The sequence below is a fragment of the Streptosporangium longisporum genome (assembly GCF_039534895.1).
Taxonomy (GTDB): Bacteria; Actinomycetota; Actinomycetes; order Streptosporangiales; family Streptosporangiaceae; genus Streptosporangium; species Streptosporangium longisporum.
The window spans coordinates 1-55,537 of record NZ_BAAAWD010000016.1 but is presented as its reverse complement, the minus strand read 5'-3'; the positions used below and the strand labels follow the sequence as shown (position 1 = coordinate 55,537).

The window sequence follows — 55,537 nt, the reverse complement described above, 5'->3', positions numbered from 1 at the left end:
CAGCGGCGGCGAGCACGACGAGCACGAAGAGCTGATCCTGTCGGGCAACCACCGCTGCGACGCCGCCGTGGACGCCGGTGTCTTCGAGATCGACGCCATGCTCATCGATGAGCCGCTGTCCGACCAGCAGCTCATCGCCCTGCAGCTGTCGCACAACGCGATCGCCGGAGAAGACGACCCCGCCACCCTCAAGCACCTGTACGAGCAGCTCGACGACGTCGACTGGCGCGCCTACTCCGGCCTCGACGACGCCGACCTCCAGCTCCTGGCCGAAGTCACCGCCGAAGGACTGTCGGAGGCGAACCTGGACTTCGCCACCGTGCAGCTCATCTTCCTGCCCGCCGAGCTGGAAGCCGCCCGCACCGCGTTCAACGACACCCGCTTCGGCCAGGACGAGACGTGGCTCGCCGCCCGCGCCGACTACGCACAAACCCTCGACACGCTCGCCTCCACCCACGCCGCACACCGAGTCGGCAACGTCGCCACCGCCCTGCACGCGATCCTCACGATCGTCGAACGCCACCTCGGCGACCTCCAGGACGGCTACACCAGCCCCCAGGGGGAGCCCCTCCACGCCGGACGCGTCGGCCTCGAAACCGTCCTCGGAGCCCGCACCCTCCCAGCCCCGGCCGCCATCACCCTCAACAAGGCCATCGCCCGCGCCGAGGGCCTCGGCGAGATCCCCCAAGGGCAGGGCTGGCAGCTCCTCGAACGCCTCGCTGGCGAGTACCTGTCAGGCCCCAACCACACCCCGCCTGAAGTGCTATAACGCGCCATGAGCAAGCTCAGGCCGCTCAAACTGGACCCCAAAGTCGACCCCTGGGAACGGCAACCAGACGAGTCGCTGCCCCGCTACAGCCAGTTCTGCACCTACCGCGATCTCGGCCGGGGACGCACCCTCCGCAAGACCGCTGAGATTCTGACCAAGAACGACCGGTACGTGCGGGACGTCGCGGTGGCGTTCAGATGGCGCGAGCGGGTCGACGCCTACGACAGCCACATGGACCGCCTGTACCAGGTGACGTGGGTCGAGGAGCGGCGCAAAGCCGCCGAAGCGGACGCGAGAATCCTCGGCGCGGGCCTGGGGAAGGTCGCCCAGCGGTTGCCGTCGCTCAACGCGGCCGACCTGTCCGCCGGGACCGTGATCCGGCTCATGGACGTGACGATGCGGCATCGTCGCGCCCTGTTCGGCGATTCGGCTTCGACGCTCACCGCGCACGGCGCGGAGGCGGTGGAGCAGCGGGCCCGAATCAACGAGGAGCAGGGGCTGCTGCTGGCGGAGGTGATCCGCCGCACCGCGGACGCGCTGCTCGACTCGGTGACCGAACTGGTGGTGGACCTCGCGGAGCGGGAGATCAACGAGGACTCCGACGAGGAGGTGCGCCGGTTCGCGGCCGCAGCGGTCGCAACGGTGCGCGCGCAGTGGCCGACATGGCTCGGACAGATCGTGCCGCGGGAGATCGCGGCGGTGACTGGAGGTGAGGACGATGGGTGAGATTCCCGCGCGCCCGTACACGCTGATCTACCAGCCGGCGCCCGGCGGGGTGGAACTGCGGCTGCTGCGGTCCGCGCTGCGGCAGCCGGGCGTCGTCGTGGAGATCGCCCACCCGGGGGAGGGGCTCACCGGCGGGCGGATGCTGCGCGTCGACGCCGAAGACCTGTGGCGGATCCTCGCGGCGGCCGAAGCGACAGCGGCGCTGCCCCCCGACGATGAGAAGGCGCGGCGAGCGCTGGCTGAGGCGATCACCCGGCCGCCCGTCACCGGGCACGTCGACGTCACCGTCCTGTCCCGGCAGCTGCTGGAGCAGCAAGCGCAGATCAGCATGCTGCGCACCCGCGCCGAGCACGCCGAGGCGGCGTGCGCCCGCGTGCAGGACGAGGCGGCCCGCTGGTGCGGTGAAGCCGTCGGCCTGGAGGCGGCGGCGGTGCGCCTGACCCGGCAGCTGCTGCGTCACGCCGACACCGAGCCGGCCGGGTACCTGGAGTGGCTGCCCGCGGACATCCTCGAAGCGGCGGAGCAGCAACCAGCCGACAACGACGACGACAGCGACGGCGGCGGCGGCGGCCAGGAGGGCGGCGCCGAGAGCCTGGTGATGAAGCTGGGCGACTACCGCGACGTCCCGTGCCCGGCGTGCGGGGAGACGCTGCTGGCGTCCACCGTGTACTGGCTCACCGGCGAAGGGCTGCAGGTCGTGGGCGGGGTGGCCGTGTGCGTGCAGTGCGGGACGTCGCCGTACACCGCGATGGACCTGCCCTGAAACGAGCCGCCGCAGAAACGGACGTTCAACCGACAGAGGAGACCCGCATGGCCCAGACGAAGCCGCCACTGCCCACCCGCATGCACGAGCCGTTCCCGCGCATCGCCGTGAACGATGCCCCGGACTCGCCGTTCAACGAGCTGCTCGGCCTCGCCATCGCTGCCGCGGACCGGTGGATGGTCGGACCCGACGGCCCCCTGCTCGGACCCGACCCCAGCCCGAGGGACATGGTCAACAGCCAGCTGAGGGAGGCGCTGCTGCATCTGCTGGAGCTCGGCGTCATCGACATCGACGAGGAGCGGATGCGGGCGGCGCCGGGCTGGCCGATGGACCGCCTGTCGTTCCGGGCCGACCCGGCGGGCGGCGGCCGTGGGTGACGTCCCCGCGGTCTCGGGGCGCGGCTGGCGGCCCTTCCGCTACCTCACCGAAGACGACCTCACGCTCATCGTCGACGACGACGTCATGATCCTCGACGACCTGCCGCGCCGCCCGGTCGGCGCCGCCTACACCGCGGCGGCCGCGAACCGGGCCGCCCTGTCCTGGAGTGACCACCAGCTGCTCCTCGGCAGGGCCCACGAAGACGCCCGCCGCGTGAAGAGCGCCTACCGAAGGAGGAACCGGTGATGTGGAGAGGCCAGCGGTCCACGGCCCCCCGGATCGAGCCGGTGGATCCGCCGGCGGACGTCCTGGACGCGTTGAGCTCCGGCCAGCTCCCCGCTCCGGGCCAGGCCGACGACATCGAGTGGCACGCCGTCGACGAGGCCGGCCGCCACGTCATCCGCGTCATCCCCGGTGCCCCGCGCGCCACCGACCACACGCTCGTTCCCAGCGCCGAGCTGGAGCAGCTGCGTTGCATCGCCCGCGTGAACTACGGGCTGTACCGCTCCGCCCACGCCGACGCCGAGCAGGCCGAAGCCGCTATCGCCCGCGTCCGGGCGCTGCACCAGCCCGCCGACGTCGAGTTCGCCCGGGGCCCACACCGAGAGCAGGGCGAAACCGAGAGCGTGAGGTACGTGCGGAAATGCTGCTCGCACTGCGCCGATGAGCAACACGGCCTGCCCGTCGACTGGCCCTGCTCCACCATCCGAGTCCTCGACGGGGAGACGACGTGAGCACCTACGACAGCACCGCCGACACCTTGAAGCATGCCCTCCGCGTCGGCGCCCTCATGGGGCAGCCGATCAAGGAGCTCGTCGACCGATCCACCCGACATGACCTGTCGAAGACCGAGCCGCCCGAGGTGGACATCTTCAACGAGTTCACGCCGAAGCTGAAGGGCTCCACCTACGGCTCCGACGAGTACAAGAGGTTCCTCGCCGCCATGGGAGAGGGGCTGACACACCACTACGCGCACAATCGTCACCACCCCGAGCACTTCGGCGCGCAGGGCATCAACGGCATGACCCTGGTTGACCTGATCGAGATGCTCGCCGACTGGAAAGCCGCAACCGAACGCCACGACGACGGCGACCTCGCCCACAGCTTGGAGATCCAACGCGAACGGTTCGGCATCAGCGACCAGCTCATGCGGATTCTCCGCAACACCGCCGACCACTTCGGCTGGAGTCCGCCCGGCCCGTAGCAGCGTGCCACCGACATCTGCGACCCCGAGGAAGGTCCTGACATTGCCGTACGACAAGCGCATGTGCCCGGGTCGCTGCAACCAGCCGTACCGGGACGCCGTCGACTTCTACGACCAGGCGGTCATCGCCTACGAGGAGGCCCGCGCCGCCTGGCGCTTCCCCCTGCGCTACCCGGCCAAGCCCGTCCCGCCGGCGCCGCCCGACGTCCGCCTCTACCTCGGTGACCCCGTCTGGCACCCGGGCTGCGCGCAGCGCATCCACGCCGCCCTCAGAGAGCTGGACGACCTCGCCTCCCAGGCTCAGGCCGAAGTGGATGGGCACCGGGACGCGGGCGCCCGGTACGGCCGGACCGGCGTCACCGCCAAGACGCACGCCGGATCACCGTCGCCCGTCACCGACCTCCTGGACCAGCTGTACGGCGACCTCATCGCGGTGGAGGATCCGTGGCGGCGAGCCCGCGGCTACCAGGCCCGGCCGCAGCGCACCCGCGGCGGCTCGGCCCGCAGGGCGTCGATCGCGTTCCTCCTCGACGAGCTCGACCTGATCTTGGAGGACCCCTGGTCCGTTGACTTCGGTCGCAGCGTGCTGGCGTGGCAGCACCGGCTCCGCGCGCTGACGAAGAGCGACCCGGCCGCCCGCCGGTCGCCGATCCGCTGCCCCCGCTGCAAGGAGGTCGCTCGTCTGTGGCTGCAGGACGACGGCTACTACAAGTGCGGGACGTGCGAGAAGCTGATGTCGCAGAGCGAGCACGATCGAGAGCTTTTCGAGCAGTCGGAACAGGAGGCGCACACGTCATGACCGGCCCCGTACAGGTGCGACCGGAGTTCTCCGTGAGACTCCGGTCCGGTCCCACAGCGTCCGGAGACGTCCGGAGTCATCCGGTCCCACCGGCCGTCCCTGTCTCGCGGGGGGCCCGGTGACGTCCATGCCCGACGCGTCGGCGGCCCGCAGCCAGGTGCTGCGCGAGCTGCGCCGCACCCTCGTGGCGAAGATGGTCATGCACGGCCTCGTCATCATCGTCGCGATCGCCGTCCTGGTCTGGATCTGGAGCGCAGCATGACCAGCACCCCGCGCCCCATCCCAGGCTTCGCCGCCCCGGACCCGCGCATCGCCCGCCTGCAGGACGAGCTCCGCGAAGCGAACGCCGGTCTGGCCTGCCTCACTTACCTGCTGGGCGGGGAAGCCGTGGTCACCGCCGCACTCCGCGCCGAGGTCCTCACCGGCCACCCGAAGCTGAGCATCATCGCCGCCGACGGCGGACACACCTACCGACTGGAGGCGGGCCGGTGACCGGAGACGAGTGGAGGGAGAGCTTTGACGCCGCGTTCGAGCGCATCAAGGCCGCCGACATCCGGGCCGCCCAGACCCGCGCCATCCAGGAGGTCATGGGCTGGGTATACCAGGGCAACCTCGACGCCGCCCGGGCCGCGGTCGCGAAACTGCCCGCCGACAAGCTCACTGAACTGTCTCTCGCCGCCACCGCGCTGGTGGCACTCGCCGACGAGGAGACCCGTCGCCGTGCCCGCCCCTGACGACACGCTGGCCGCGATCGACGACGTCATCACCTGGGATGGCGTCAGCGACGACGCCGCGGTGTGGGCCGCCGACGAGCGGCAGCAGCCCGACCTGCTGCCCGGGCTCGCGTCGATCGTCGACGCCGCCCGGCCCAGCCCTGAAGCGGCTCGCGCGTTCGCCGAGCGGATCACTGCGGGCATGCAGACGTTCGCTGAAGCCCTGCAGCCGGTCGTCGAGCAGATAGCCCGCACCGCCCGGGCGTTCGCCGAGTCGCCCGGCTGGCAGCAGCTCATCGACTGGGCCAACAGCCCGGAGGGGCGGGCGTACATCGAGGCCACCCAGCGCGGCGAGATCGAACCGGGCCCGCCGGCCTGCCACTGCCTGTGCGGCGCCACCCACCGCGACCGCATGGGCATCTGCGAGCACGACGCCGTCGACGAGATTGAGCGGGTGTCGGCCACGGTCGGCCGGGTGAGCATCCCGGTGTGCGGGCCGTGCCGGGACGCGCAGCTGGCGGCGGCGCGGTGAGCGGCTTCAGCGCCTCCCGGGTGGGGAGGGAGGCCCGCGGCCTCGCCCAGGGCGTGTGGGAGGTTCTGCACGCGTTCGACGTGATCTCGGTGGCCGGGCCGGTGTGGCGGTGGCGTGCGATCGACACCGGCTCCCGGGAACGCATCGCCGCTGTCCGTGCGGGACGGCGGAAGGTCGGAGCCGACACACCTCATCGAACAGTGTTCGATGATCTGATCGAGGAGCTCGACGCGCGGCGTGCCGACCGCGCCAGGCGTGCCCGAGCGCAGTCGGCAGCGGGCCACAGCGAGGGGCGGCGGCCGTGGACGACCTGATCGAGTTCCTCCGCGCGCGCCTCGACGACGACGAGCAGATGGCGCGAGCGGCGACGTGGTGCGAGGAAGCCGGAGTATGGCACGCCAAGCCGACGCCGTACGGTGCTCGGGGCTGGCCGGGGCCGCGCTGGTTCATCGAGGACGCGTTGGAAGACGGCGTAATCTCGCATGTCGACCCGCAGGCGTCGGACGACGAGGACGTGGCCCGCCACATCGCCCGCCACGATCCGGACCGCGTGCTCCGCGAGGTCGCGGCCAAGCGGCGAATCCTGGACATGCACGGGGACGATCAGCACTACTGCGTGTACGACGAGGCAGGCACGAACGGCTGGTCAGGTGCGCCATGTCTCACCGTGCGCCTGCTGGCCCTGTCGTATCCCGGCCACCGTGACTACCGAGAGGAGTGGCGGCCGTGGATGACCTGAACGCGCTTCTCCGGGAGTATGTGGACGATCTCAGTCCTTGGGGACAGGCGCGACGCGACGCGACGCAGACCATCGCCTGCTCGGTAGCCGAGGCCGAGAAGTTCCGCCGCCTGGTGGAGGAGCAGGGGATGGCGGGCATCATCACGGTGGTCGCCAGCCCCATCGTGCCGGACGGGACGGTGTACGTCATGGACATGCAGGCCATGGACGAAACGCTGCAGCAGCAGTGGAGATCGAGAGGCGGAATGCTATGGCCATGAACAAGGTACCGACGTGGCTTCGCACAGCCATCGAAGCGGAACTCACCGGCGGCCGCTACCACGTGGCCGAGGACTGTCCCGCCCTGCGGCCTGATCGCCTTGGCGTTGGGCTCCGGGGTCGACAGCTGCACGTGAGCGCCAATCTGCGTGTGAGCGCCGACGATGTGCGAGCGCCGCAGAATATGAGGCCGCAGTGGCAGGGTCCGGTGCCCGCGCGGGTCGGTTACACCGTTGTCATGGATGACGGGACGGGGGCCGTTCTGCCGTTTCCCGAAAGCGACGTGCTTCCTACCAAGGAGGAGGCTGAGAGCTACCGCGCTGGCTGTGAGCCGAACGAACGTTACCGGTACGTCGTGGTCGCCCTCGTCGCTTGCGAGCGGGTCCTTTAATTCGGAGCTCCAGACCTGTTTGCCCAGCTTGACGAGGAACCTTAAGGACCTTAAGGTTTGTGTATGACCTTCAGAGAGATGGGTGTCGAGGAGAGCCGGAAGAGGCTCGGTGACCTCGTTGAGTGGGCCCAGCAGGGCAGGACCGTCACCATCACTCGCCGCGGACGTCCTGCTGCGACGCTCGGCCCGGTCCCCCTGCACGTCGCCCTCCGGGACATCACCGTCGCAGCCCTCGACCAGGACGAGTGGCGTGACCAGGCCATCGACGACTGGATGGAGGCCGCCGCCGAGTATGGGCACGGCTTCATCGTCCTGGCCACCTACGACACCGGCGACGTGATCGCCGTCCTGGCCATCGAGAAGTGGGTGGGCGACCAGGTCATGGCGGGGGAGCGGCTCACCCTGCGCTTCCGCCGCGGCAACGAGGAGGTCGCGGAGGGCGACGGGGACATGCTCGACATCCACCCCGGCCCGTACAACCCCGCCCAGCACCCGGTCCAGGCCGGCCCGTTCAACCCTCAGGAGCCCGCTGTGGAGGGGCGCTTCAAGGTCCGCCTGAACGGCTCGGGCGGGATCCGCCTGGACTGGGGCGGCGGCGAGATCGACATGGACGCAGCCGAGGCAGACGGACTTTCGGCGGCGCTCGCGCAGGCCGCCGCCGACCAGAGAAGAACAGCAGGATGAGCAACGAGCAGCAGTGGGCCAGCCCCAAGGACCGCGCCCGCCTATTGCTGTGACCTGCGTGTTCGTGCGTCCTGGCGGGGCGGCGCCGACCCGTGTTGATCTACAGGCGGGCGGTGTGCAACACTTCCTGCCAGCGGAAACACGTGTGCCCTCGCCCAGACCGGTCGGGGGCCATTTGCATATCTGGGGGTGAACGTGCCCCCCAGCGTCGACGGCGAGCGTGACCCGGTGATCGTCGCCACAGCCGCCTCCCGGCTGCGGCGACGGCCCGGCACGATCCGCTCCTGGGCCGTCCGCTACAAGGCCCGCAAGCTCGGCACCTTCCAGGGCCGCACGGTGTACGACTTCGAGGACCTGGCCACGATCGAGGGGTGCATCCACCGCGGCGACGACGTCCCCGCCACCCCCGAGGCCCGGGACGAGCTGCGGGCGCGCCTGAACAACGCCTACCGCGTCGCATGAGGAGCCCCGCCGTGTCGCCGCTCGCCGTGATCCTCTTCGTCGCCGCCCTGCTGTGCTTCCTCCTGGTCGCGTTCGGCGTCGGTAGCTTCCGCCTCCTGGCGGTCGGCCTGGCCTGCTGGCTCCTCGCTGACCTGCTGCCCGCGCTCGCCCTCTGACCTGCTTCCCGCCTCTTGACCTGCTTGGAGGGTGCCATGACCGTCACCACCGCCGTCGACACCGGCCGGGCCACCACACGGTGGACGGTGCAGCGTTGGGACGCTGACCAGACCGCGTGGGTGCAGCGCCGCACCGGGCTGCACGCGCCGGCCCTCGACGACTTCACCCGGCTGGGCGTCGACTCGTACCGGACGACCGAAGTGCTGGGCAACCTGGTCACGAACGCGGGCTGGACCAGGATTATGAGCCTGGTCACCGCGCAGGGTGCCGCGCAGGCGCTCGACGCCACCCATGTGCGCATCGGCGTCGGCAACGGCGTCACCGCGGAGGCGTACACGGATGCGGACCTGGCGGCGGCCGCTGGGTCGGCGAACCGCTGGTTTCAGCCGGTCGGCGGCGCGGGCGCGCTCGGCACCCGGACGCTGACGTTCTCGGCGACGTTCAACCCGGCGGACGGCAACTTCGCCTGGAACGAGTTCGGCATCGACGTCACCTCGGGTGTGGCGGCGGCCGGTAACACGGTCGGGGCGCTGCTGCTGAACCGCAAGTCGGGCATCGCGCAGGGCAGCAAGGCCAACGGGCAGACGTGGGCCGCGACCGCGATGATCACGTTCTCCTGACGGTCTCAGCTTGGCCTGGCCACCAGCCCCGACGGTAGGAGGCGACCACCGTGGCGGTCAGGTTCGACAACAGCGGCGAGTACTACAGCCGCACGATCAACTGGGGTACGCAGTCAGCCTTCACCGTCTGCTGCTGGGTCAAGGCCGAAGCGCCTGTTTCGCTTCTCGGGGTCTGGCGCATCGAGCAGGACGACCAGGACAACGACTACGTGCAGCTGTCAGGAGCATTCGGCGGCGGGGCGCTGCTCGTCGCTACCGACGAGGCAACCGGTCCGATCGGGTCCCTCACCATAAGCACCGACACCTGGTACTTCGTCGGCGTGTCGATCAACGGCAGCTCAGGCCGCAGAGTCTCCAAGGCCGCAGGCGGCAGCTTCTCCACGGCGACGTGGGGCAGCGGCACTGGCCCCGTGAACATGGTCGAACTGTTCATCGGCACCTCCCGAATGGGCGGCTGGATTGGGTCGATCGCCGGGCTGAAAATCTGGACCGCCGCCCTGACACAGGCACAGCTGGAGGCCGAAGCCACGCAGTTCGCGCCGGTCCGTAGCGGCAACCTGCGGGCGTACTACCGGTTCGCGGGGCCCAGCACGACCGACGACTCAGGGCAGGGACAGACCCTCTCCGGCGGCGTCGGCGCGACCGCCGACACGGACCCGGCAATGATGACGACGATCGCCCTCACCGACACCGGTACGGCGTCGGACACCTTGTCGGCGACGGCCGCTGTGACCCTGACGCAGCCCGCGTCGGCCGCGGACGCGCTGACCTCCGGCCGCCTGGTCGTCCTCACCGACACCGGCGCCGCCGCACAGACGCTCAACGTGGCCGCCACGGTGAAGCTCGCCGAGACCGGGACGGCTGCCGACTCGGTGTTCAACGGCCAGCCGACGCTCCTCAACGACACCGCGGCCGGTGCCGACACGCTGAAGGTGGACGGGGCCGCGGCCGGGGTCGCGGAAACGGCGGCCGCCGCCGAGGCGCTCGGCGTGGCCGCCGCGGTGCCGCTGGGGGAGACGGGCACCGCCGCCGACACGCTGACCGTCAGCGAGGTGCTGTTCCCCGTCGTCGGGGAGAGCGCGTCCGCTGTCGACTCGCTCACCGTGGTCGAGGTCAAGGACCGGCACGCGGTCGCTCTACCGCTGCACCGCACCTGGTCAGCGTCTGCGCCGACCATCTGATCGAGGGGAGAGCGTGGTGGGCCCGTCGATCGACATTCCGGCGATCTCCAAGGAGTTCCTGAAAACGGGCGTCGGCGGCTCCCCGGACCTGCCCAGCTTCCCGGTCTGGGTCGCGCTGCTGCCGGTCGGCCAGGACCCCGGCCCCAGCGACTGGGTGAAAGCCGAGTGGATCGTCGAGAGCGGCGTGAACAAGGCCGCCGTCCTCGTCGGTGCCGGCACCGACCTGCCCCTGACGAAGGGGCTGCTGCACCAGGTGTGGGTGCTCATCATCGCCGCCCCGGAAGAGCCGGTGCTGAAGCCCGGCACCGTCTACGCCAGCTGACAGAGGGAGAATCGTGGCCGGCTTCCATCGCCTGACGATCGAGCAGGGCGCCACCTTCGAGGAGCGCTACGAGATCGTCGGCGACGACGAGCAGCCGTGGCCGATCCCCGCGACGTGGAAGGTGCGGGCGCAGATCCGTGCGGCGCCGCTCGCTCCGGCCGTCATCCTCGACCTGGCGCAGCTGCTCAGCGTCGACCACGCTGCGGGCACCATCACGTTGCGGATCCCGGCGACGACCACCACCGGTCTTGACCGGGGCGGCGTGTGGGACCTGGAGTTGTACGACCCTGACGATCCCGGCCAGGTGTCGCGGCTGCTGGCGGGCCCCGTCGATCTCGACGCGGAGGTCACCCGGTGATCGCCATCCGGGTCATTCCCGTCACGCCGCCCGGGCAGGGCGGCGTCCGGGTCCTGCAGATCAGCCCGCCGCCCGGGCCGAGCACCGTCCGCGTCTCCCCACCGGCCGGACCGCCCGGACCGCCCGGACCGCCGGGGCCGCCGGGGCCGCCGGGGCCGGCGGGCGGCGACATCTACATCTACGACCGGGCCGGGATCCCGGCCGCGACGTGGACGATCGTCCACGATCGCGGCCGCCCCGTGCACGTGAGCATCGTCGGCGACGACGGCCGCCAGGTCGTCAGCGACGTCGAGCATCCCGACCTGAACACCACCGTGATCACCTTCGCGGCGCCGTTCTCCGGCAAAGCCGTCATCGGATAAAGGGGCAGCATGGCTCTCAACGTTCTCAACGGCCTCGACCTGGGCAACCAGCGCATCACCGCGGTGGCCGACCCCAGCGCGAGCACCGACGCGGCCACGAAGGCGTACGTCGACCAGGTCGCCCGCGGCCTGACGTGGAAGCAGGCCGTGCGGGTGGCCACCACCACCAGCGGCGACCTGGCCACCGGGTACGAGGCCGGCGACGTCATCGACGGCGTCACCCTCACCGCCGGTGACCGCATCCTGGTCAAGGACCAGGGCGCCGCGGCCGAGAACGGCATCTACGTGGTGGCCGCCACGGGCGCCCCCGCCCGGGCCACGGACCTGCCCGCCGGAGGCGACGGCAAGGGGGTGGCGGTCACCGTCACCTCCGGCTCCGTCAACGGCGACCGGGTCTACATCCAGACGGCCGACACGGCGACGGTCGGCATTGACGCCCTGACCTGGTCGCAGCTCGGCGGCAGCGGCGGCACGTCGTACACCGCCGGGGACGGCCTGACCGAGTCCCCGGCCGGGACGTTCAACGTGAACATCGGGGCGGGCCTGGAGTTTTCCGCCGACGCGGTCCGGATCGCTGCGGCGGCCGCCGGCGCCGGTCTCACCGGCGGCGCCGGATCCGCTCTCGCGGTCGGCGCGGGCAGCGGCATCACCGTCAACGCCAACGATGTCGCGCTGGCCAGCTCCACCGCCGGAGCCGGGCTGACGTACACGACCGGTGTGCTGGCCGTGGGTGGCGGAACGGGCATCAGCGTGACCGGCGACGCCGTGGCCGTCGACACCGGCGTGGTGTCGCGGCACGTCGCCGCGAACGTCGGCGACGGCGTGGCCACGCAGATCGACGTGGCCCACAACCTGGGCACCTACGACGTGAGCGTGGAGGTGTTCACCAACTCCGGCGGCCGGGAGACCGTGCTGTGTGACGTGTCCCGCCCCGACACGAACACGGTCCGGTTGAACTTCGCGGCCCCGCCCACCAGCGGCCAGTACCGGGCTGTTGTGCAGGGCTGATGACCAGGCACCTGACCGCGCTGCAGCTGGCGCAGCAGTCCAGCCCTCCCACGCCGCCCGCGGGTTACACGGCGCTGTCGGCCCGTCCCGGGGACCTGCTCTACACCGAGGACTCCGGCGGCGTGGAGCGGCTCCTGGCGGCCGGGCCCGCCCCGGTGCGGCTGACGGCCACGGTCGCCTCGTCGGCGACGGCGCTCAGCGACGCCACCGGCCTCGGCCTGCCCCTGCAGGCGGGGCGGAAGTACCTGTTCCGCTTCGCAGGCCAGTACACCAGCGCGGCGGCCACGACCGGTCTCGGGCTGGCCGTCAACGGGCCCGCCCTCGGCGCGGACGGCCTGATGTGCAACGTGGTCGTGGCGCACACCAACGCGATCCCGATGCTCGGCACCGTCGTCGCGTACAACACCGCGGTGCTCGGCACGGCGAGCTCGGCGGCGACCCGCATGCCGTGGGAGGTGTGGGGCATCGTCCACGTCTCCGCGTCCGGCACGCTGCAGCTGCGCATGCGCAGCGAGGTCGCCTCGTCCGCCGTCACCTTGCAGGTCGGCTCGTACGGCTACGCGTGGGCGATCGGATGACGCAGCTGCTGAACCCGGCGCTGCTCGCCGAGACCGGCGCGGTGGGCACACCGGACGCCGGAGCCACCGCGCTGGGTGCGCTGGTGTCCGGCCCGGCGGCCCGGACGGCGGGCGGCGCCGCGCTGCGCGTCCTGGACATCGTCACCGGCCGGGTGGCCGCCGCGGTGACGAACACGACGACGACGCTCGCCGACATGACCGGCCTCGGCCTGCCCGTGGCCGCAGGCGCCACCTACGTGTACGAGTTCAGCGGCACCTACAGCTCGTCGGCGACGGGCTGCTACATCGCCGCCGGACTGGCCGGTCCGTCCGCCGGACCGTCCGGCGTGGTGTGCAACCTGCACCTGAACGTCGGTGTCGGCGCCGACACCTGGCACTCGGGATGTACGACGGCGTTCGGTGCTTTCAACACGCCTGGCTTCGTGGTGGCCGCCAACGCGGTGACGCCGTGGCGAATGTACGGGTCGTTCGAGGTGGGTGCCACCGGCGGCATCGTCGTCCCGCAGTTCGCCCGCAACGCGGGCGCCGGAACGATCACCATCCAGGCCGGTGCGTGGGGCTGGCTGCTGCGCGTCGCATGACAATCCCCGGGGGGCGCCGTGACGATGACCGTGCCCGAGTCGCCGTGGAGGATCGCCGCCCGCCAGTTCGTGCCGAAGCAGCGCCGGTGGGCCAGCCCCGGCGCGATGGCCAGCGCCATCGACCCGATGCACCGGCAGACGAAGCTGCTCGACCTGTTCGACCGGGAGCTGGTCACCCTGTTCGACGGCTCCGACGACCGCAACCTGATGATCTTCTGCCCGCCGCAGGAGGGCAAAAGTGAGAAGGTTTCACGTCGTACTCCGGCGTGGCTGCTGGCGCACGATCCGACGCTGCGGATCGCGATCGTGTCGTACTCGGCCGACAAGGCGGTGCGCTGGGGCAAGGAGATCCTCCGCGACGTGCGCGCCCACCCGGAGCTGGGCATCAAGCTGCGCAAGGACTCGCAGACGGGAAGCCGGTGGGAGACCGAGCAGGGCGGCCGCCTGTTCGCGGTCGGTATCGACGGCGGTATCACCGGCGAACCCGTCGACGTGCTGATCATCGACGACCCGGTGCGTGGCCGCGCTGAAGCCGAATCGGCGACGTACCGCAACACCGCGTGGGACTGGTGGGAGTCCAACGGCAGCACCCGCCTGTCGTCCCGCGGCAAGGTCGTGCTGATGATGACGCGCTGGCATGAAGATGACCTGGCGGGCCGTCTGCAGGCGCGGGAGCCGAAGCAGTGGCGGGTGGTGTCCGTCCCGGCGATCGCCGGGGTGGGCGACCCGCTCGGGCGGCGCCCGGGCGAGGAGCTCGTGTCGGTGCAACGCCGCAAGCCCGGCTACTTCCGCGGGTTGAAGGAGCGCCGCTCGGCGTACGTGTTCAACAGCATCTATCAGCAGTCGCCCAGCGCCGCCGAAGGCAATCTGTTCCGGAGGGCTGATTTCCGGTACTGGCATCCGCTGCCGGCCGACCTGGGACGGCACGGGATCGCCGGTGGCCGCCGCGTCGACCTGGACGGCCGCGCGATGCCGCTGGACGACTGCTGGCGGTTCCTCACCGTGGACTTGGCCGCGAGCACCCGCACGTCCGCGGACTTCACCGTCGCAGCGGTGTGGGCGATCTCCCCGGACGGGGACCTGATCCTCCTGGACCGGGCCCGGGCCCGCATCGAGGAGGCCGAGCACTGGGACCTGGTGCGGCCGCTGTACCAGCGGTGGGCCGCCGACACTGTGTTCGTGGAGTCGGCGTTCGGCACGGCGACGATGGTGATCGACGCCACCGCGTCGGGCATCCCGGTGCAGCCGCTCGTCGCCGACACCGACAAGATCACACGCGCGCTGCCGGCGACGACCCGCATCCGCCAGCACCGGGTGTGGTTCCCCGCCAATGCGGACTGGCTGGACGTGTGGTGTGACGAGCTGGCCGCGTTCCCGACCGCCGCGCACGACGACCAGGTGGACACGCTGGCGTACGCGGCGCGGGTCCGGTCGGCGAACTGGCTGCCGCCCGAAGACCTGGACACGGTGAGCCGCCGCGCCCAGTCGTCCGCGGGCGGCGCGATCGAGCAGGCGTACAACGCGGCAACCGGCAGCGACAGCGACGGCGACGACCTGGACTACATGACGCTCGACTACTAGGTGCCGGGGGTGCAGATGCTGAACGCTCCGACCCGCGACATCGGGTCCCTGGACCTCAACTACGGGCTGTGGCTGGGCGAGTGGTTCGAGACCATCCCGGACCTGCAGTGGCCCAGGACGGTCGAGACGTACAGCCGCATGCGCTACGACCCGCAGCTGACGGGTGTGCTGGCGGCGTGGACGCTGCCGATCCGCCGCGCGACGTGGGCCGTCGACCCGTCCGGCTGCCGCGACGAGGTGGTGCAGGTCGTCGCTGACGACCTCGGTCTGCCGATCCTCGGCGCCGACAACAAGCCCGGCCCGGCCCGCCGCCGGGGCGTCCGCTGGTCGGAGCACCTGCGGTTGGCGATGCTGTCGCTCACCTTCGGCCACATGGTTTTCGAACGCAGGTACGAAATCCGTGGTGGGCAGGCGCGGCTGGTGAACCTGGGCGAGCGGATGCCGCACACGATCGGCGACATCAACCTCAACCCGGACGGCACGGTCGCGTCGATCAGCCAGCACACCGCGGCGTCGCAGCCGATCCCCGCCGAGCGGCTCGTCTGGTACGTCCACGAGCGCGAAGGAAGCAACTGGGCGGGCCGCTCGATCATGCGCGCCGCCTACGGCGCCTGGCTGCTCAAGCACGAGCTGTGGAGGGTCCACGCCACGTCGAACCGCCGCTTCGGCATGGGGATCCCGGCCGTTGAAGCCCCCGCGGGGGCGACGCCCGCGCAGATCGCCGAGGCGCAGCGGCTCGCCTCAGCGATGCGCGCCGGAGACCAGTCCGGGGTAGGCCTGCCGCCTGGTTTCAAGATCTCGCTGTCCGGCATGACCGGCAGCGCCCCGGACACGCTCGCGTTCATCAGCTACCTGGACCAGCAGATGTCCCGGCAGGCGCTGGCCGGGCTGATGGACCTGGGGCAGACGCCCAACGGCTCCCGCGCGCTCGGCCAGGCGTTCCTGGACCTGTTCATGCTGGCCTTGCAGGCGACCGCGAACGAGATGGCCGAGATGGCGACGTCCGGCCACGCCGGAATGCCGGGCATCGTCACCCACCTGGTCGACACGAACTGGGGGCAAGACGAACCGGCTCCGCGCATCGTCGCCTCGGACGTCGGCACCCAGCACGAGGTGACCGCCGAGGCGCTGCAGATGCTGATGGCCGCCGGAGCGATCAGCCCGGACCCGGAGCTGGAGGCGTACGTACGGCAGACGCTGCGGCTCCCGGAACGAGCAGAGGAACTCCCGCCGCCAGCACCGGCAGCGGCGTCGGCCAAGACGACTCCAGCCCCGCCGGAAGTGGACCCGGAGGAGAACCCGGAGGCGGAGCCGGAAACCGCTCAGGAGGCCGCTCAGCGCCGCCTGACGCGATCTTCGGCGCGACCCCGCAAGGGCCGGGCCGCCACCGGGCAGCGGCAGATGACGCTCGACGAAGCGGAGTCCGGCGTCGACCCGGACGCTGTCCAATCCCTGTGGGAACGGGCGTTGGAAGCGCTGCTCGCCGCGTGGAAGTCGATCTCGCAGGCGTGGCGGGACAAGCTGGCCGAACTCGTCCGGGCAGCAGTCGATGGCCGGAACCTGCCCGCGCTCGCCCACATGCACCTCGACAGCGAGGAAGCCGAGCAGGTCCTCAACGAGGCCCTGGTCGCCTTGGCCGAAGCGTCGGCGCAGCAGATGGCTGCGGAGGCCGCCGCCCAGCAGGTGCCGGTGGAGCCGCCGCCCGTCGACGAAGGGCACCTGGGCGCGATCGCCGCCGCGCTGGCCGCGCTCCTCGCGGTGTGGCTGGCGGGCGCGGCCGCCCGGGAGGCGCTGCGCCTGGCCGTCCCCGGCGCGGACGGCAGCGACGTCGCTGACGCGGTGACCGACCACCTGGAGAGCCTGTCGGACGGGTTCCTCCGCGAGCAGTTCGGCGGCGCGCTCAGCACGGCGCAGATGACCGGCCGGTTCGCGGTGCTCGACGCCGCCCCCGCCGCCCGGTACCAGGCGCTGGAGATCCTCGACCGCAACACCTGCCCGGCGTGCGCGGAGATCGACGGCACCGTGTTCGACGACCTGGACGCCGCGAAGGCGGTGTACGGGACGGGCGGCTACATCGACTGCCACGGCCGCCAGCGGTGCCGCGGCCTCGTCATCGCGACGTGGAGGGGAACCCTGTGACCGGCCCCCCTGTGATCGTCGAGCACCTGCCCGGCAAGCACGACCAGAAGAAGCACGGCAACTGGACGGGCAAGAAGGCCGGCGGGGCGCCCCGGTCGCAGAGCGCTGCGAAGGCTGAACCGATCAAGGCAGAAGATCGCGTCCAGCTCCCTGACGGCTCAACGGGCCGGGTCATCACGATCCTGCCGACCGGGCAGGCCGCTGTGCTGCGTGACGACGGCAGCGCGTCCGTGCACGACGTCGGCGACCTGGCCCATGAGAAGACGGTCAGCGACAAGGAGCGGGCCGCCGCCCAGGCCCGGGCCCCGGTGCGGAAGAAGGCCACGCCGAAGCACACGAGCGTCGAGGACTGGGCCGACAAGGGCGGCGTCATCGACGGCGGCACCCGTACGGGGCGAGGCGACTGGCGCCTGCTGAACATCTGGAAAGAGCAGGGCTTCGACGGGCTGCCGCGCATCGCCGACGAAGACGAGCTGGACGACGAAGTAGCGGCCGGTGGCCTCGAAATGTGGCGCGGGGTGGGCGGTAACTCCAGGCAGGACGTCGAGGCGTTCGCCGACCAGTTCCGCACCGGGGACGAGCCGTTCCCCGGCCTCGGCATGTACGGCAACGGCACCTACTTCGCGCCGGACGCCAAGATGGCTCACGCCTTCGCCCGGGGAGGCGGCTCCAAGCACGGCGCGGTGATGCGGTCCGTGCTGCGCCGCGACGCCAAGGTCATCGACTACGACGACCTGCTCAGCCGAGCCGCCGCCCAGGGGGACGACGACGTGGACCCCAGGGTCCGGGACGCGATGAGCGATCCCGGGCGGCTCGCGGCGATGTTCGGCTACGACGCGATCACCGTCGGCGGGCAGAAGGGCGCAAAACCGCGAGAAGTCGTCGTGGTCAACCGGACCGCGCTGTCCATCTCACCGCAGCTCCGGGAGCCGCAGGAGTGACACGGCGGCCGCCGTCTGAACCAACCGAAAGGCGGTGACGCGTGTCGGGTTGGATTGTCCTCGCCGAGGTTTTCCCCACTTTCGCGGTTGCCCAGGAGCATTTGCCCGGCAAGCACGACCAGAAGTCGCACGGGAGTTGGGCGAGGAAGCAGGCCGGTGAAAAGCCGGCCGGTCGCGCGTCGGCGGCGCGGCGCTCGGATGACGACGCCACGCGGTCGCGCGAAGAGTCCACATGGGACCCGGACACCGACCCCCAAGAGGTCGAAGGAATGATCATCGACCTGGTCATGGTCCTGGACCCGTCCAAAGACGATGATCCTCTGCTGCTGCAGGCACAGCAGTGGCTAGATCAGGTCCGCTCTTCCCGCGACCCGTCTACCTGGCCCACGCCTGCAGAGTTGGCCGCGTTCGGCCACACCGACGGCGCGACGACCTGGCCCGGCAAGATCGTTATGGCGCAGAGGGGGTCGATTCCCAGCGCCGATGACAGCGAGTCGAAGCCGGAGGCGAGCTCAGTCAAGGTCGGCGACGATGTGGAGCTGCCGGATGGGATGAGCGGGCGTGTCGTGGCGATCGCCTACGGACAGGCGGCCGTTATGCGCTATGACGGCGACCCCGACGTTATTCCACTCGGCGATCGCGCACCCAAGGAGCCGAAAGGTAAGCCCGTCAAGGCCAGGCCGTACGAGGGTAGGGCAAAGCCTAAGCACATCGGGGTTGAGGACTGGTCCGATAAGGGCGACCTGATCGGCGATAGGCCAGCTGCGTCAGGAGGCCGTGACCAGCGCCTAGCGAACATCTGGAAAGAGCAGGGGTTCGACGGGCTTCCCCGAGCGGTCAGCGATGAAGAACTCGACGCGGATATCGCGGCTGGCGGAATCGAGATGTTCCGCGGCCTGACTGGTAGTTCTGGTCGGCCCTACGCGGAGCAGTTCATTAACGGCGATGAACATTTCCCCGGCCTGGGTGTTTTCGGAAACGGGACCTACACGTCGCCCGCTGCCTACTTCGCGGCCACGTACGCGGTTACAGATGGGCGCGGCTCAATGATGAGAATGGCGCTCCGCAGTGATGCCCGGGTGATCGATTACGACAAGCTGCCGGAAGCTGCACAGGAGTCGGAAAATGCTGTCACCGACAGGCGAATAGCGGACGCCATGACAGATCCGGGTCGCCTTGCATCCATGCTCGGCTATGACGCCATTCGAGTGTCACACATAAAGCCACATCAATACGTAATCCTCAACAGGACCGCCGTTTCTGTTTCTACCGACGTCAAGGACGTGCAGGGGTGAGCCCGGAACTTTCTCGTCGCATTGCAGCGATGCTGAATTCAACTAATCCAGATCCGCAGACTCGCACGCGCGTGGTTGCGGCCGCAGAGAACGCGAAAACGTTCGACGACCTGCCGGACTGGCTGCAGAAGATGATCACTCAAGCGGAGGGCGGCTCCGGGTCGGCGTCGGCGACCGAGAGCGGGTCTGGGCCGCAGGTCTCGAAGCGTCAGCAGATCCTGACCGGCCAGGTGTCGCTCACCGAGTCCGCGGCCGCCATGCAGCAGAGCTCGACGATCAAGGGCCGGTACAAGGTGCTGCTGATCCGCCCGGGCTGGGGATCGAGCGGCTACTACAGCGAGGAGGTGCTGAAGCGGGACGGCTCCAAGGCGTTCCCCAAAGGCACCCAGAACTACCTGAACCACCCCACCGTGAGCGAGCGGGCGGAGCGGCCGGGCCGCCGCGTGCAGGACTGGGCGTCGGTTCAGGTGACCGACCCCGTCTGGGACGACGAGCAGGACGGCCTGGTCGCCGAAGTGCAGGTGTTTCCGCACTGGCGTCACCTGCTGAACGAGGACTTCGCCCGGGAGGTCGGCCTGTCGATCCGGGCGGCTGGAACCGTCGAGTACGGCGAAGCGGAGGGCCGCACAGGTCCGATCGTGACGTCCCTCGATGAGGGCATCTCCGTCGACTGGGTGACCCGGGCGGGCGCCGGAGGCAAGGTGCTGGCGCTGATCGAGTCGGCGCTGACCGAGGGCCGCAACATCGGCTCCTGGCTGGAGGCGCGCCTGCACCAGGCGTTCAGCACCATGGCCGACGAAATGTACGGCGATGGGCGCCTGACCCGGGCGGAGCGGCTCAGCCTGTCCACCGCGATCGGTGACGCCTTGCACGCGTTCACCGCCCGCCTGGAGGACGAGAACCCGCAGCTGTTCTCCCGTGACCCCTACCTGGACCCCCGCTACGGGGTGGGGATGGTCGAGGACCGCGGCCCCGCCCCCACAACCGTCCTGCCCGCCGCTGGCGTGCAGGCGCAGCAACCTCCCCCGGCCGAGCCGGCCGCGGGGCCAACCGATGAGGAGGAGGACATCATGTCCACTCTGAGCGAGGGCCTGCGTGAGCGGCTCGGCATCACTGACGCCGACGTCGCCCCGGACGCCCTGCTCGCCGCGCTCGACGAGGCACTCGCCGAGCGCGCCGACACCTCGACCCCCGACCCTGAGCCTGCGGCTGCTCCGGCGCCGCAGCTTCCGCCGGGCGCCGTCATCGTCGATGAGGCGATGCTGGCGAAGCTGCAGGAGCAGGCGCAGCAGGGCGTCGCCGCCCGCGCCCAGCAGATCGTGGAGGAGCGGGACCGGGCCCTGAACGAGGCGGTGAAGGCGGGCAAGTTCCCGCCGTTCCGGCGCGAGCACTGGGCTCGGCTGTGGGACGCCGACCCGGACGGGACCCGGCAGACCCTGGAGAGCCTCGCCGAGAACACCGTCCCGCTGGCCGACCTGGGCGAGCCCGGCGGCGAAGCCGTGCTCAACGAGGAGGACGCGTTCTTCGACCGCGTCTTCTCGACCCCTGGGGAGGCGTAACCGATGGCTGACTACCTGCCCGTGTACCTCAACGGCATCGACCCGTTCACGATGTCGGCCTCCGCGCCGGTCACCGGCGGCCAGGTGCTGTACCCCTCCGGTGTCGGCACCGTCGCCCCCACCGCGGGCGCGAACGGTGCGGCCATCGGGATCGCCCAGAACGACGCCCCCACCGGCGGCCTGGTCACCGTGTGGCCGCTGTCCGGTGTGGTGCACGAGACCGTCACCCCCGCCGGAGTCACCACCGGTGCGGCCGTGACCTCCTCCACCGCTGGCGGGGTCGACTCCGGGACGCTCGCGACGGTCGCCGCCGCAGGCACCCACATCGGTACCGCCATCAGCACGGCCGCCGCGGGCAACAAGGTCCGCTGGATCGGTCGTTAACCGAAAGGACACGGCATCGTGCCTGTGAACCCCCCGGGAGCGCCTACCCTTTCGGGCGACCTGGTCACTATCCACCGGCTGCTGAAGTCGCCGACGCAGCTGCAGCGGCGGCTTCGGACGCTCCGCGACATGCGGTTCGTGGCGGACAAGATCCTGACGCAGCGTTTCCGCAGCAGCGGCGGCGCGGTCATGTACGAGGTGTCGGAGCCGATCACGACGTCCCGGCCGGTCGAGGCCGTGTCGCCGGGCTCGACCTACCCCTACGCGCCGGCCTACGACGGCGCGGCCGCCCTGGCGGCGGTGCAGGACTGGGGGCAGGCGTCGCGCCTGACCGACGCGGCGATCAAGCGCCGCATCCGCGGCGGCGACGAGCTCGACCGCGTCTTGCGGAAGGTCCTGAACACCGTCATCCAGAAGATCGACGCGCTGGCGATCTCGGCGGTGGCGTCCGCGGTGACCGCGACGCTGGACGCCGACCTGCACGGCGGCGCGTGGAACGGGCCGACGCCGAACATCCTGCGCACCCTGGAGGCGGCGAAGGCGTACATCTCCGACCTGGACATGGGCTACACCCCGGACTCGGTGCTGATGTCGTCCGAGATGTACGCGATCATGGTGTCGGACGAGAAGGTCAACAACCTGCGCCGCCGGGAGACCAGCGACAACCCCGTCTACGGCGGCGAGGTCGAGATGATCGACGACCTGGTCGTGGTCAAGGCTCCGGCCGCCCGGTTGCCCAGCAGCGACGTGTGGGTGTTCGACTCCACGCAGCTCGGCGGCATGGCCGACGAAACCGAGGTCGACCCCGGCTACGTGGTGGCCGAGATGGGCGTCCAGGTGCAGACCGAACGCATCGCGCGCGCGAACTCCTGGGACATCTGGGGGCGTCGTCTCACGGTGCCCGTCATCCAGGAGCCCGGCGCCGGCCTCCGCATCACCAACGCGAAGGACTAGCGATCATGTCGAAGACGTATCACGTGATCGGCGCGTGCGTCGCGAACGTGCCGGCCACGTCCGCGAACGGCCCCCAGCTCCTGACCCTCTACACCGGGCAGGTGCTTCCGGCCGACGTGCCCGCCGACCGGATCGAGCATCTGCTGTCGGTGCGCCTCATCGAGGAGGTGGGGGTGACGGTGGTCGCGCCGTACGACCCGGTCCCTCCTCAGAGGGTGGAGATCAGCGGCGTCACCCACGCCCCGGTCCCGGCTCCCGGTCCGACCCCGACCCCGCCCCCGGCGCCGACCCCGGTTCCGGCCCCGGGGTCGGCCACCGTTCCGGCGACGGTGAACGCCCGTTCCAAGGCGGCCGAGCTCATCGAGTACGGCGTGCGGCGGGGCGACGACCGCGCCGAGCTGGAGGCGCTCACCCGCGAGCAGCTGCTCGCGCGGTACGTCCGCAAGTAGATCGGCCCTGGCCCGGGACGGGCGCCCGGGCCAGGCCGGTCTGCGACTGAGGGGGGATCGTGGCCGAGTCGTGGTCTCCGACGCTCGAAGACGTCGCCGGGTTCATCCCCACCCGCACCCGGGACGCGTCGAAGCCGGGCAGCGACACGCTGCTCGGCACGTTCACCACCGACACCACCCCGACCGACGAGCAGGCGACCCGCACCATCCGGGCGGCGGCCGCGCATGTGCTCGGCGCGACCGGGCCCATCCCCGCGGCTCCGGAGCACCTGTCGATCCTGGCGAGCACGGCGGCTGCGCTGCGCGCCGCCGCCGACATCGAACTCGCCTTCCCAGACAGCGACGCCGACGTGCAGGTGTACGAGCAGCTCAACCGCCGCGCCGAGGAGGCGCTGCAGCAGCTGGTCGACGCCGTCAACGACGCCGGGTCCGGCCCGGAGGGCTCCCTGCTGCCGGTGTGGGTGATGCCTGAGGGGCCCTGGTGGGGCGACTACCCGCTGTAGGAGGCGCCGATGCTGTTCCGCTTCGACTGGAACGAACGCGAAGCCGATGATCTGCTGCGCAGCCAGGACGGCCCGGTGGGGCGCAACCTGGCCCGGGACGCGGAGACCGTCGCCCGGGGGATGCGGCGCCGCGCCCCCGTCTCCCGGGACGGGTCGCACGGCCGGCCGCCCGGCTACATGCGGTCGAAGATCGGCTGGTCGATGCACCGCGACGAGCTGGGCCTGTACGCCGACATCGGCACCACGGCCCGCACGCCGGACGGTGACCCGTACCCGCTGTACGTCGAGTACGGCACCCGGCCGCACACCATCCGGCCGAAGAAGCCGGGCGGCACCCTGCACTGGGTGGGGGCGGACGGCACGCACCACTTCGCCCAGGAGGTGCACCACCCGGGCACCCGGGCGCAGCCGTTCATCCGCCCGGCGCTCGACGACCTCCGCAGAGGCTGACCGTGCCCAGGGTCGCCGCTGTCACCGCGGTCCGTAAATGGGTCAACGCCCATCCGACGCTGGTCGGCAAGGGGCGGCCGCTGCTGCTCGGCGCCCACCGGGCCCGGCTGCGGTCCCCGGGACAGGGGGCGTACGTGCTGCTGTCGCGCGTCGGCGGCAGCAGCGCCCTCCTCGCCGAGGAGGGCGTCGACCGGGCGAGGGTCAGCGGCCTGATCCTCGCCGGTACCGACGAAGCCGCTGAGCTGGCCGCCACCGCGTACGCGGCCGCGCTGGACGCGCTGTCGGGCGCCCCGGCCGCGATGGGTGACGCGACGTGCCTGGTCGCCGACAACGTCGCCGGGCCGCTCCTCATCGACGGGCCCGGCGGCAACGACCAGTACGCCTACGCGGTGGACGCGGACTTCTACCTGATCTGACTGGAGGACTCATGACGGCTCTGCCAACCCAGGTGCTCGTACCGGGAGGGTCGGCGTCAACGCTCGTCGCTGCGGCGAGCGGAGGCGACACCTGCACCGCCGGTGACGGCGTGTTCCTGGAGGTGAACAACGGCAACGCCGGGGCCCGGACGCTCACCCTGGCCACCCCCGGAACCGTGGAAGGGCTGCCGATCAGCGACCGGCAGGTGACGATCCCGCCCGGCGAGCGGTGGAAGATCCCGATCCCGGCGCGGCTGTACGCGGGCTCCGATGGCCAGTGCGCCATCACGTACACCCCGGACGCGGCCAGCGTCACCGTCGGCGCCTTCAAGGTCATCTGATGGCGGCCCCCGCTTCGAAGGCGGAGCCGCCCGCTGAGCCGCCGCTGAAGACGCCCGTACCGGACACCGCCGCGCTCACCGGTGATGCGGCGCCGCCGTACTACATCGCGGCCCGGGCGCTGTTCGTCGACAACCAGTTCGGTCGCGCGTTCAACCCGGGCGACCGGGTGCCGGCCGAGCACGTGGAGCGGTTCGGCTGGACGGACCACGTGGTCCGTCCTGACCTGGCCGGAGCCGACCTCGTAAACGAGCCTGCGACCACGACCGGCCAGGCCACCAACAGCAAGGACGGTGCCTGATGGCGCGTGGTAAGCCAGAAGCGATCGCCCTCGGCCCGGGGTCGCTTTTCATCGGGGTGCTCGCCACCCCTGAGCCGATGGACCTGGTCACACCGTGGGAGTCGGTGTCACCGAACTGGACGGGCCTCGGCTACACCGACGAGGGTTCGACGCTGAATTACACGGTCGACTCCGAAAACGTGGAGGTCGCCGAGGAGCTGGACCCGATCGCGGTTGCGCTCGTCTCCCGGGAGGTGACGCTGGACTTCGCGTTGGCCCAGATTACGGCCACGAACTTGCGGGTCGCGCTCAACGGCGGCACCATCACCGCGGGCGCCGGAATCGTCACGTTCGAGCCGCCGGACCTGGGTGAAGAACTCCGCGTGATGCTCGGCTGGCAGTCGGAGGACGGCACCGAAAGGTGGGTGTTCCGCAAGGGGCTGCAGGTCGGCAACATGGAGATCAGCCGCGGCAAGGGCGCTTCCAAGGCGACGATCGGCTGTTCGTTCAAGCTGGAGCGGCCGTCCGGTGCGAAGCTGTTCAAGGCGATGCTCGCTGCGCCGGTGAGGCTCTGATGACCAGACGCTCCTACACCTCCGCCAGCCACGACCAGGACGCGCAGGTCGCGCTCGACTTCGAGCTCGACGACACCGTGTTCATCGGCGAAGGCGGCATTTCGATCATGGACCTGTCGGAGTATGCGCGCCTGGCGTCGCAAGGCGTCGACTCGGAAAGCCCCGAAGGGGTGGCGATCCTGGCGGACGTCTACCGGGGCCTGCTCGGCGACCGGGTCTACAACAAGTTCCGTGCGCACTGCCGCAAGCACCGAACGGACGGTAAGACGCTGGTGGCCATCCTGCAGGACCTGATCTCGGCAGCCGCCGACCGCCCTACCAGCAGGCCCTCGGACTCGTCTGCTGGGCCGCCGCCCGTCCCGGGTACGTCGAAGGTCGTTTCCTTCTCGCGGGGCACCGTGCTGCTGGAGGAACCGGCTCAGGTGTCGACGGCGGAACCTCAGGTGGTGTCCTTCGGCTGAGGGACCTGCCGCTGCCGGACGGGTTGAACGTCGTGCACGCCCTGTGGGTCGAGTGGCGCGCTGAGACGCTGCGCACCAGCGCGCTCCTCGCCCTGGCCGGCGCCCTGGAGAAGGTCGAGCCGGACCCGCACGTCGAGTTCGCCGACCTGTACGCCGCTCCCGCCCGCCCGGCCAGCCAAGACCCCGAAGAACGCCGGGCGCTGATCGCCCGCTTCGCCGCCCTGTAACCAGCAAGCGCCAGGCGAGGGGGTCACATGGCTCCCCTCGCTGACGCGTTCGTTCGGGTGCGCGCGGACACGACCGGTGTGCGCGACGACGTGCGGCGCGACTTCGGCCGGGCCGGAGACGCGGCCGGAGACGACTTCAGCGACGGTTTCCGTAGCCGCCTCAGCGGCCTCGGCGACGTCGTGAGCCGCGTCTTCGACCTGTTCACGCCCCGGCTGGGCGGGCTGGTCGGAGGGTTCGGCCGGGTGACCGGCGCTGTCGGCGGCCTGGTCTCCAGCCTGGGCAAGCTGGGGGTGGCCGCCGGAGCCTTGTCGACGCTCGCCGCCGGGGCCGCGTCCGCCTCTGCGAGCGTCGCCGGTCTGGTGGCGGCGCTCGCGCCCGCGGCGGGTGCGCTCGCAGCCCTCCCCGGTGGAGTGCTGCTGGGCGCAGCCGCGATGGGCACCCTCAAGGTGGCTCTCGCCGGGGTGAGCGAGGCCTTCGCCGCAGCGTTGACCGGCGACATCATGAAGTTCGCCGACGCCACGATTGGCCTGTCCGGCGCCGCCAAGAGCGTCGCTCAAGAGCTGTTCGACATGAGCAGCGTCTTCCAGGACTTCCGGCGCTCGGTCCAGGACGCACTGTTTCAGCCGCTGATCGGCCAGCTGGCGACCCTGCTGCCGACGATCGACGCGCTGCGCAACGGCATGGTCGGCGTGACCGCCGAGTTCGGCCAGGGCGCGCTGCAGCTCGTCGAGTTCGCCCGGCAGGCGGAGACGATCTCAGCGATCGAGTCGGTCTTCTCCGACTTGCGCAGCGTGGTCGCCGCCATGGTGCCCGCCCTGCAGCCGCTGCTGGAAGGGTTCCGCGACCTGGGCGTGGTCGGCTCGCACTGGCTTTCGGCCCTGGCGCCGGGTATCGCCGAGGCCACTGAGCGCCTCGGCCGGTTCATGGGGCATGCCGCCGCGTCCGGCCAGGCGCTGGAGTGGATGGACGGCGCCGCGACCGTGCTCCGGCAGCTGGGGGCGATCTTCGGTGACCTGGGCGGCATCGTCGCCGGGGTCGGCCGCGCCATGGAGAGCGCTGGTGTCGGCGCGTTGGGCGTGTTCGGGCAGATGCTCGACGCCGCCCACGCCTTCGTGGACAGCGCCGCCGGTCAGCAGGTGCTCGTCTCCGTCTTCGAGTCGCTGGCGCGGGTCGGCCAGGCGATGATCCCCGTCGTCACGGCGATCGTGTCCGGTCTCGGCCAGCTGGCGCCGATCGTCGCCCAGCTCGCGGCAGCGTTCGGCCCGGCCCTCACCGCAGCCGTGCAGGGCCTGGTGCCCGCCCTGGTGGCGGTCGGCCCGGGCCTGGTCGCCCTGGTGCAGGGCGTCGGGGCGGCGATCTCCGGTCTGGCCCCCATGCTGGCGCCGCTCGGCGCGGTGATCGGGAACGCGCTGACGGCGATCGCGCCGCTGTTCGTCGCGATCGGCCAGGCGGTGGCCGCGCTGATGCCCGGCATCTCCGCCGTCGTCGGAGGGATCGGCGCAGCGGTGGGCGGCCTGGCGCCGGTGCTCGCACCGGTCGGTGCGGCGATCGGCGGCATCCTGCAGGCGCTGACGCCTCTGCTGCCGATAATCGCCCAGTTCGCTGCGCTGATCGCCTCCAGCCTCGCCACCGCGGTCGCGGCGGTGACCCCGCTGCTGACGCCACTCGTGGCCGCGTTCGGCCAGTTCATGCAGGCCGTCTCGCCGTTGGTGCCGCAGATCACCACGCTGGCGTCGACCGTCCTGTCTGGGCTGCTGCAGGCGCTGACCCCGATGGTGCCGGCACTGGGCGCGGTCGCCGCCGCGCTCGGCGGCGCGTTCATCGGCGCGGCGGCCGCGTTGCTGAACGCGCTGGTGCCGCTCACGCCGGTGCTGGCGGAGATCGGCATCATGATCGGAGGCGCCCTCGCCACCGCCATCCGGGCGATGACGCCGCTGATCAAACCGCTCGTCGCCGCGTTCGGCCAGTTCATCACCGCTGTGGCGCCGCTGGCGCAGCCGATCATGCAGCTGGTGACGGCGATCGTGAACGGGCTGATGCCCGCGCTGACGCCGCTGATCCCGCTGGCCGGTCAGGTCGTCGCCCAGGTGGGCGGCGCCCTGGTGGCGGCGTTCGCCACGGTGGTGCAGGCGGTGTTGCCGCTGCTGCCGGTGCTGTCGCAGGTGGTGACGTCCCTCGTCGGCGCGCTGCTGCCCGCGGTGCTGCCGCTGATCCCGATCGTCGCGCAGCTCGTCACGCAGCTGCTGACGATCACCCCCGCGTTCATCGGGGTGTGGATGGCGCTGGTGCCGCTGATCGCGCCGCTCGGCCAGATCGCCCAGGTGCTGGGCACGGTCCTGGTGCAGGCGCTGACGGTGCTCGCCCCGTTCATCGTGCAGCTGGTGACGGCGATCTCCAGCCTGCTGCCGGTCATCGCGCCGCTGATCACCCTCGCCGCGCAGGTGGCCGCTCAGCTGGGGCAGATCCTCGTGCAGGCCCTCAGCATGCTGGTGGCGGCGATCACCCCGCTGATCCCGCTGCTCATGCAGGTGGTGCAGCAGGTCGGTACCGCGCTGCTCACGGCGCTGACGGCGCTCGCGCCGTCGCTGATCACCCTCGTGCAGGCGTTCGTGTCGCTGCTGCCTGTGGTGACGCCGATCGTCGCCATCGTGGGTGAGTTGCTGGTGGCGTTCGCGCCGCTGATCACCGCGATCCTGCCAGTGCTGACGTCGCTGATCCAGGCCCTGGTGCCGGTCGTCGTCATGATCGTCGAAGCGTTCGGCGGGCTTCTGGGCGCGCTGATGCCGATCATCCAGGTCGTCGCGGATCTGATCGTCGCGCTGATGCCGCTGGTGCAGTGGCTGGTGCAGCTGGTCGCGACGGTGCTGCAGTACGTCATCCCGGCGCTGGGCCAGCTGATCCAGTGGATCGTCGAACTCGCCACGAAAATCGTTTCAGCGATCACGCCGGTAATTCAATGGCTGGCCGAACGATTCAAATGGGTCGTTGATCAAATTGTCAGTTTCTTTCAGTGGCTTTATGACGTTCTGGTGGGCCATTCGATCATTCCGGATCTTGCGAACTCGCTGAGAGAGTGGTTCGACAAGGCCGTCCAGTGGATCATAGATGCGATCAACGGGCTCGCATCGATTCCCGGGAAAGTCGCCGCATGGTTCAACGACATGAAGAACCGGTCAATCGACGTGGCGAACGATCTCGTCAACTGGCTGCGCAGCCTCCCCGGCAAGGTCCTGGACGCGGTCAACGGCCTCAACGTTCTCGCTGGTCGCGTGGGTAACTGGTTCAACGAGATGAAGGACTCCGCGATCGGCCGAGCCAACGACCTGATCAACTGGCTGCGGGGCCTGCCCGGCACCATCATGGGCATCTTCGGCAATCTCGGCGGAGAACTCGGAACCATCGGCCATAACATGGTCATAGGCTTATGGAATGGATTCGTAAACACATGGAATTCATTCATTGGCATGGTCGGAAATCTGTTCTCCAACATGGTGAATTGGCTGCGAAGCATTCTTGGAATTGCCAGCCCGAGTAAGGTTTTCGCCGCGCTCGGAAAGGAACTCCCGGCGGGTCTGGCGGTCGGCATGACCGCGGGTGAGCCGATGGTGGCCGCCGCCGCTGAGCGCATGGCCGGGGTCGCGTCTGCGTTCTCGGTGCCTGCCCTCCCCTCGCTCGGGGCGGCGTTCGGCACCGCGGCGGGCGGCGTCGGAGCAGCCGCCGGCGCGGGTGCCGGCAGCGGCGTGACGGTCCAGGGCGACCTGGTGATGCAGGTCGAGGGGGTGCTCGACCCGGCCCGGCCGGACGCCTACCGGACCCTGCTGGTGCAGCTGCGCGACGGGCTGCGGAACCTGGACCGGGAGGTGTACGCGTGAGCGGCAGCGACCTGCTTCTCGGCCGGCTCACCCTGCGGGAGACCTACAGCCTGGCGGAGAACGTGACCGGCGACGGCCGGACGATGAGCCTGGAAGGCAAGGAGGTGGTGGGCCTCGTCTCCAGGACGGAGTTACTCGAGCGCATGGAAGGAGCGCTCGGCCTGGTCGGGGCTCTCGTGCCCGCCCGGTGGACGCAGAAGCCGGAACGCAACGGCTTCTACACGATCACCACGGCGTCGGCCGACTACACCGACCGCGCCGGTCAGGGGGTGGCGTGGGTCACCTGGAAGGTGTCGATGCGGCGGCACGGCGCCGACAGCGACATCGACTTGGAGTCCCGGCTGACCGGCGCCCGCCGAGCGAACGACCATGCCCTGTCGGGGGAGCGGTGGCATGCGCCGCCGCCCGGCCACTACGCCTTGCACACCGGCGCGACCCTGCCGGGCACGATGACGCGCGCCACCACGGACGGGCCGATGACGGTGTACCGCGGCGTGCCGGCCGGGGTGTCGCCACGGTGGGGGTGCGCGGTCGGCGACTACCTGCGCGGCCGGGCCCGGATCCTGTCGGCCGGGTACGAGCGGGTGGGCACCGGCTACCGGGTGGACGCGGCGGCCTGGGAGGTGTCGAACGGCCTGGTGCGGGTGCGGCCCCTGGCGGTCGGCGGCAGCATCGAGGTGGCGTCGTACACCGGCGGGGTGTGGCGGCCGCGCGCCTGGTGGGTCGACGTCGGCGGCACGCAGATCGCCCGGTTCGAGTCGGCGACGGTGCTGCGCAACGAGCCCGAGCAGGTGATTCTCCGGCTGGTCGAGCACCGCTCCCCGGTCGGCCGGACTGTCCTGGACCTGACGTTGCGGCGCGGATCCCGCACGGTGGAGGGGTACCTGCAGCGCGGAGACGCCGGTCCCCTCAGCGTCTACCTGGCCACCGCGGAGACGCTGACGGACGGCACGTCGTACGTGGTGCGCGCCAGCGACGACGTTGACGGCAACCGGGTGACGGCGGGCAGCGCCAGGCACTTCACCCCGCACGCCAGCGGCGGCATGACGCGGCCCGCGGCGACGGCGATGGACTTCTACCTCGGCACCGTCGTCGGCGGCTCCGCGGCCGCGCCCGGCGACACGGCCATCCACCTGCGAGACCAGTACATCGGCGCGTTGCCGGAGACCACCGCCGCCGTGAGGAGGTGACCGGATGGCCGTGACCGAGGTGTTGATGGGGCTCGGCTCCTGGGGCGTCCAGCTGAGCGAGGAGACGCCGCGCGAGGTCCTCGACCGGCTGCAGTTTTTCAGCCATCTCGCGCTCGTCCCGGGCCGGGTCACCGTGGCCGAGTACCAGGACGAGCTGCTCAGCATGGCCCGCTACGTCGGCGTGCTCACCGGCCGGGAGTCCGAGCGCCGCAAGGCCATCCGCGGGCAGGGGATGGCCGTCTGGCTGGGCGACTCCGACGACAAGGGCGAGGTGCTGGAGACGGCCGTCCAGGTCAACGGCGCGACCTTCCCCAACGCAATCCGCGCCCTGCTCGGCTCGTCGACGGCCGTGGTGGAAGGCGTCCTGCACAGCGCGGCCGGCACCTACACCGGCCGCCACCAGTGGCAGTCGCGCCGCCAGGCGATCGACTACGTGTGTTCGACGATGGGATGCGACTGGCGCGTCAACGGCAACGGCACCCTCGACGCGGGCCCGCCTGCGAGCCTCTTCAAGACCACGCCGACCTGCGTCATCGTCCGTGAGGGCGCGGCCGGGCCGGACATGGCGCTGACGGGCCTGCCCGGGGACATGGCGCTCGCCCGGGACGTGGAGGACTGGACGTCCCGGGTGGTGCTGCTGGCCGAGGGCGAGGGCGCGTCGGTGGCTACCGCGGCGGTGAGCATCCTGTCGAACCCGTACCTGGATCTGCGCGGGCAGCCGGTACGGCGCACCCGCCTGGTCTCGGAGTCCGGGACGGCGACCGGCAACGCGCAGGCCCGCGCCCAGTTGCAGCTCAACAGGTTCAGCGGCACCCGCGACGCGATGCGGCTCAGCGCGGCCGACTACGACATCCGCGGCGCGTTCGTGCCGGGCGACTGGGTGTGGGTGTACGACCCCGACTCCGGCCTGTACGACACCGACAACGAGATCATCTACCGGGGCCAGCGGATCAATCCCATCCGGCTACGCGCGGTCGAGAGCAGCTGGCCGGTCGCGCAGGGCATGACGGTCGCCTGCCGACACCAGGACGGCACCTGGATGGACCTCACCCCGCACGTGCTGTGGGAGAGCGGCGCCACGTCCGTCGTCGTCGGCGAGCTTCACCGGGCTCTCACCTCGGGGGGCGAGCCGGTCGGACCGCGGCCGATCCCGGACGCGACCGTGCCCGGCACCGTCTCCTGGCTGCTGCCGTTTCAAACGGGCGTTTATCTCGATGCGCTCGGCGGCACCCGAGCGACCATCCAGCTGAGCTGGGACGAGCCGCTCAACGCGGACGGCAGCACCGTCCTCGACGGCGACCACTACGAGATCCGCTACGACGTGTCTCCAGCGACCGGCTGGCGGACGGCGTACGCCGCGTGGGGCGACACCCAGACCGTCATCGGCGACCTGTCGCCGGGCGTGGCCTACGACTTCCAGATCCGCGCCATCGACATGTCGGGCAACGCGGGCGAGTGGAGCGTGACCGAGACGGCGACCGCGCACCCCGACACGATCCCGCCCAGCACGCCGGCCGCCCCCGTGGTGGCCGGATCCTCACTCGCCCTGCAGGTGCGGCACGAGCTCGGCAAGGCCACCGGCGGCACCCATAACCTCGAACTCGACCTGTCCCACCTGGAGATCCACGTCGGCGACACGGCGGGCTTCAGCGCGGACGAGACGACGCTCAAGGGCCAGATGGCGGCCACCGCGGGGATGATGCAGGCGGAGATCGCCGCCGTGGGCACGGTCGAGGTGGCGGAAACGACCACCCGGTGGGTGCGGGTCATCGCGGTGGATATGGCGGGCAACCGGTCGGCGGCGTCGGCGGCCGCGAGCGCAACGGCGCTGCTGGTCGACTCCGCGCACATCAGCGATCTCACCGTCAGCAAGGTCACGGCCGGGACGATCTCGTCGAACTGGCTGATCGGCGCCAGCATCCGCACCGCGTCGTCCGGGCAGCGGGTGGAGCTCAACGCCACCGGCCTGCACGGCTACAACGGCGGCGGCATCGAACTCGTGTCGCTGCTCAACGACGGCTCGTTCACCCTGAGGACGGCCGCGTCCGGGGCCCGCATCGAGCTGGACGCCACCACCGGATTCCGCGCGTTCAACTCCAGCAGCGCGCAGACGGTGTCGATCACCCCGAACGGCACGTTCACCCTGCAGACGGCCGCGTCCGGCTCCCGGGTCGTACTGGACGCGGCCGGCATCAGGGCGTACAGCAGCGGCACCACCGAGACGGTGAACATCGAGGCCGCGAGCGGCACGGCCACCCTCACCGGCGAGGTGCGGTCGGCTGCGGCGGGCCGCCGGATCGTGGTCAACCCGCACGGCAGCACGGACCCGCAGATCAAGTTCTACCCGTCCTCCGGTACGAACGAGACGACGATCTCGGCGCCGCCGTCCTTCAGCAACGAAGCTGAGCTGCGGATCCGCACGGGCGTCGGCCTGAACTCCCGGCGAGGTGAGCTCTTCTTGGGGAGCGGGTTCTGCTACCTGCGCAACGGCGACGGCCCCATCCCGGAGGCCCGGCTGATGCTCAGCGAGCTGGGTCACTTCGATCTCGGGGCGAAGACGGGCACCGTGAACGCCTCAGGTGGAGACGTCACCGTGTCGTCGAGCCACAACGCGTTCGTCACAGGGCAAAACGTGCACCTAGTGGGGGGCGGCGTCCACCTCAGGGGCAGGCTCGGGGTCGGTAACAGCGACTCGGCGGTGGTCGCCGGGAAGGTCGCCACCTCTGGGACGGGCGGGACCGTGTTCTACGGGGTCACGTACAGCGGCACCCCGTACCCGGCGGTCGCGGTGAGGTCTGGAAATAACGCGGCGTTCAACCTCGGCGGCGTCGGTCCAAGCAGCTTTTCGTGGAGCTGGGGAGGACCGGGTCTCAGCGCGGGGGCGGATCACATTAATTGGTTCGGGAAGGTCGAATGATCGAGACATGGGCCCTGGTTGATGTGCACGCCGACGTCCAGCCGGACGGGGACCGCTGGTTGCTGATCTACAACGTACCGGCGGCGTACGCGTCGGACGGAACCTACTCGGTGTCGTACCCGGCGGGCATGATCAACGACTGGGCTGCGACCTACGGCTACGACCTGGACGACCCGGCCGAGGTGGATGCGCTGTGGGACCACCTGATCTACGCGCCGTACATAGCGGAGGTGGCCCGCCTCGAAGGCCGCGCGCACGAGGCCGCGCGCAACCCCTTCGAGATGACCGCCGACGCGGCCCGGGAGATGGCCCGCGACCAGCTGCGCCAGTTCAAGAAGACCAGGACCATCACCACGGCTTCGGCGCTGGCCGTGGCGGGCCGGGCGGCCCGCGCGAGCGGCACGCTGCTCGACCGGATCCGCGCCGACATGGTGGGCCGCGTCGACAGCGCGGCCGTGCGCGCGGCCGACGAGCACGCGACCTGGGCCAGGACCGTCGCCCAGGAGCGCATGGTGACGCTGGCGTACCGGATGAACGAGGCGAGGAGCGCCGCAGGTGGATGACCACAAAACGATCGACCTGGAGCGCTACGGCGACTACCGCGCCGCGCAGCGCAACGCGGCACTCGACCAGGTCGCCCAGCTACGAGCCCTGACGGATGACCTGACCGCCGAACGCGACCAGGCCCGCGCCGAACGCGACCAGCTGCGCACCGAGCTTCACCAGGTGCGCGCTGAGCTCGACTCCCTGCGCGGTCACGCGCCGACAGGGCCCGACGCCGCTCCCAGCGGCATCGGGTGACACCAGGTAAGAAGCCCTTCTCCCAGATAGGTGATGAGCATGACCCGCGTTATGAAGACCATCGACGAGAGCAGGCCGAGCACCACCACGCTCAGCCCGGACAGCCACCTGAAGCTGATCCCCGACCCGTGGGGCGTCTACGAGGTGGTGGGCCGTATCAAGTACCGCTCGGCCGCGGGCGCCGACTTCAAGTTCAGCTTCACTCTGCCGTCCGGCTCGCGGTTCGACTTCTTCGCGCTCGGCCCCAACGCCGGCGCCGCGGACGAGAACGCGCTGCGCATGGGTACGTTCAACTGGTCCGCCGGTGACACCAACACCGCCGTCTATGGCGGCATCGGCTCGTCCACCGACTCGACGCTCTACATCCGCGGCCTGCTGTTCACTGAGGACACGATCGGTGACTTCGGCCTGGAGTGGGCGCAGCAGGTCTCCACCGCCAGCACGACCAGGGTTCGCTACTGCTCCACCCTGGTCATGGAGTACGTCGAGGAGAACATCGGGTACTCGCCCGCTCCGTGAGGCGTCACCGGCGCCACGGGGGCGCCGGATCTCCGGCAGGGGGGACGGGTGCCGGAAGTCGACGACTTCCGGCACCCGTTCACGACAGCGTCCATTCGCCCTTATCGCGGCTCAGCATGACGCCGAACTGCAGCTTCGCGGGCTTCGCGTTGGTGGGGACCTTGAACACGATGAGGCCCTTCCGCGAGTCGCCGGGGGAGACGGTGATCGAGCCGCTGAAGGGCACGCCTTCCTTGACGTCGCTCATCAGCGTGGTGCGGTGCTGCTGGCCTTCGGTGTCGATCAGGTCGGCGCCCATGATCGGCGAGTCGGTGTAGACCTGCTGGCCCATGTTCTTCAGGGTCAGCTCGACGGCGACGTAGCGGGTGCCGGGGTCGGGCTGCAGGTACTGGTTCGTCGACGTGGCGTTGTCGATCACCCGGTTGAGGGTGACGGCCACTTCGACGCCGGGCTTCATCCCCTTGACGGTGATGGTCTCCCCGACCTTCGCGACCTGGCCCTGCTGTTCGGCAGGAGGGTCCGCGAGGCTCTGCCCGGCGTCTGCGGGCTGCCCGGCTTCGGTGGGCGGCGGGGCGAGGAAGCGCTGCCCGGTGTCGGGGGCCGTGCGCAGCTGGCTGTCCCCGCTGGTCGTGCTGCTTACCAGCACGATGGTGCCGATGACGGCCGCCACGACCGTCAGAGACACGGCGGTGATGATCCCGATGAGGAAGCCCTTGCTGCTCGACGGCGGCGGGGGCGGCTGGTGGCCGCCGTACCCGGGGTGGCCGTATGGGGGCGGGTACCCGTGCGGCGGGCCCTGCACGTGCCCGTAGGGCTGCTGCTGAGGGGGCTGCGGGTGCTGGTGGCCCGGCCGGGGCTGTGGGCCCTGCGGGGGATAGGTCACGACATCTCCAGACTCAAGGGGATGCGTGTCAGACGCGTATGACGCCCGTTTAGTTGGCGGGCTCGCGTGGCCGCTTCTGGCCACCTGAAGACGTGAGGTGGAGTATGAAACGCGATCGGCGTGAGCACCTGCGCCACAACCCGTTCGGGACCGCCGCGTCCGGCGGCGCTGTTGTGCTGGGCGGCCTGGGCGCGATCCTCGGCGACGATGTCTCGCAGGGCATGACCCTGAGCCTGCACGCGAGCGCCACGGTGGTGGCGCACCTGTGGGGTCTGATGCTGGCCACCGGCGGCATCCTCAAGTTGTACGGGTTGTACTGGGGCCGGAGCACGATGGAGATCCCCGGCCTGTGGATGATGAGCGGCGCCTACTTCTTCTACTCGCTCACCGTCGCCGCTGGCCTGGGCATGGGCGGTCTCGCGGCCGCCATCCTGTCCGCCGCCCTGGGGGTCGGCTGCCTGATCAAGGTGAAGATCATCATGCGGCATGCGCGCATCGCCGGCCGCCAGCACGACGCGCACGACGCGCACGCGGAGGACGAGTGAACTGGGGTGAAGTCGCTGTCTCCATCGCTCAGGTCGCCGCCGGCGGCACCATCGTCCAGGCCGTCATCTCCCTCACCCGGCGTCGCAGCGAGCTGCGGCAACTGGACCGGGGCACGGACTCGGTCGCCGTGGAGACCGCTGACCGCATTGTCAGCATGCTCCGAGCGGAACTGGAGATCGCGAAATCTGAGAATGCGACGCTCAAAGCCGAGTTGGCCGACCATCAGCGCCAGATCCTCGCCCTCGTCGAGCGCGTGTCCGAGCTCCGCGCTGATCTGGCGATGGCGAAAGCGGAGATCCAGCGACTGCAAGACGACGGATGAAGGAGCTGACGTATGAAGGCTATCCAGGCCAGGCACTACCACCGGGGCCGTACCGGCAAGATCCGCGTCGTCGTCGTGCACGACATGGAGTGGTCGGAGACGACCACCACGGCGGAGGACTGCGCGAGGATGTTCGCCACCATGGCACGCCCGGCCAGTGCTCACGTGTGCGTGGACTCCAACAGCGCGGTGCGCTGCGTGGCCGACTCCGATACCGCGTGGGCTGCCCCCGGCTGCAACCATGACGGGCTGCAGCTGGAGATGGCCGGTTTCGCCCGGCAGACCCGGGAGCAGTGGCTCGACACCTACTCGCGGGCCATGCTCAAGCAGGCGGCTCGGGTGGTCGCGGCCTGGTGCAAGCAGTACGACATCCCGATCAAGCACCTGACGGTCGCGGAGCTGAAGGCGGGCAAGAAGGGCCTCGTCGGCCACGTCGACGTGTCCAAGGCCTACCGGCGCACCGACCACCACGACCCGGGCCCCAGCTTCCCGTGGGATCACTTCCTGGACCTGGTGCGCGAGTACGCGAAGGGCGAGCCGTCGAAGCCCGCGGACAAGCCCATCAAGGTCGTGATCCGGGACGGCGTCGCGCTGTGGCCGGGCCGGGTCTTGCAGCTGAAGGACCCGATGATGCAGGGCGCCGACGTGCGCGCGTGGCAGGAGCGGCTCGTCCGTCGCGGCTGGAAGATCGACGCGGACGGCTGGTACGGCGAGCAGTCCCGGAGCGTGTGCCGCAGCTGGCAGCGCGCGGTCGGCCTGCCGGACACCGGCCGCGTGGATGAGGCGACGTGGGAGTCAACCTGGTCGTGGAAGTCTCCCAAGAAGGCGACGTGATCGAGGCGGCCCTGCTGCAGACGCTGATGAGACGCGTCGACCCGCACCGCCAGGAGCTCATCGTCGAACGCTCCTGCGATCCGCCACCGCGGCGGAATCCCCTGACGCCCCGAGCCGGTCGGCCGGGGTTTTTTCATGCCCGCGCCCGGGCGCCCGAACTCCCTCAGGAGAGGCCCATGAACAGCAACTCAGAACTCACTGGTGAACCGGCGCTGTGGGCCAGCCTCGCCGCCTCTGGCGTGCAGCTGGCCGCCGCGTTCTTCCTGCCGTGGTCAGACGCTCACGTTGCCGTGGTCAACGCGTTGATCCTCGCCCTCGCCGGTGTGTGGGTGGCGCTGGCCACGAAGAGCATCGACAACGGCGGGTCCATCAAGGCGGCGATCCTCGGCGCGGTGCAGGCGGCGCTGTCGCTGGCGATCACGTTCGGCTGGGAGGCCCGGCCGGAGCAGACCGGGGCGATCATGACCTTCGTCGGGCTCGGAGTCGCTGTGTTCATCCGGCAGACCAGCAAGCCCAAGAACGCTTTCAGCCTCGCGGCTTAGGGGTGGGCCGGATGGGCTTCTGGAGCAGGCTCCTCCACCTCGCGCAGGACCTCGAAGGCATCCATAAGCGGCTGTCTCGCATCGAGTGGGAGCAGTCTCGTCTACACGGAAAGGCAGATTTGATCATGACTATGCAGGAGAGAATCGACGCCCTGGTGAAGCGTCTCGGCGACCTGACGGAGGGTATCCGCGCCGACCTGGCGAAGATCAAGGCGGAGAACCCCAACGTGGATCTGGGGCCGCTGGAGGCTCGTGTCGCGACCCTGGAGGGCCTGGACGCCGAGTACCCGCCGGCGCCGCAGGAGGAGAACCCGGGCGTGCCGCCGCAGGAGCAGACCCCCGACGTGCCGCCGCAGGAGGAGACCCCGGGTGTGCCGCCGCAGGAGGCCGGCCGGTAAGTCCGCGGACTCGGAGCCCCCGCTGCCCTTCGGGGCGGCGGGGGCTTTCGCGCGTTCGGGAAGCCTCACCCGGCCCAGGCGTGCCGGTCGCCCCCGAGGAGCGAACAGCGAGCTGCCGCGCCGCGGCTTGGCCATACTGGGGAACATGGGCGAGTCCCTCGAAGAGGAGAAACGAACATGTCCTCACTGCGGGGAGCGTTTCATCCCGGCCGAGGACACTCAGGTCATCTGCGGGGCTAAGAACTGTCGCAATCGGCAGGCGAAGCGAGGCATAAGCGCAGCTGTTCACCGGAAGCTCCGCAGCGCCGTCTTCGAGCGTGACCGGTGGGTGTGTCAGCTGTGCGGTCGCCAGTGCGTTCCCGACCTCGGCCGGGAACTGCCCGACGGGGCGACCCTGAGCCACATCCTTGCCGTGAGGGACGGCGGGAAGTGGAGGATGCGCAACCTCCAGACTTTGTGTAACGCCTGCCATCGGCAGAAGGACAATGAGCGGCCGGTTGAGGTGCCCCCGTTGAGCCCGGAGCTGGAGGGGCGACTTCGTGAGGCGTTGAAGGAGAGCCGCCGGAACGCGGCGGCGCTGATCAGGGCCGAACTGGGGTACGGCTCCACGGTGGCCGCCAGGATCCTGAAAAGGATCAAGGAGGGGCGGGATCTCTGAACCGGCCTGCCGGGAGCGAGGCGCAGGCCCGCCGAGGGCCGCCCAAACGGGCCTGCGCCGATCCCGCGCGATAGGCGCACGGGAGTGGAACAGCGTGGCGACCCGGGAGTAGGGTCCGCAGGCCGTCACGCTGGTCTTATCGCGCCGCCGCCGTGTGGTTGTCGACGTTGAACGGACGCAAGCGCATAGTGATCCGACGCGCGGCCCTTACCGGGTAGGTGCTCGGGTTCCGCTCGGCGCGGTCGGCTCCGGAGCAGGAGGACCAGAAGAAGTTCGCCGCCTCCGCGTCGATCCACACGACGAGGTTGGGGACACGCAGCTGCGGCAGGCCGTCCTCGTAGACGAGCGTGGGGGAGATGCCGTGCTCGGAGAGCTCGCGCTGGAGGAAACGGATCGCGGCAGCTGCCGGCGTGTCCTGGTGAGGGACTGGGGAGGTCTCAGGAGGCACGGTCGTCAGCTCCTTCTCGGGTGAGGGTGTGACCCCGGGGCGCCATCGGCGGGAGCCCCGGGGTCACTCGGAATGGCAGGTCCTGCGGTGATCCCGCGGCGGGAGAAGAGTCAGCGGGATCACCACTTGGGGGCGGGTGGACCTGCCAGTGGCCTTCGTTGAGGAGCTGGTCCAGAAGCACGCTCGACAGCAGGGAGCCTTCTCGGACCAGGGTCGTCATGGTCTGGCGGCGGAGCATGGCGTAGTGGGCGGCCAGGCGCTTCGCGGCTCGGCCGGGCCTGCGCTCGGACGTTGTGCGCCAGCCGTGCTTGCGGCGCCTGCTCTGGGGCGCGTCCCACTGGTAGTGGTGTCCGTCGCAGCGGACCACCAACCCCACCCAGACGGACACGAGGACCTCGCCCCGATCCAGGTAGTACGGCTGCACGTCGGCGGTTATCTGGTGCATTTTGGACAGCGCTGCGGCGAGGCGCAGAGCCATCCGTAAGGCCGGGCTCCTGCGCTCCGCTTCTGTGATGCAAGGAAGCTGGAGAGACATAGCCAAGACCGTAGGGCGTCAATTACGGCACGTCATTGACACTTTCGCTGACGGCTCTGCGAAAGTATCAATGACGTGCCATTTCCGCAGGTCAATTAGTAGGGGACGCGGAGGGCGTCAGCGAGGTGCCGTGTGCTCGCTGGGAGTGTACGGCGGCGCATGAGCAGACCAGCCAGGATCTGCCGAGCGTACTTCTGAGCGACCAGCCATTCAGGGGAAGTGCGGTAAATGTCCTCCAATACGGCCATTGCCTCTGCGGGCTTACCAGTAGCGTGTAGCGCCATCGCAACATCCAAACGATGACGGTTTCGGCCTGCTGAATCGCCATTAAGAAGGTTGCCCGGAATGCGGTCGGCGATTGAGAGAACCTTGTCGTAGTGGTCGATGATCCCGGCGTTCTCGGCGACGACCATCGCCACGGTGACCGGACCGAACGTGCGGTGGGTAGAGCTGTCGGACTCGACCTCGCGACCGATCCGGACGGCGGCGGCCCGCGCGAGGCGGATGGCGTCCTCGGCCTCGCCGGGCCGGTTGTCGCGCACGGCCGCGCTGCTGACGCTGATGAGCAGCCGCCCCCACATGGCCAGCTCAGCGGCGGAGGCGCGCGAGAACCTGGGCTCGATGTCGTCGGCCCACCGCGTCGCCAGCTCGCGGGCCTCGGTCAGCCGGCCCATGCGGAGGTACATCCACGCGAGGGTGGCGGCGGAGGCGGCAGCGTCGAGGCGATCCTCGGCTGCGTCTATGGCCAGCCGTATCGGCGCCTCCGCGCGCTCCCACCGGCGTAACTGGACGCACAGCCAGCCCGTGATGTTGAAGAGCCGGGAGCGCACCGCGCGCCCTTCGCCGCCGAGGGCGTCGACGTCGCGGATCAGGGTGGGGAGCAGTGCCGCGACCTCTCCGTACCGGTTGGCGGCGAGCAGCGGCTTGAGGCCGTCGATCTGGGCTCGTACTTCGGGGAGAGACGGCGCCTCTTGCGGAGCGGGCATTTTGCCGTGCAGAGCGCGTTCGACCGGCTCCCACACACCGGTGTCGATCGGCGGCTCCTCCTCCTCGGTTTGAGGGGCGCCGTTGAGGAGTGTGCTGGTGTTCATGCGCAGCGCGCGGGCCACCTTGTGAACGGTGGCCATCTGAGGCTCTGTCACCACTCCCTGCTCGATTTTGCTGATGAGGGACTTCGACACTCCGGAGAGGTCGGCGAGTTCCCTCTGGGTGAGGCCGTGCCTTTTCCGAATGGAGTGAAGCCGTTGGGCAAGGCCCGTTTGCATGCTAGTTTCTGACATAGCCCTGCATCTCCTGAACCTTGATGACTCGACACCATCAGGCTACGGGTGCAGGGCTCATTCATGTCAGTCTTAGCTCCAAGATTCCTGCCGTAGAGACCTTGACAGGCTCCCGCCGGATCATGTTGTAGCAAAGCTTTCACGTTTCCAAATGCCGTTTGACGTCGGTAAACGGCTCTCGTTGATACTTCCATTCTCGCGACGGCCAAAGTGTCATTGACCTGGCCACGCGAGAGGCGTGCAATTCGGGTGTCAACTAGCTGTCATGTCTCATGACGCTAAGCAACTACCCCTGGAGGTCTCGCCATGATCGCGACCACACTCCCCCCGCCGCCCGCCGCCCTGAGCACGCTGGACCTGCGCGTCATCGTCGACGTCGCCCCGGGCACCCCGATCGCGCCCTGCGGCACCGACGACGGATGCGCGGCCAGCTGCGCCTCCTCCTGCACCAGCAACTAGCTGGCGACGCCGCGGGGCCGGGACATCCCGGCCCCGCGGCCCTGCCCCGTTCCCGACTTCGATCCCGACCGGCCGGAGGAATGATGCCCTCCCTCAGCTCGCCGCTCTACCGGCACGATGGCGTTGCGCTGCTTCGAGCAGCGGCCATGGCGCTGAGCCACACCCCCACCGTCTGGCCCGACCCGGGCGACACCGACGCGTGCCGCGCGTGGCTGTATCAGGTGTGGTCCCAGCCTGACCTGGCTGACGCGATCCAGCAGGCCAGCCGCCACCTCGCTGACTGCGTCGACGCCGTGCGCACCGGCCGGCCGGTGCGGGCCAAGCAGGTGCGCCGCGCGGCGGAGGCCACGGCCCGCTACCTGCTGCGCGCCTCCGGCCGGCCCACGCCCTTCGGTCTCTTCGCCGGGGTGGCTCACGTGACCTTGGGATCAGCCGCCGTGGTGCGCTGGGGTGAGGATCACCGAAGCGCGGTCCGCGTCGACGCCCAGTGGCTGGGCGACATCGTCGAGCGCCTGGAGGCGTGTCCGGAACTGCTGGAGCGCCTCGACGTCGTGTTCAACAACCTCGCCACCCGCCGTGGCGGGGAGCGGCTCGAAGTGCCGCACGGCCCGAACCGGGCAACGATCCGCTACGGCAGTGAGATCGAAGCGATCCGGGCCGCGTCGGCGTCGCCCATCCGGTTCGCTGACCTGGCCCTCAAGCTGACCGAGACCTTCCCCGACGCCGGTCAGCCCCTGATCCGGGTCGTGCTCACCACGCTCGTGCAGCAGGGCTTTCTGCTCACGTCCCTGCGGGCCCCGCTGACGGTCACCGACCCGTTGGCCTGGGTGATTGACCGGCTCCACGAAGCGGCGGCGGTGGCCACGCCCATCGCGCCGCTGCTGGGCGATCTGGAGGTCATCCAGGCGCAGGTGCGCGACCACAACCACGAGACCACCCGCAGCGGGCAGCGGCAGGCGTACGAGACGCTCACCCGCCGCATGCGTGAGCTGTCCCCTGCCGGCCGCACCCCGCTCGCGGTGGACCTGCGCCTGGACTGCACGATGCAGCTGCCCCGCGGGGTGGTCCGGGAAATGGAGCGGGCCGCCAGCGCGCTGCTGCGCCTGACCCGGCAACCGGAGGGGGAGGCGACGTGGCGCACCTTCCACACGGCGTTCGTGGACCGCTACGGCACCGGCGCCCTGGTACCGCTCACGGAGGTCATCAATCCCGACGCTGGGCTCGGCTACCCGGCCGGGTACCCGGGCAGCGTCTTCTCCGTGCCGGTGCTCACCCCGTCGAAGCGCGACGAGCAGCTCCTGGCGCTGGCGTGGCGCGCGACGGTGACCTCCAGCTCAGAGATCATCCTCACCGAGCAGGACATCCACGACCTGAGCGGTGGCCTCCTCGATGAGCGCTCCATTCCGCCCCATGTGGAGCTGGCCGCCCGCGTCCACGCCGACAGCCTGCAGGCGCTGGAGCGCGGTGACTTCACCCTCACCGTCTCCCCGGCCCGCAGCGCGGGCACCCTCACCTCGCGCTTCACGCTCGCCGCCGCCGGATCCGGCCTAGAGCAGGTCTACCAGGCCGTCCCCGCCGCGACCGTGGGCGCCGCGTCGGCGCAGCTGTCGTTCCCGCCGCTGTACCCGCACGCCGAGAACATCTGCCGCGTCCCGCGGTACCTGCCTCAGGTGCTGCCCCTCGGGGAGCACCGCGGCCCTGACGAGACGTCGATCGCGGTGGAGGACCTGGGCATCATCGCGACCCGCGACCGCCTGCACCTGGTCAGCCTGTCGCAGGGGCGGGTGATCGAGCCGCAGGTGTTCTCCGCGCTGGCGCTGAACAAGCAGCCCGCCCCACTGGCCCGGTTTCTGGCTCACCTGCCGCGCGCGTTCGGCGCCGCGTGGACCGAGTTCGACTGGGGACTCGCCTACGGACTGCCGTACCTTCCGCGGGTGCGGTACGGGCACACCGTCCTGCACACGGCCCGCTGGCGGCTCACCGCCGAGGACCTGCCCCTCGGCAAGAGCGGCTACGACGAGGAGCTGCGCCAGGCCCTGCAGGAGTGGCGGATGCGCTGGCACTGCCCGGCCACCGTGGAGCTGCGCGAGGACGACCGCAGCCTGCGGCTGAACCTGGAGGAGCCGTTCCACATCCACCTGCTGCGCGCGCACCTCAAACGCCACGGGCACGCCGTGCTCGTGGAGACCGCGGCCGCGTCACGGTTCGACTGGTGCGGCGGGCACGTCCACGAGATCGCTGTGCCGCTCGTGGCGACGCACCGGGGCGTCCCCTCTCCGTTGCGTGGCCCGCTGGTTCAGGTGCGTAACCGCGACGGGCAGGCGCCGGGCAGCGCCGGAGCCGCCTGGCTGTACGCGAAGCTCTACACCCATCCCGAGCGGTACAACGAGCTCATCGCCTTCCACCTGGCGGCTCTGCTGGCCAGCCTCGGCGACGAGCCGCCCTACTGGTTCGTGCGCTACCGGAGCCCGAACGAGACCCCCCACCTGCGGCTGCGGGTGCGCACCCCGGACGGTGAGCGCCGGTCGGCGTACGCGGCGGCGGTCGGGGACTGGGCGCAGCAGCTACGCGACGCCGAGGTGGCGGGGCGGCTGGTCTTCGACACCTACTTTCCCGAGGTGGGCCGCTACGGGTACGGCACGGCCATGGACGCGGCCGAGGAGGTGTTCGCCGCTGACTCCCGCCTGGTGGCGGCCCAGCTGCGGCACCTGACCGTCACCCCCGCCGCGCTGGCCGCGATGAACATGGTCGACATCGTGCACGGCTTCCTCGGTGATCCATGCGCCACGACGCACTGGTTCGCCGTCCGGCCCGCCCGCGCCGAGACCCCCGCCGGGCGGGCGGTGGCCGACGAGGCGATCAGCCTGGTCGTGCGCAGCGCGCCGCCCGACTGGCCGCAGGAAGTCCTCGCGGCGTGGCAGGCCCGCACGGCAGCGCTGCACACCTACCGGGGGCAGCTGCCCGTCGACGCGGACACCGACGTCGTCTTGGAGTCGCTGCTGCACATGCATCACAACAGGGCCGTAGGCGTCGACCGTGAAGGCGAGCGAACCTGCCGGCGCCTGGCGCGGCAGGCCGCTCTCGCCTGGCGAGTGCGCGCCGGGCACGGACGGTGAAGCCGCCCGCCCCGGGACGGGGCGACGAACTGGGCACCGGCCCCGCGGGGATCGCCCTGCTGCACATCGAGCGCGCCCGCGCCGGCTGCGGCGAGTGGGACAACGTCCGGGAGTGGGCGGCGGCCATGACCTGTGACCCCGTGATCGCTGATCCCGCCGTGTGCGGCCTGTACCGGGGTGCCCCCGCTGTCGCCTTCACCCTGCACACGGCCGACCAGCCCGCCTACACGGACGTGCTGACCGTCCTGGACGGCCACGTCGCCACCATCACCGGGCACCGCCTGGCCCACGCCCACGCACGTATCAAAAACGGCCGTTTTCCGGAGCTGCGGGAGTTCGATCTCATCAGCGGCCTGACTGGCATCGGCGCCTACCTGCTGCACCGCCACGGCGGCGGGGAGCAGCTGCGCGACGTCCTGGCCTACCTGGTGCGGCTGACCGAACCGCTGACGGTCGACGGCGAGACGTTCCCCGGCTGGTGGTGCGGCTCCGCCGCCGGGGGAGAGCCCTCGCAGCGCTGGCCAGGCGGTCACGGCAACCTCGGCCTCGCCCACGGCATCGCCGGGCCGCTGGCGCTGCTGGCGACCGCGATGCGACGCGGCATCACCGTGGCGGGGCAGGCCGAGGCGATGGATCGGATCTGCTGCTGGCTGGAGCAGTGGCGCTGCGGCACCGGAGCAAACGCGTGGTGGCCGGGGATGATCTCCCAGGCCGAACGGCGCGGCGGCACCGTCCAGCAGCCCGGCCCGCAACGGCCGTCCTGGTGCTACGGCACGCCGGGCATGGCCCGCGCCCAGCAGCTCGCCGCCCTGGCGGTCGGCGACCCGCAGCGGCAGCGCCACGCTGAGGAGGCGTTGGCCGGATGCGTCGCCGACGACAAGCAGCTGTCCCTGCTGGGGGATGCGTCGCTGTGTCACGGCTGGGCCGGCCTGCTCCTGAGCACGTGGCGCGCGGCCGCCGACGCCGACGACGGCGGGAAACTGGCCGGCCTCGTGCCGCGCCTGCAGGAGGGCCTGGAGTACCGCCTGCGCCAGCACGGGCTGCCGGTCGGTGACGGCCTGCTGGAGGGGGCGGCGGGGGTGCTGCTGGCCCAGCACACCACCGCCTCGAACGCGTCCGCCTCCTCGGGGTGGGATGCCTGCCTACTGCTGAACGGCTGATGACTCTGACCACCCACGACCCGCGAGATGAACGAGCTAGGATCCGCCTGCCTCTCTCCCCGGCGGTCCTCCGACGAAGGGATAACGATCAATGAAGACCACCACCAGCATCTCCCCTGAGGCGCTGCGTGACCGTATGGTCGACCGCATCGTGCATGCCGGTCACGCCCGCTTCGGCCTCGTTGGGAAGGCCATGCGGACGGTGCCGCGTCACGCGTTCGTGCCTGAGGTCTCCCTTGAGGAGGCGTACGCCGACCAGGCCGTGATCACCAAGCGGAACGATGGCGGCGCAGCTCTCAGCTGCGCGTCGCTGCCCCTGGTCGTGGGCATGATGCTCGACCAGCTCGGCGTCATTCCCGGCGCCCGCGTCCTGGAGATCGGCGCCGGCACCGGCTACAACGCGGCGCTCCTGGCGTACCTGGTGGGCCCCGACGGGCAGGTCACCACCGTCGATATCGACCCGGAGGTGACCGCGCAGGCCCGGCAGGCGCTGGACACGACCGGCTACGGCCACGTGAAGGTGATCACGCGGGACGGCGTGCTCGGCGCGGCCGAGTACGCCCCCTACGACCGTCTCATCGCCACGGTGGGCGTGTGGGACATCCCGCCCGCCTGGTGGGAGCAGATGACTCCCGGCGGGCGCCTGGTGGCTCCTCTACGCTGGCGCGGCCAGACCCGCAGCGTCGCCCTGGCCCGCGCGGGCGAGCGGCTGGTTTCGGACTCGGTGCAGCTGTGCGGCTTCGTCCCCATGGTCGGCCAGGAGGGGGAGCACGCCGGGCACATCGCCCCGGACGGGCAGGTCACCCTGTACTGGGACGCTGACCAGGCGGTCGACGTGGACGCGCTCGACGGGGTGCTTGAGCAGCCGAAGGAGGCCGTCTGGGCTGGGGTGACGGTCGGCGGCGGGGAGTCCTTCGACGGGATCTGGCTGCGGCTGACCGGCGTCGAGCCGGGCACCTGCCGCCTCGCCGCTGATGACACCGCGATCGACAGCGACCTGTGCTTCCCCGCGGTCGCGTCACGCAGCGCCGCCCTGGTGGAGGGGAACTCGCTGGCTTACCTCAGCCGCCGCCGGAACGAGAACAGCAGCCCGGGCAGGTGGGAGCTGGGCGCGGTCGGCCACGGCCCGGTCGGCGCCGAGCTCGCGGCGCGGCTGAGTGAGCAGATTCTCGCGTGGAACCGTGACCGGGACGCCGAGCCGATCATCACCGTGTACCCGGCGGGTACGCCCGACGACCAGGTGGACGGTCTCGCCATCGACAAGCAGCATGTCCGGCTGGTGGTGTCCTACTGATCACCGGGTGGAGCGACAGCAGAGAGCCCCCGCCCTTCTTCGGAAGGGCGGGGGCTCTCCGCGTGCGAGGGGTTACAGGACGAGGACCGCGATCGCCGTGGTGGCCGCGCAGCCGTAGGCGATCAGCTGCAGGGCGGTGGGGCGGGGCGAGCGGGTGGCGGCGTACATGATGAGCGGGACCGTGACGGCCAGGCTGAAGAGGGCCAGCAGCATCACCCCGCCCAGGGCGCTCCAGCTGGTGGTGGCGCGCATCAGCAGCGGGGTGCTCATGATCGCGCCGACCATCAAGACCACCTCCAGCCACGCGATCAGCAGAGGTAAGCCGGTGATCTCGGCGGGGGAGCGGTGGCTCATGGCGTCTGGGTCCTTCGGTCGATGGGGAGAGAGCCGGGGGGTGCGCCACGGATCCACGGGTTGCCGCTGAGCGGGGCCCGAGTGCTCCCCGCGGGGGTGCGGGCGCTGCGTCGGCGGTACCCGTGAGATCCGTGTCATGTGTGATTTGTGCAGGTCAGGGTGCGAATTGATCCGTGGAGAAGATGTGTGATCGACACGTGTTGACCCGTGGGCGCGCACGGGTCCGGTCACGGATCACGACGTCGTCCGATCCGGTCGGCCGGGCCAGGCGTAGACCTCGTCCGGCACCGGCTCCCCGGCTTCGATCCGGGCGCGGGCGGCGGCCAGGTCCTCGCGCCGGTACCCGCGGCCCCGTGTCCCGTCCGGCTCCTCCCACGCCTCGATGGGGCTGACCCCGAGGGCGCCCAGGAGCATCCCCAGACGCCGGGCGGTCAGCCCGGCCCCGCCTCCGGGTGGGATCTGCTCCAAGATGAGCCGCGTGTGCAGGCGGGCGGCGTTGCGGGCCTCGAAGAGACCTTCGACGGCTGTGAGGATCGGCGGCACCGTGGGGCCGAAGCCGTCCGTCAGGGCGGCGAACACCGCGGCGTCGTCGGCCGGGGGACCAGCGGGCAGCCCGCCCCCGCCGCCCCCGCCACCGCCGGTGTAGGGCGTGGCCACCGGGCCGGTGGACGCCGATCCGGTACGTGCGCCGACCAGATGGAAGCAGCGCTCCCAGTCCCAGCGCTGGGCGTAGGTGTCGCCGGCCGCGGCCGCCGACAGCTCGTCCAGCCCGGGGCGCAGGTCGGCCAGGGCCACGGAGAACGCCGGGATCTGGTTGTACTCGATGCGGTACGCCTTGGCCGGCATCGGCCGTGACAGCAGCCCGGCCTTCACGTACATGCAGCCCGGGTGCTGCATGCGCGCCAGGCTGCGAGCGATGGTGTGATCATCGGGGAAGATCGCTTGCCCGTCGGAGACCCGGCCGACACCGAGGCCGATCACGCTGCCGATCTGCGACTTCGTGTCGCCGTCGCCGAACATCGTGACCGTGCCGCGCTGGCCGATCATCGCGACCTTGATCTCCTCGCTGCGGCCCTTCCGCACGAGCTGCTTGATCAGCTTGAGGGCGGCGCGGGAGGCGACGACGTCGGCGACCTCGTCGATGATGATCAGGATCCGGGGGCAGGCCGTCGAGGCGATGACCTTCTCCCCGCCGATGCGGGCATTCGCGCGGGCTTGGCGGATCGCTTCGGCCACGTTGAGCATCAGGTCCCACTCGGCCGGGGTGGTGGCCACCCAGTCGATCACGGGCCGGTCCGCGTGCCCGGCCAGCCACGCCTGGAGCCAGGGGGCGGCCATCCGGCCGCCCTTGGGGTCGATCACCCAGATGAGGGTGTCCACCATCCGGCCGGTCTCCTTGATGACCACGTTGATGAGGTTCGACTTCCCCGCATCGGTGATGCCGGCGATCATCAAGTGCTTGTCCAGGTTCAGCAGCGTCTCTTCGGCGTCCTCATGACGGCCGATACTGAGCGGCTCATTGCCGGTGCGTGGGGTGACGTCGTCGGGGATGGGGATCGTCTCCGCGAGTATGTCGATCGCGGAGACGTGCACGATGACTTGATGAGCGAGATCGCCCTCTTCGACGCGGAGGGCACCACGGCGGAGGTTGCCGTGGGCGATCTCCACCGCGGTGCAGGCCCGCTCCATGGCGAGGACGTCGACCTTGCCGTCCTCGGGCAGGTCCATGTAGATCTTCAGCCCGGCCCGGGTCTCCTCGCGGCCCGTCTCGGTCAGCCCCTTGATGCCGGCGCGGGCCCACAGCCGCACCCACTCGCTGCTGTTCCTGCGCAGTTCGGCCTCTTCCCGCTCGGCGGCGGTGCGGGCGGCGAGCCGGGCGCGGTAGATGCACATCGCCGGGTAGATCGGGCCTAGCGAGCACGTTGCGATCGCCCAGGCGGTCATCGCCGTCGACGTCCAGGGGGAGTCGATCACGGTGTAGGCCAGCCACGCCCCGGCTGTGATGATGACCACCACGGCGTAGGTCATGGCGCCCACGCTGGCCGCGCGCACGGCGAGCGCGACCACGACTCCGGCCGCTGCGGCGACCGTCACCCACGCCAGCTGCATGGGCGAGACGCCGCCGGTGATCGACACGATCCCGGCCAGCGCGTAGAGGGCGCCCGCGAACAGGAGCGGGCGCGTCCAGTCGTCGTTCACTGCTGGGAGTGGTCCATCTTCGATTCGTTGGGGCGGGGGTTGTCCAGGCGCTCCAGGTCGGCTTCGTGTGCGGCGCGGAAGATCGGGCCGCCCTCGGCGGCGAAGTCGGTCAGGGAGCCGACCATGCCGCGCAGCTCGTCCAGGTGGTCGACCACGACGGGGTGCATCGGCTCCTCGTCGCCGAGACGGGTGCTGACGGTGGACAGCGACTCGTCGAGCGCGGTGAAGACCTCGTGCAGGTCAGCGACGAAGGCGGTCATGTCGGCGGCGTTCTGCGGGACGAACCCGCCGATGTAGTCACGCAGCGCTTCGGCGGCGGCGACGATGTTGCCCGATGACATGGTGGTACTCCTTGACGAGCTGCTGCTGGTGGTGGCGGTGGGCCGGGGGATGGCGGGGCCCGGCCGGGGCACGGGCGCCGCTGGCGCGGGGACGGGGGCGGGCTTCTTCGGCTTGGCCGGCTTTTTCGGCTTCGGCCCGGCGGCCGCCGGGACGGGCTGCTCCGGACGCTTCGGACGCTCTGGTGGCTCCAGCGCGCGCACCAGTTCGGTGCCTCCGCGCAGGAGCAGAGCGAGGGGGGTGAGGGCGAGGGCGGCGGCGCCGCGCGCCCACCACGCCGCATCGTGCGGGCTGAGCGGTTTCGGCTTTTCCCGCTTGCGGGTGCGGACCTTGATGACCGGCGGGCGCGGCGCGTGGGGGCGGGCAGCTGGCGTGCTCGACGCGCCGCGCCGTGCTCCTGCCGGAGGTGTTTTCGCGGGTCGAAACAGCGACGATGCGCCGCCGCTGGCGCGGCCTGCGGTCCGGCCCGCCGTGCGTCCTCCGGCCGCTGTACGTCCTGCGGCCTTGGGCGCCGGGGAGGTTGATGACCGCACCAGCCGGGGACGGCCAGCGCTGCGCGGGGACGCCGCGCTCCACTGCCAGCCCGGCGGTCGCGGCGCGGCCGTGCTCGGTCGGGCGCCCTGCCGCCACCGGATGACGGCGCCGACCACCACGAGGCCGCCCACGCCCAGACCCGCGGTCGGCCACGGGCCCAGCAGCTGCCAGGACGCGGTGCCGCCGGTGATGACCAGGATCAGCCCCGGCGCAGCGAACGCCCGGCCCAGCGAGGCATCGCCGGGCCGGGCGGCACGCTGCTCGACCGCGGCGGCCTCGCTGTCCGGCGCGGTGCGCTCGACTGGCCGGACGGGGATGATGACCCGCTCGGCCGAGTCATCGTCGATCGAGTACGTCATGCCGAAGCCTTGTCCTTGGCCCCCCGCGCGTTGGCGAGAGGCTGCTGCCACGCGGGCAGCTCCTTGACCCACTTGGCGCGGTAGCGGGAGGCCTGCGCCGGGTCAGCGTCGGCGGCTGTCGCGAGCTCGGAGACCCGGGGGTATTCGCCCTGGGCGACCGCCGCGAGCCAGTGCGCGTGCATGATCCCGACCTTCGTGTCAGCCGGGGGCAGGGGCGGCGGCGGGCTGGGGTTGACCGGGTTGATGACTTTGCCGGGCGGGCGCGGGGGGGTCATCAGGATGGTCATGCCGTGAGGGGTCGGCGGCCGCCAAGGGAGAGCGTGCGCCGACATGTTGGCGACGCCGACCTTGACCGGCGCGATGACCGGGCGCACGGTCACGCCCGAGGTCGTCTCAGCCGCGGGGGCCGGGTCGTTGGCCGGGGCCCGGCCGCCGGTGCCGCCGAGCAGCGGGATGACCTTCCCGTTGACCGGGTGGATGACCGGCTGGGCCCCCCGGTCCTTGGTCACCATGAGGATGTTGGCCTCGGCCGCGCGGGTCTCATCGCGGGCCGCGCGCACCTCATCGCGGGCGGCGAGGATCTCCTCACGCAAGACCAGCGTGTTGGTCAGCTCGCGCGTCCCGGCAGCGAGGCGGTCGATGGTGTCGGCCTCCTTCGGCCGAGCGGGTGGCGTGGGTGACCACGTACTGAACGGCACCACATCCACGAGCTCGGCCGTGCTGAACAGCGCGGCAACCTCCTGCTGCAGCAGTCGCTGCTGCCCGGCGTCGACCCCGAGGCCGATGTGTCGTACCGCGGCCGCGGCGCGCGACTCCATGCGCCGCATCGCCGAGGCGATCTTCTTCGGGGAGGCGCCGGCGTCGCGGAGCGCGCGGGCGCGTTTGGCCGCCAGGGCGATGCGGGTCCGGCGGCGCGCGGCGTCGACGTCGGCGGCGGTGCGGTCGGTCGCCTCGGCCAGGCCGAGCCAGACCAGGATCCGCTCAGGGGTGATTCTCCAGTGGATGCGGGTCTGGCCAAGGCGGTGCCGCTCGATCGCCATGCCGCGCTCCCACAGCCACGCCGCCACCAGAGGTGCGGCGAGCCGGAAGATGGTCTCGGCGACGCTGCGGGCGTCCATGCTCGACAGCACTGCGGTCAGGCCGGTGAGGACCCACACGGCGACGCCGTCGACGCCAGCGGGCAATTTAGCCTGAACGCTGCGGCGGGCCCGGACTGCGCTGGTGATGACGGCGATTTCGATGAAGGCGAACAGCAGCAGCCGCAGCGGGCCGTCGAAGCCGAGCACGTCACCGGAGAAGCGCCACATGCCCTGGGCGGAGACGCCGGTCGCGATGCTGGCCGCGACGACGGTGAGGATGTCCTCCACGGTGTAGCGGCCAAGGCGGCGCTTGAGCCACCAGAGCCCGAGGCCGAGGACGGTGGCGACGATCAGGGCGATGATCAATATCCAGATCGGCGGGACAAGGCCCGCCAGAGTGATTACGGTCTGCATCGGTTCGGAACTCTCCTAGGCACATAGGAGTGGGCTGGATCACGCAGAAGGCCCTCGTTCGGTTGCAGCCGGGCGAGGGCTTCTGTGTTCAGGTGAGAGGGGCTGTGAACTGAGAAGCCCCCGCCGCGTGAGGGTGCGACGGGGGCTGGCTTCCAGGCGGGCGGTCACCACCCGAACCGCCGGGGATAGGGGCCCGGCAGGCAGAGAGGGGGCTCTGCTGCCTGCCGGACGATCAGGGGGTGGGTGACCGGCCACCGCTTCCCGACAGAACAGCGGTGGCCGGACGATTTCGGGTGGTCCCGTCCTCACCCTCCGAGAGGGCGGGACCATCGGCCCGCGGGCGGGTGCCTGCGCACTCACCCGCGGGGGTCTATGGGGTGGTCTGCTTGACCACGGTTGCCTCCGTCGCCGGATGGTGTAGGCCATCGGGGGAGGGCGGGCGGGGACACGCGCTCCGGTCGATGTCCGGGTCCATGTCCCAGTCGAGGTAGATCAGCCCGTCCACTCGGCGGCGCCTCTCCAGGCTGCGGCGGCAGTGACGGCAGGTCGCGTGAGGAGCGCCGATCATCCTGCGCTCCCCTGCTGTGCCTGCCCTTCCTTGTCGAGCTTGTCCGCCAGGTCTTGGGGACGGTCGGCGTCCAGGGTGCGTCCGGGCCGGGTGGCGTACCAGGCGCCGGGGCGCCCGCGGCCGTTGCTGCGCCAGATCCGCCAGGTGGGGAAGCGGCGCTGCAGGTGCGTCAACCACTCTTCGGCGGTGAGCTGTGGGGGTGCGTCGTCGGTCGAGTGAGCGGGGCTGGTCATGCGACTACCGCCTCGGCGAGAAGGACGACTTCGGTCAGGTGGCCGGTGTCGGTGCGGGTGGCTCGGAACGAGTCGGTGATCAGCGACAGCTCGGACCACTCGGCGCCGTCCTGGGTGCTGATGGGGCGCCCGGGGTTGCGGACCTTCATGGTCAGGCCCGCGTCGGTGACGAGGACGGTGAGGCGGATGGTGCCGTTGGCGGGGGTGCGCCGCCTGGCGATCGCCATCTGCTGAACAACGGCCTGGGCGGCGCGCCGCGCCAGGTGCGGGTGGCGCTTGAGCACGATGGTGTGGACCCAGTCCTGGGCGCCGTCAGCGGACGCGGGCGCGAAGGATTTCTCGTAGTTCTCATGCATCGGGGGAACCGCCAAGCCTGGTAGCTAGGACTCGTTGTCTCGGTACCTAGCTTGCAAGCTTGGTACCGAGGCAGTCAAGCTAGCGGCGTGATGGATCACGATGAACGTCCGCGGTATCTCCGTATCGCGGACGAGTTGCGCAACCTCATCTCCTCGGGCCAGCTGGCGGACGGGGACCGGCTGCCGTCTATCCCGGAGATCATGCGCACGTACGGCGTCGCGGACCGTACGGCGCGCGACGTCCTGCGCACGCTGACGTCGGAGGGGCTCGCCGTCTCCAGGTCGGGGTCCGGTACGTACGTCCGGGTGCGCCCCCAGCTGCAGCGTCTGGTGCGCGCCTGGTACCGCAACGTGCAGGCGGGCTCCCCGTTCGCCGCGGACATGGAGCGGCAGGGACGTCGAGGGTCGTGGGACTACGACTCCCGGACCGTCGTCGCTCCGGCCGGTGTGCGTGAGCGCCTGGGCCTGGGCGAGGCCGGTGATCAGCCCGACGTGATGCAGACGGAGTACGTGTTCCGCGCCGATGGGGAGCCGGTGATGCTGAGCACCAGCTGGGAGCCGCTCGCGCTGACCCGCGGCACGCCGGTCGTCGTCCCGGAGGAGGGGCCGCACGGCGGACGGGGTGTGGTGGAGCGGATGCTGGCGATCGGGGTGGTCGTTGACGGGTTCGTGGAGACCGTGGGCGCCCGGCAGGGGAGCCCGCAGGAGTGCGCCGGTCTGGACCGGCCGCCCGGCAGCGTGGTGCTCACGATCGACCGCCGGTATCCGGCGGGTGATCGGGTGGTGGAGGTGGCCGACATCGTGCTGCCGGCGGACCTGTTCTTGCTCGTCTACTCCGGCCCGGTGGGGGACCGCGCGGCGGAGTGATCCATTGTTGTGAGATTCGCCACAGAGGCTGAGTGGCCTGCTCCTGGGGTGGGGGAAGGCCCCGGGCCGGGGAGTCCGTTTTACGGCAAAAGCCCCCTCCGCGTTGCGGAGGGGGCTTTTGTGTGGAGCTAACCCGCTGTGAAGTTTAGGGGGTTCTGACCTAGATCAGAAAGCTCCGGGATTGGGAGTGGATTGGGAGCAGGTCACTCCCGGGAGGGCTCTGAAATCCTCGGGAATCGTGGGTAATCCTGGGTGCCACATGTGCTCTGAGGTGGGCGAACCTGGAAAATGACGGGATATGGCGCTTTGGTAAACCTGCTTTG

69 protein-coding genes (1 of these 69 cut by a window edge) are annotated in these 55,537 nt (G+C 70.6%); 59 read left to right on the top strand and 10 right to left on the bottom strand.

The genetic code is table 11. From position 1 onward, the window contains the following. From ABD832_RS30575 to ABD832_RS30340, 48 genes are all read left to right on the top strand, one after another. Positions 1–769: the 3' portion of a ParB N-terminal domain-containing protein gene (locus ABD832_RS30575; protein ID WP_344902024.1), read on the top strand. 173 nt of this gene lie to the left of the window's left edge; the window shows 769 of its 942 coding nt (coding positions 174–942); its start codon lies off the left edge, out of view; the stop codon is at positions 767–769. 6 nt (positions 770–775) lie between these two features. Beyond that, the gene (locus ABD832_RS30570) at positions 776–1,495 is read left to right on the top strand and encodes a hypothetical protein (protein WP_344902022.1); all 720 of its coding nucleotides are present in this window, start codon (positions 776–778) and stop codon (positions 1,493–1,495) included. Beyond that, on the top strand, positions 1,488–2,258 hold the full coding sequence (locus ABD832_RS30565; RefSeq protein ID WP_344902019.1) for a hypothetical protein: 771 nt from the start codon (positions 1,488–1,490) through the stop codon (positions 2,256–2,258). The genes ABD832_RS30570 and ABD832_RS30565 overlap by 8 nt, the downstream gene beginning before the upstream one ends. A gap of 47 nt (positions 2,259–2,305) precedes the next feature. Next, positions 2,306–2,635: a hypothetical protein gene (locus tag ABD832_RS30560; protein WP_344902016.1), complete on the top strand. Its 330-nt coding sequence runs from the start codon at positions 2,306–2,308 to the stop codon at positions 2,633–2,635. Beyond that, a complete protein-coding gene (locus ABD832_RS30555; protein WP_344902013.1) occupies positions 2,628–2,882 on the top strand; it encodes a hypothetical protein in 255 nt (84 codons plus the stop codon). The genes ABD832_RS30560 and ABD832_RS30555 overlap by 8 nt, the downstream gene beginning before the upstream one ends. Continuing rightward, on the top strand, positions 2,879–3,370 hold the full coding sequence (locus tag ABD832_RS30550) for a hypothetical protein (RefSeq protein WP_344902011.1): 492 nt from the start codon (positions 2,879–2,881) through the stop codon (positions 3,368–3,370). Before ABD832_RS30555 ends, ABD832_RS30550 begins: the two co-directional genes overlap by 4 nt. Continuing rightward, entirely contained in the window at positions 3,367–3,840 is a 474-nt protein-coding gene (locus ABD832_RS30545; protein WP_344902008.1) for a DUF5662 family protein, read from the top strand. The genes ABD832_RS30550 and ABD832_RS30545 overlap by 4 nt, the downstream gene beginning before the upstream one ends. 43 nt (positions 3,841–3,883) lie before the next feature. Next, complete coding sequence (locus ABD832_RS30540) at positions 3,884–4,639, top strand: hypothetical protein (RefSeq protein ID WP_344902005.1); 756 nt, start codon at positions 3,884–3,886, stop codon at positions 4,637–4,639. Between the two features lie 127 nt (positions 4,640–4,766). Further along, positions 4,767–4,901 (top strand): hypothetical protein, encoded by a 135-nt coding sequence (locus ABD832_RS30535; RefSeq protein ID WP_344902002.1) that lies wholly within the window; start codon positions 4,767–4,769, stop codon positions 4,899–4,901. After that, the gene (locus tag ABD832_RS30530; RefSeq protein WP_344901999.1) at positions 4,898–5,131 is read left to right on the top strand and encodes a hypothetical protein; all 234 of its coding nucleotides are present in this window, start codon (positions 4,898–4,900) and stop codon (positions 5,129–5,131) included. Before ABD832_RS30535 ends, ABD832_RS30530 begins: the two co-directional genes overlap by 4 nt. After that, entirely contained in the window at positions 5,128–5,373 is a 246-nt protein-coding gene (locus ABD832_RS30525; protein ID WP_344901997.1) for a hypothetical protein, read from the top strand. Before ABD832_RS30530 ends, ABD832_RS30525 begins: the two co-directional genes overlap by 4 nt. Beyond that, entirely contained in the window at positions 5,360–5,884 is a 525-nt protein-coding gene (locus tag ABD832_RS30520; protein WP_344901994.1) for a hypothetical protein, read from the top strand. The genes ABD832_RS30525 and ABD832_RS30520 overlap by 14 nt, the downstream gene beginning before the upstream one ends. After that, complete coding sequence (locus tag ABD832_RS30515; protein ID WP_344901991.1) at positions 5,881–6,198, top strand: hypothetical protein; 318 nt, start codon at positions 5,881–5,883, stop codon at positions 6,196–6,198. Before ABD832_RS30520 ends, ABD832_RS30515 begins: the two co-directional genes overlap by 4 nt. Next, the gene (locus ABD832_RS30510; protein ID WP_344901988.1) at positions 6,186–6,623 is read left to right on the top strand and encodes a DUF6221 family protein; all 438 of its coding nucleotides are present in this window, start codon (positions 6,186–6,188) and stop codon (positions 6,621–6,623) included. Before ABD832_RS30515 ends, ABD832_RS30510 begins: the two co-directional genes overlap by 13 nt. Next, on the top strand, positions 6,611–6,883 hold the full coding sequence (locus tag ABD832_RS30505; RefSeq protein WP_344901986.1) for a hypothetical protein: 273 nt from the start codon (positions 6,611–6,613) through the stop codon (positions 6,881–6,883). Before ABD832_RS30510 ends, ABD832_RS30505 begins: the two co-directional genes overlap by 13 nt. A 452-nt stretch (positions 6,884–7,335) precedes the next feature. Then, positions 7,336–7,956 (top strand): type II toxin-antitoxin system Phd/YefM family antitoxin, encoded by a 621-nt coding sequence (locus tag ABD832_RS30500; protein WP_344901983.1) that lies wholly within the window; start codon positions 7,336–7,338, stop codon positions 7,954–7,956. 189 nt (positions 7,957–8,145) lie between these two features. Next, positions 8,146–8,418, top strand: a complete 273-nt coding sequence (locus ABD832_RS30495) for a hypothetical protein (protein WP_344901981.1) — start codon at positions 8,146–8,148, stop codon at positions 8,416–8,418. 11 nt (positions 8,419–8,429) lie between these two features. Further along, positions 8,430–8,573, top strand: a complete 144-nt coding sequence (locus tag ABD832_RS30490) for a hypothetical protein (RefSeq protein WP_344901978.1) — start codon at positions 8,430–8,432, stop codon at positions 8,571–8,573. Positions 8,574–8,609: 36 nt separating this feature from the next. Further along, complete coding sequence (locus tag ABD832_RS30485) at positions 8,610–9,194, top strand: hypothetical protein (RefSeq protein WP_344901975.1); 585 nt, start codon at positions 8,610–8,612, stop codon at positions 9,192–9,194. 50 nt (positions 9,195–9,244) lie between these two features. Then, positions 9,245–10,375: a hypothetical protein gene (locus ABD832_RS30480; protein ID WP_344901972.1), complete on the top strand. Its 1,131-nt coding sequence runs from the start codon at positions 9,245–9,247 to the stop codon at positions 10,373–10,375. A 16-nt stretch (positions 10,376–10,391) separates the two neighbouring features. Beyond that, positions 10,392–10,697 carry a hypothetical protein gene (locus ABD832_RS30475; RefSeq protein WP_344901969.1) on the top strand — a complete coding sequence of 102 codons (306 nt, stop codon included), beginning with the start codon at positions 10,392–10,394 and terminating at the stop codon, positions 10,695–10,697. Between the two features lie 13 nt (positions 10,698–10,710). After that, positions 10,711–11,055: a hypothetical protein gene (locus tag ABD832_RS30470; protein WP_344901966.1), complete on the top strand. Its 345-nt coding sequence runs from the start codon at positions 10,711–10,713 to the stop codon at positions 11,053–11,055. Next, on the top strand, positions 11,052–11,417 hold the full coding sequence (locus ABD832_RS30465; RefSeq protein WP_344901963.1) for a hypothetical protein: 366 nt from the start codon (positions 11,052–11,054) through the stop codon (positions 11,415–11,417). Before ABD832_RS30470 ends, ABD832_RS30465 begins: the two co-directional genes overlap by 4 nt. 9 nt (positions 11,418–11,426) lie before the next feature. Then, positions 11,427–12,425 carry a hypothetical protein gene (locus ABD832_RS30460; protein WP_344901959.1) on the top strand — a complete coding sequence of 333 codons (999 nt, stop codon included), beginning with the start codon at positions 11,427–11,429 and terminating at the stop codon, positions 12,423–12,425. Next, positions 12,425–13,003: a hypothetical protein gene (locus ABD832_RS30455; protein ID WP_344901956.1), complete on the top strand. Its 579-nt coding sequence runs from the start codon at positions 12,425–12,427 to the stop codon at positions 13,001–13,003. The genes ABD832_RS30460 and ABD832_RS30455 overlap by 1 nt, the downstream gene beginning before the upstream one ends. Next, positions 13,000–13,584, top strand: a complete 585-nt coding sequence (locus ABD832_RS30450; RefSeq protein WP_344901953.1) for a hypothetical protein — start codon at positions 13,000–13,002, stop codon at positions 13,582–13,584. Before ABD832_RS30455 ends, ABD832_RS30450 begins: the two co-directional genes overlap by 4 nt. Positions 13,585–13,608: 24 nt before the next feature. Further along, a complete protein-coding gene (gene terL, locus ABD832_RS30445; protein ID WP_344902204.1) occupies positions 13,609–15,165 on the top strand; it encodes a phage terminase large subunit in 1,557 nt (518 codons plus the stop codon). 15 nt (positions 15,166–15,180) lie between these two features. Then, on the top strand, positions 15,181–17,304 hold the full coding sequence (locus ABD832_RS30440; protein ID WP_413224926.1) for a phage portal protein family protein: 2,124 nt from the start codon (positions 15,181–15,183) through the stop codon (positions 17,302–17,304). Continuing rightward, positions 17,301–18,245 carry a hypothetical protein gene (locus tag ABD832_RS30435; protein WP_344901947.1) on the top strand — a complete coding sequence of 315 codons (945 nt, stop codon included), beginning with the start codon at positions 17,301–17,303 and terminating at the stop codon, positions 18,243–18,245. The genes ABD832_RS30440 and ABD832_RS30435 overlap by 4 nt, the downstream gene beginning before the upstream one ends. Positions 18,246–18,286: 41 nt before the next feature. Further along, positions 18,287–19,540, top strand: a complete 1,254-nt coding sequence (locus ABD832_RS30430; RefSeq protein ID WP_344901944.1) for a hypothetical protein — start codon at positions 18,287–18,289, stop codon at positions 19,538–19,540. 71 nt (positions 19,541–19,611) lie between these two features. Then, entirely contained in the window at positions 19,612–21,099 is a 1,488-nt protein-coding gene (locus ABD832_RS30425) for a hypothetical protein (RefSeq protein WP_344901941.1), read from the top strand. A 3-nt stretch (positions 21,100–21,102) separates the two neighbouring features. After that, positions 21,103–21,483 (top strand): hypothetical protein, encoded by a 381-nt coding sequence (locus tag ABD832_RS30420; RefSeq protein WP_344901938.1) that lies wholly within the window; start codon positions 21,103–21,105, stop codon positions 21,481–21,483. Positions 21,484–21,501: 18 nt separating this feature from the next. Beyond that, the gene (locus tag ABD832_RS30415) at positions 21,502–22,437 is read left to right on the top strand and encodes a phage major capsid protein (protein WP_344901935.1); all 936 of its coding nucleotides are present in this window, start codon (positions 21,502–21,504) and stop codon (positions 22,435–22,437) included. A 5-nt stretch (positions 22,438–22,442) separates the two neighbouring features. Next, the gene (locus tag ABD832_RS30410) at positions 22,443–22,886 is read left to right on the top strand and encodes a hypothetical protein (RefSeq protein WP_344901932.1); all 444 of its coding nucleotides are present in this window, start codon (positions 22,443–22,445) and stop codon (positions 22,884–22,886) included. A gap of 59 nt (positions 22,887–22,945) precedes the next feature. Further along, positions 22,946–23,389 (top strand): hypothetical protein, encoded by a 444-nt coding sequence (locus ABD832_RS30405; RefSeq protein ID WP_344901929.1) that lies wholly within the window; start codon positions 22,946–22,948, stop codon positions 23,387–23,389. A gap of 9 nt (positions 23,390–23,398) precedes the next feature. Continuing rightward, positions 23,399–23,839, top strand: a complete 441-nt coding sequence (locus tag ABD832_RS30400) for a hypothetical protein (protein ID WP_344901926.1) — start codon at positions 23,399–23,401, stop codon at positions 23,837–23,839. 2 nt (positions 23,840–23,841) lie between these two features. Then, positions 23,842–24,255, top strand: a complete 414-nt coding sequence (locus ABD832_RS30395) for a hypothetical protein (protein ID WP_344901923.1) — start codon at positions 23,842–23,844, stop codon at positions 24,253–24,255. Between the two features lie 11 nt (positions 24,256–24,266). Next, the gene (locus ABD832_RS30390; protein ID WP_344901920.1) at positions 24,267–24,596 is read left to right on the top strand and encodes a hypothetical protein; all 330 of its coding nucleotides are present in this window, start codon (positions 24,267–24,269) and stop codon (positions 24,594–24,596) included. After that, entirely contained in the window at positions 24,596–24,895 is a 300-nt protein-coding gene (locus ABD832_RS30385; RefSeq protein WP_344901918.1) for a hypothetical protein, read from the top strand. The genes ABD832_RS30390 and ABD832_RS30385 overlap by 1 nt, the downstream gene beginning before the upstream one ends. Next, a complete protein-coding gene (locus ABD832_RS30380) occupies positions 24,895–25,449 on the top strand; it encodes a phage tail tube protein (RefSeq protein ID WP_344901915.1) in 555 nt (184 codons plus the stop codon). Before ABD832_RS30385 ends, ABD832_RS30380 begins: the two co-directional genes overlap by 1 nt. After that, complete coding sequence (locus tag ABD832_RS30375) at positions 25,449–25,910, top strand: hypothetical protein (RefSeq protein ID WP_344901912.1); 462 nt, start codon at positions 25,449–25,451, stop codon at positions 25,908–25,910. The genes ABD832_RS30380 and ABD832_RS30375 overlap by 1 nt, the downstream gene beginning before the upstream one ends. A 32-nt stretch (positions 25,911–25,942) precedes the next feature. Then, positions 25,943–26,137, top strand: coding sequence for a hypothetical protein (locus ABD832_RS30370; protein ID WP_344901909.1), 195 nt, complete (start codon positions 25,943–25,945; stop codon positions 26,135–26,137). 27 nt (positions 26,138–26,164) lie between these two features. Next, positions 26,165–30,010, top strand: a complete 3,846-nt coding sequence (locus tag ABD832_RS30365; RefSeq protein WP_344901906.1) for a phage tail family protein — start codon at positions 26,165–26,167, stop codon at positions 30,008–30,010. Then, the gene (locus ABD832_RS30360; protein ID WP_344901903.1) at positions 30,007–31,200 is read left to right on the top strand and encodes a hypothetical protein; all 1,194 of its coding nucleotides are present in this window, start codon (positions 30,007–30,009) and stop codon (positions 31,198–31,200) included. Before ABD832_RS30365 ends, ABD832_RS30360 begins: the two co-directional genes overlap by 4 nt. Positions 31,201–31,204: 4 nt before the next feature. After that, positions 31,205–34,117 carry a fibronectin type III domain-containing protein gene (locus ABD832_RS30355; protein WP_344901900.1) on the top strand — a complete coding sequence of 971 codons (2,913 nt, stop codon included), beginning with the start codon at positions 31,205–31,207 and terminating at the stop codon, positions 34,115–34,117. Continuing rightward, complete coding sequence (locus ABD832_RS30350) at positions 34,114–34,680, top strand: hypothetical protein (protein ID WP_344901897.1); 567 nt, start codon at positions 34,114–34,116, stop codon at positions 34,678–34,680. The genes ABD832_RS30355 and ABD832_RS30350 overlap by 4 nt, the downstream gene beginning before the upstream one ends. Then, positions 34,673–34,918 carry a hypothetical protein gene (locus ABD832_RS30345; protein ID WP_344901894.1) on the top strand — a complete coding sequence of 82 codons (246 nt, stop codon included), beginning with the start codon at positions 34,673–34,675 and terminating at the stop codon, positions 34,916–34,918. Before ABD832_RS30350 ends, ABD832_RS30345 begins: the two co-directional genes overlap by 8 nt. A 39-nt stretch (positions 34,919–34,957) precedes the next feature. Then, positions 34,958–35,437, top strand: coding sequence for a hypothetical protein (locus ABD832_RS30340; protein WP_344901891.1), 480 nt, complete (start codon positions 34,958–34,960; stop codon positions 35,435–35,437). Between the two features lie 79 nt (positions 35,438–35,516). Here the strand turns inward: ABD832_RS30340 and ABD832_RS30335 are convergent, their stop codons facing one another. Continuing rightward, positions 35,517–36,320 (bottom strand): DUF4352 domain-containing protein, encoded by an 804-nt coding sequence (locus tag ABD832_RS30335; RefSeq protein WP_344901888.1) that lies wholly within the window; start codon positions 36,318–36,320, stop codon positions 35,517–35,519. A gap of 104 nt (positions 36,321–36,424) precedes the next feature. On the opposite strand from ABD832_RS30335, the gene ABD832_RS30330 reads away from it, so the two are divergent. From ABD832_RS30330 to ABD832_RS30305, 6 genes are all read left to right on the top strand, one after another. After that, positions 36,425–36,865 carry a hypothetical protein gene (locus tag ABD832_RS30330; RefSeq protein ID WP_344901885.1) on the top strand — a complete coding sequence of 147 codons (441 nt, stop codon included), beginning with the start codon at positions 36,425–36,427 and terminating at the stop codon, positions 36,863–36,865. Beyond that, positions 36,862–37,188, top strand: a complete 327-nt coding sequence (locus ABD832_RS30325) for a hypothetical protein (protein WP_344901882.1) — start codon at positions 36,862–36,864, stop codon at positions 37,186–37,188. The genes ABD832_RS30330 and ABD832_RS30325 overlap by 4 nt, the downstream gene beginning before the upstream one ends. Positions 37,189–37,200: 12 nt before the next feature. Continuing rightward, a complete protein-coding gene (locus ABD832_RS30320; protein WP_344901879.1) occupies positions 37,201–38,022 on the top strand; it encodes a peptidoglycan recognition protein family protein in 822 nt (273 codons plus the stop codon). Next, a complete protein-coding gene (locus tag ABD832_RS30315) occupies positions 37,977–38,564 on the top strand; it encodes a hypothetical protein (RefSeq protein WP_344901876.1) in 588 nt (195 codons plus the stop codon). Before ABD832_RS30320 ends, ABD832_RS30315 begins: the two co-directional genes overlap by 46 nt. Positions 38,565–38,695: 131 nt before the next feature. Beyond that, positions 38,696–38,962: a hypothetical protein gene (locus ABD832_RS30310; protein WP_344901873.1), complete on the top strand. Its 267-nt coding sequence runs from the start codon at positions 38,696–38,698 to the stop codon at positions 38,960–38,962. A 145-nt stretch (positions 38,963–39,107) separates the two neighbouring features. Further along, positions 39,108–39,620 carry an HNH endonuclease gene (locus ABD832_RS30305; protein ID WP_344901871.1) on the top strand — a complete coding sequence of 171 codons (513 nt, stop codon included), beginning with the start codon at positions 39,108–39,110 and terminating at the stop codon, positions 39,618–39,620. A 136-nt stretch (positions 39,621–39,756) separates the two neighbouring features. Here the strand turns inward: ABD832_RS30305 and ABD832_RS30300 are convergent, their stop codons facing one another. The 3 genes from ABD832_RS30300 to ABD832_RS30290 all read right to left on the bottom strand — a co-directional run bounded on the left by ABD832_RS30300 (position 39,757) and on the right by ABD832_RS30290 (position 41,868). After that, the gene (locus tag ABD832_RS30300; protein WP_344901868.1) at positions 39,757–40,068 is read right to left on the bottom strand and encodes a hypothetical protein; all 312 of its coding nucleotides are present in this window, start codon (positions 40,066–40,068) and stop codon (positions 39,757–39,759) included. Then, positions 40,058–40,546, bottom strand: a complete 489-nt coding sequence (locus ABD832_RS30295) for a hypothetical protein (RefSeq protein ID WP_344901865.1) — start codon at positions 40,544–40,546, stop codon at positions 40,058–40,060. Before ABD832_RS30295 ends, ABD832_RS30300 begins: the two co-directional genes overlap by 11 nt. Before the next feature lie 152 nt (positions 40,547–40,698). Continuing rightward, positions 40,699–41,868: a helix-turn-helix domain-containing protein gene (locus ABD832_RS30290; protein WP_344902201.1), complete on the bottom strand. Its 1,170-nt coding sequence runs from the start codon at positions 41,866–41,868 to the stop codon at positions 40,699–40,701. 321 nt (positions 41,869–42,189) lie between these two features. Here ABD832_RS30290 and fxlA point away from each other — a divergent pair, with 321 nt between their 5' ends. From fxlA to fxlM, 4 genes are all read left to right on the top strand, one after another. Then, complete coding sequence (gene fxlA / locus ABD832_RS30285; protein WP_344901862.1) at positions 42,190–42,342, top strand: FxLD family lanthipeptide; 153 nt, start codon at positions 42,190–42,192, stop codon at positions 42,340–42,342. A gap of 146 nt (positions 42,343–42,488) precedes the next feature. Then, positions 42,489–45,458, top strand: coding sequence for a lantibiotic dehydratase (locus ABD832_RS30280; protein ID WP_344901859.1), 2,970 nt, complete (start codon positions 42,489–42,491; stop codon positions 45,456–45,458). Next, positions 45,455–46,618: a lanthionine synthetase C family protein gene (locus ABD832_RS30275; RefSeq protein ID WP_344901856.1), complete on the top strand. Its 1,164-nt coding sequence runs from the start codon at positions 45,455–45,457 to the stop codon at positions 46,616–46,618. The genes ABD832_RS30280 and ABD832_RS30275 overlap by 4 nt, the downstream gene beginning before the upstream one ends. Before the next feature lie 91 nt (positions 46,619–46,709). Further along, complete coding sequence (gene fxlM, locus ABD832_RS30270; protein ID WP_344901853.1) at positions 46,710–47,912, top strand: methyltransferase, FxLD system; 1,203 nt, start codon at positions 46,710–46,712, stop codon at positions 47,910–47,912. A 72-nt stretch (positions 47,913–47,984) separates the two neighbouring features. Here fxlM and ABD832_RS30265 read toward each other — a convergent pair whose 3' ends face one another. From ABD832_RS30265 to ABD832_RS30240, 6 genes are all read right to left on the bottom strand, one after another. Beyond that, on the bottom strand, positions 47,985–48,266 hold the full coding sequence (locus ABD832_RS30265) for a hypothetical protein (protein ID WP_344901850.1): 282 nt from the start codon (positions 48,264–48,266) through the stop codon (positions 47,985–47,987). A 234-nt stretch (positions 48,267–48,500) separates the two neighbouring features. Then, entirely contained in the window at positions 48,501–50,465 is a 1,965-nt protein-coding gene (locus ABD832_RS30260; RefSeq protein ID WP_344901847.1) for a hypothetical protein, read from the bottom strand. After that, positions 50,462–51,697 (bottom strand): hypothetical protein, encoded by a 1,236-nt coding sequence (locus ABD832_RS30255; protein ID WP_344901844.1) that lies wholly within the window; start codon positions 51,695–51,697, stop codon positions 50,462–50,464. Before ABD832_RS30255 ends, ABD832_RS30260 begins: the two co-directional genes overlap by 4 nt. Then, a complete protein-coding gene (locus ABD832_RS30250; RefSeq protein WP_344901841.1) occupies positions 51,694–53,190 on the bottom strand; it encodes a hypothetical protein in 1,497 nt (498 codons plus the stop codon). Before ABD832_RS30250 ends, ABD832_RS30255 begins: the two co-directional genes overlap by 4 nt. 564 nt (positions 53,191–53,754) lie before the next feature. Beyond that, positions 53,755–53,991, bottom strand: coding sequence for a hypothetical protein (locus tag ABD832_RS30245; RefSeq protein ID WP_344901838.1), 237 nt, complete (start codon positions 53,989–53,991; stop codon positions 53,755–53,757). Next, the gene (locus tag ABD832_RS30240) at positions 53,988–54,347 is read right to left on the bottom strand and encodes a hypothetical protein (RefSeq protein ID WP_344901834.1); all 360 of its coding nucleotides are present in this window, start codon (positions 54,345–54,347) and stop codon (positions 53,988–53,990) included. Before ABD832_RS30240 ends, ABD832_RS30245 begins: the two co-directional genes overlap by 4 nt. A gap of 90 nt (positions 54,348–54,437) precedes the next feature. Between ABD832_RS30240 and ABD832_RS30235 the strand changes: the two genes are divergently transcribed. Beyond that, on the top strand, positions 54,438–55,214 hold the full coding sequence (locus tag ABD832_RS30235) for a GntR family transcriptional regulator (protein WP_344902198.1): 777 nt from the start codon (positions 54,438–54,440) through the stop codon (positions 55,212–55,214). The last annotated feature ends 323 nt before the right edge of the window (positions 55,215–55,537 follow it).

Coding starts and splice junctions, on each gene's coding strand:
- ABD832_RS30570 (WP_344902022.1), top strand. CDS start 776: ATGAGCAAGCTCAGGCCGCTCAAACTGGACCCCAAAGTCGACCCCTGG.
- ABD832_RS30565 (WP_344902019.1), top strand. CDS start 1,488: ATGGGTGAGATTCCCGCGCGCCCGTACACGCTGATCTACCAGCCGGCG.
- ABD832_RS30560 (WP_344902016.1), top strand. CDS start 2,306: ATGGCCCAGACGAAGCCGCCACTGCCCACCCGCATGCACGAGCCGTTC.
- ABD832_RS30535 (WP_344902002.1), top strand. CDS start 4,767: ATGCCCGACGCGTCGGCGGCCCGCAGCCAGGTGCTGCGCGAGCTGCGC.
- ABD832_RS30530 (WP_344901999.1), top strand. CDS start 4,898: ATGACCAGCACCCCGCGCCCCATCCCAGGCTTCGCCGCCCCGGACCCG.
- ABD832_RS30500 (WP_344901983.1), top strand. CDS start 7,336: ATGACCTTCAGAGAGATGGGTGTCGAGGAGAGCCGGAAGAGGCTCGGT.
- ABD832_RS30485 (WP_344901975.1), top strand. CDS start 8,610: ATGACCGTCACCACCGCCGTCGACACCGGCCGGGCCACCACACGGTGG.
- ABD832_RS30460 (WP_344901959.1), top strand. CDS start 11,427: ATGGCTCTCAACGTTCTCAACGGCCTCGACCTGGGCAACCAGCGCATC.
- ABD832_RS30455 (WP_344901956.1), top strand. CDS start 12,425: ATGACCAGGCACCTGACCGCGCTGCAGCTGGCGCAGCAGTCCAGCCCT.
- ABD832_RS30450 (WP_344901953.1), top strand. CDS start 13,000: ATGACGCAGCTGCTGAACCCGGCGCTGCTCGCCGAGACCGGCGCGGTG.
- terL (WP_344902204.1), top strand. CDS start 13,609: ATGACCGTGCCCGAGTCGCCGTGGAGGATCGCCGCCCGCCAGTTCGTG.
- ABD832_RS30440 (WP_413224926.1), top strand. CDS start 15,181: ATGCTGAACGCTCCGACCCGCGACATCGGGTCCCTGGACCTCAACTAC.
- ABD832_RS30420 (WP_344901938.1), top strand. CDS start 21,103: ATGGCTGACTACCTGCCCGTGTACCTCAACGGCATCGACCCGTTCACG.
- ABD832_RS30410 (WP_344901932.1), top strand. CDS start 22,443: ATGTCGAAGACGTATCACGTGATCGGCGCGTGCGTCGCGAACGTGCCG.
- ABD832_RS30400 (WP_344901926.1), top strand. CDS start 23,399: ATGCTGTTCCGCTTCGACTGGAACGAACGCGAAGCCGATGATCTGCTG.
- ABD832_RS30390 (WP_344901920.1), top strand. CDS start 24,267: ATGACGGCTCTGCCAACCCAGGTGCTCGTACCGGGAGGGTCGGCGTCA.
- ABD832_RS30385 (WP_344901918.1), top strand. CDS start 24,596: ATGGCGGCCCCCGCTTCGAAGGCGGAGCCGCCCGCTGAGCCGCCGCTG.
- ABD832_RS30380 (WP_344901915.1), top strand. CDS start 24,895: ATGGCGCGTGGTAAGCCAGAAGCGATCGCCCTCGGCCCGGGGTCGCTT.
- ABD832_RS30375 (WP_344901912.1), top strand. CDS start 25,449: ATGACCAGACGCTCCTACACCTCCGCCAGCCACGACCAGGACGCGCAG.
- ABD832_RS30365 (WP_344901906.1), top strand. CDS start 26,165: ATGGCTCCCCTCGCTGACGCGTTCGTTCGGGTGCGCGCGGACACGACC.
- ABD832_RS30355 (WP_344901900.1), top strand. CDS start 31,205: ATGGCCGTGACCGAGGTGTTGATGGGGCTCGGCTCCTGGGGCGTCCAG.
- ABD832_RS30350 (WP_344901897.1), top strand. CDS start 34,114: ATGATCGAGACATGGGCCCTGGTTGATGTGCACGCCGACGTCCAGCCG.
- ABD832_RS30340 (WP_344901891.1), top strand. CDS start 34,958: ATGACCCGCGTTATGAAGACCATCGACGAGAGCAGGCCGAGCACCACC.
- ABD832_RS30330 (WP_344901885.1), top strand. CDS start 36,425: ATGAAACGCGATCGGCGTGAGCACCTGCGCCACAACCCGTTCGGGACC.
- ABD832_RS30320 (WP_344901879.1), top strand. CDS start 37,201: ATGAAGGCTATCCAGGCCAGGCACTACCACCGGGGCCGTACCGGCAAG.
- ABD832_RS30310 (WP_344901873.1), top strand. CDS start 38,696: ATGCAGGAGAGAATCGACGCCCTGGTGAAGCGTCTCGGCGACCTGACG.
- ABD832_RS30305 (WP_344901871.1), top strand. CDS start 39,108: ATGGGCGAGTCCCTCGAAGAGGAGAAACGAACATGTCCTCACTGCGGG.
- ABD832_RS30295 (WP_344901865.1), bottom strand. CDS start 40,546: ATGGCTCTGCGCCTCGCCGCAGCGCTGTCCAAAATGCACCAGATAACC.
- ABD832_RS30290 (WP_344902201.1), bottom strand. CDS start 41,868: ATGCAAACGGGCCTTGCCCAACGGCTTCACTCCATTCGGAAAAGGCAC.
- fxlA (WP_344901862.1), top strand. CDS start 42,190: ATGATCGCGACCACACTCCCCCCGCCGCCCGCCGCCCTGAGCACGCTG.
- ABD832_RS30280 (WP_344901859.1), top strand. CDS start 42,489: ATGGCGCTGAGCCACACCCCCACCGTCTGGCCCGACCCGGGCGACACC.
- fxlM (WP_344901853.1), top strand. CDS start 46,710: ATGAAGACCACCACCAGCATCTCCCCTGAGGCGCTGCGTGACCGTATG.
- ABD832_RS30265 (WP_344901850.1), bottom strand. CDS start 48,266: ATGAGCCACCGCTCCCCCGCCGAGATCACCGGCTTACCTCTGCTGATC.
- ABD832_RS30255 (WP_344901844.1), bottom strand. CDS start 51,697: ATGACGTACTCGATCGACGATGACTCGGCCGAGCGGGTCATCATCCCC.
- ABD832_RS30250 (WP_344901841.1), bottom strand. CDS start 53,190: ATGCAGACCGTAATCACTCTGGCGGGCCTTGTCCCGCCGATCTGGATA.
- ABD832_RS30245 (WP_344901838.1), bottom strand. CDS start 53,991: ATGACCAGCCCCGCTCACTCGACCGACGACGCACCCCCACAGCTCACC.
- ABD832_RS30240 (WP_344901834.1), bottom strand. CDS start 54,347: ATGCATGAGAACTACGAGAAATCCTTCGCGCCCGCGTCCGCTGACGGC.
- ABD832_RS30235 (WP_344902198.1), top strand. CDS start 54,438: ATGGATCACGATGAACGTCCGCGGTATCTCCGTATCGCGGACGAGTTG.